This is a genomic window from Reyranella soli (genome assembly GCF_007992495.1).
In the GTDB taxonomy this organism is placed as follows: Bacteria; Pseudomonadota; Alphaproteobacteria; order Reyranellales; family Reyranellaceae; genus Reyranella; species Reyranella soli.
In genome coordinates, this window is the sequence record NZ_BKAJ01000098.1 from 1 (window position 1) to 55052 (window position 55052).

52 protein-coding genes are annotated in these 55052 nt (G+C 65.8%); 28 read left to right on the top strand and 24 right to left on the bottom strand.

Features of this window, described 5'->3' with window-relative positions; all coding sequences use genetic code 11:
* Positions 1 to 40: 40 nt before the first annotated feature.
* From RSO01_RS27315 to RSO01_RS27335, 5 genes are all read right to left on the bottom strand, one after another.
* The gene (locus RSO01_RS27315) at positions 41 to 379 is read right to left on the bottom strand and encodes a tRNA-binding protein (RefSeq protein WP_147153428.1); all 339 of its coding nucleotides are present in this window, start codon (positions 377 to 379) and stop codon (positions 41 to 43) included.
* A gap of 73 nt (positions 380 to 452) precedes the next feature.
* Entirely contained in the window at positions 453 to 887 is a 435-nt protein-coding gene (locus tag RSO01_RS27320) for a phasin family protein (protein WP_147153430.1), read from the bottom strand.
* 132 nt (positions 888 to 1019) lie between these two features.
* The gene (locus RSO01_RS27325) at positions 1020 to 1643 is read right to left on the bottom strand and encodes a TetR/AcrR family transcriptional regulator (protein ID WP_147153432.1); all 624 of its coding nucleotides are present in this window, start codon (positions 1641 to 1643) and stop codon (positions 1020 to 1022) included.
* A complete protein-coding gene (gene proC, locus RSO01_RS27330) occupies positions 1640 to 2437 on the bottom strand; it encodes a pyrroline-5-carboxylate reductase (RefSeq protein ID WP_147153434.1) in 798 nt (265 codons plus the stop codon). Before proC ends, RSO01_RS27325 begins: the two co-directional genes overlap by 4 nt.
* Positions 2438 to 2440: 3 nt before the next feature.
* The gene (locus tag RSO01_RS27335) at positions 2441 to 3175 is read right to left on the bottom strand and encodes an enoyl-CoA hydratase/isomerase family protein (protein ID WP_147153436.1); all 735 of its coding nucleotides are present in this window, start codon (positions 3173 to 3175) and stop codon (positions 2441 to 2443) included.
* Positions 3176 to 3254: 79 nt separating this feature from the next.
* On the opposite strand from RSO01_RS27335, the gene RSO01_RS27340 reads away from it, so the two are divergent.
* The 4 genes from RSO01_RS27340 to RSO01_RS27355 are packed head-to-tail and all read left to right on the top strand — an operon-like array spanning position 3255 to position 8359.
* Positions 3255 to 3512 (top strand): accessory factor UbiK family protein, encoded by a 258-nt coding sequence (locus RSO01_RS27340; protein ID WP_147153438.1) that lies wholly within the window; start codon positions 3255 to 3257, stop codon positions 3510 to 3512.
* Positions 3512 to 5527 carry a hydantoinase/oxoprolinase family protein gene (locus RSO01_RS27345; RefSeq protein WP_147153440.1) on the top strand — a complete coding sequence of 672 codons (2016 nt, stop codon included), beginning with the start codon at positions 3512 to 3514 and terminating at the stop codon, positions 5525 to 5527. The genes RSO01_RS27340 and RSO01_RS27345 overlap by 1 nt, the downstream gene beginning before the upstream one ends.
* A complete protein-coding gene (locus RSO01_RS27350; protein WP_147153442.1) occupies positions 5524 to 7191 on the top strand; it encodes a hydantoinase B/oxoprolinase family protein in 1668 nt (555 codons plus the stop codon). Before RSO01_RS27345 ends, RSO01_RS27350 begins: the two co-directional genes overlap by 4 nt.
* Positions 7192 to 7201: 10 nt before the next feature.
* Positions 7202 to 8359, top strand: a complete 1158-nt coding sequence (locus tag RSO01_RS27355) for a uroporphyrinogen decarboxylase/cobalamine-independent methonine synthase family protein (RefSeq protein WP_147153444.1) — start codon at positions 7202 to 7204, stop codon at positions 8357 to 8359.
* A gap of 42 nt (positions 8360 to 8401) precedes the next feature.
* On the opposite strand, the gene mmsB is transcribed toward RSO01_RS27355, so the two are convergent.
* The 15 genes from mmsB to RSO01_RS27430 form a co-directional block, all read right to left on the bottom strand.
* Positions 8402 to 9592: a multiple monosaccharide ABC transporter permease gene (gene mmsB, locus RSO01_RS27360; protein WP_147153446.1), complete on the bottom strand. Its 1191-nt coding sequence runs from the start codon at positions 9590 to 9592 to the stop codon at positions 8402 to 8404.
* Positions 9589 to 11178 (bottom strand): multiple monosaccharide ABC transporter ATP-binding protein, encoded by a 1590-nt coding sequence (gene mmsA / locus RSO01_RS27365; protein ID WP_147153448.1) that lies wholly within the window; start codon positions 11176 to 11178, stop codon positions 9589 to 9591. Before mmsA ends, mmsB begins: the two co-directional genes overlap by 4 nt.
* A 98-nt stretch (positions 11179 to 11276) precedes the next feature.
* Positions 11277 to 12323 (bottom strand): multiple monosaccharide ABC transporter substrate-binding protein, encoded by a 1047-nt coding sequence (gene chvE / locus RSO01_RS27370; RefSeq protein ID WP_373867954.1) that lies wholly within the window; start codon positions 12321 to 12323, stop codon positions 11277 to 11279.
* A 263-nt stretch (positions 12324 to 12586) separates the two neighbouring features.
* Positions 12587 to 13501, bottom strand: coding sequence for an aminotransferase class IV (locus RSO01_RS27375; protein WP_147153453.1), 915 nt, complete (start codon positions 13499 to 13501; stop codon positions 12587 to 12589).
* A 10-nt stretch (positions 13502 to 13511) separates the two neighbouring features.
* Entirely contained in the window at positions 13512 to 14252 is a 741-nt protein-coding gene (locus RSO01_RS27380) for an amino acid ABC transporter ATP-binding protein (RefSeq protein ID WP_147153454.1), read from the bottom strand.
* Positions 14249 to 14911: an amino acid ABC transporter permease gene (locus RSO01_RS27385; protein ID WP_147153456.1), complete on the bottom strand. Its 663-nt coding sequence runs from the start codon at positions 14909 to 14911 to the stop codon at positions 14249 to 14251. The genes RSO01_RS27380 and RSO01_RS27385 overlap by 4 nt, the downstream gene beginning before the upstream one ends.
* A gap of 1 nt (position 14912) precedes the next feature.
* Positions 14913 to 15593 (bottom strand): amino acid ABC transporter permease, encoded by a 681-nt coding sequence (locus RSO01_RS27390; RefSeq protein WP_147153458.1) that lies wholly within the window; start codon positions 15591 to 15593, stop codon positions 14913 to 14915.
* A gap of 6 nt (positions 15594 to 15599) precedes the next feature.
* Entirely contained in the window at positions 15600 to 16433 is an 834-nt protein-coding gene (locus tag RSO01_RS27395) for a transporter substrate-binding domain-containing protein (RefSeq protein WP_147153460.1), read from the bottom strand.
* Positions 16430 to 17185, bottom strand: a complete 756-nt coding sequence (locus tag RSO01_RS27400) for a GntR family transcriptional regulator (RefSeq protein ID WP_147153462.1) — start codon at positions 17183 to 17185, stop codon at positions 16430 to 16432. The genes RSO01_RS27395 and RSO01_RS27400 overlap by 4 nt, the downstream gene beginning before the upstream one ends.
* A gap of 30 nt (positions 17186 to 17215) precedes the next feature.
* Complete coding sequence (locus RSO01_RS27405) at positions 17216 to 18013, bottom strand: FkbM family methyltransferase (protein WP_147153464.1); 798 nt, start codon at positions 18011 to 18013, stop codon at positions 17216 to 17218.
* A complete protein-coding gene (locus RSO01_RS27410; RefSeq protein WP_147153466.1) occupies positions 18010 to 20331 on the bottom strand; it encodes a DUF6165 family protein in 2322 nt (773 codons plus the stop codon). The genes RSO01_RS27405 and RSO01_RS27410 overlap by 4 nt, the downstream gene beginning before the upstream one ends.
* 217 nt (positions 20332 to 20548) lie before the next feature.
* Positions 20549 to 20995 (bottom strand): cyanase, encoded by a 447-nt coding sequence (gene cynS, locus RSO01_RS27415; protein WP_147153469.1) that lies wholly within the window; start codon positions 20993 to 20995, stop codon positions 20549 to 20551.
* A gap of 22 nt (positions 20996 to 21017) precedes the next feature.
* Positions 21018 to 21914, bottom strand: a complete 897-nt coding sequence (locus RSO01_RS27420; RefSeq protein ID WP_147153471.1) for an ABC transporter ATP-binding protein — start codon at positions 21912 to 21914, stop codon at positions 21018 to 21020.
* A gap of 4 nt (positions 21915 to 21918) precedes the next feature.
* Entirely contained in the window at positions 21919 to 22773 is an 855-nt protein-coding gene (gene ntrB / locus RSO01_RS27425) for a nitrate ABC transporter permease (RefSeq protein WP_147153473.1), read from the bottom strand.
* A gap of 4 nt (positions 22774 to 22777) precedes the next feature.
* Positions 22778 to 24136 (bottom strand): CmpA/NrtA family ABC transporter substrate-binding protein, encoded by a 1359-nt coding sequence (locus tag RSO01_RS27430; RefSeq protein ID WP_147153475.1) that lies wholly within the window; start codon positions 24134 to 24136, stop codon positions 22778 to 22780.
* 377 nt (positions 24137 to 24513) lie between these two features.
* Between RSO01_RS27430 and RSO01_RS27435 the strand changes: the two genes are divergently transcribed.
* The 18 genes from RSO01_RS27435 (at position 24514) to RSO01_RS27520 (ending at position 44991) form a co-directional block, all read left to right on the top strand.
* A complete protein-coding gene (locus RSO01_RS27435; RefSeq protein ID WP_147153476.1) occupies positions 24514 to 25023 on the top strand; it encodes a type III secretion system chaperone family protein in 510 nt (169 codons plus the stop codon).
* Between the two features lie 226 nt (positions 25024 to 25249).
* Positions 25250 to 25954, top strand: coding sequence for a YbaY family lipoprotein (locus RSO01_RS27440; protein ID WP_147153478.1), 705 nt, complete (start codon positions 25250 to 25252; stop codon positions 25952 to 25954).
* Positions 25955 to 26019: 65 nt separating this feature from the next.
* Positions 26020 to 26826 carry a prolipoprotein diacylglyceryl transferase gene (gene lgt / locus RSO01_RS27445; RefSeq protein ID WP_147153480.1) on the top strand — a complete coding sequence of 269 codons (807 nt, stop codon included), beginning with the start codon at positions 26020 to 26022 and terminating at the stop codon, positions 26824 to 26826.
* A 27-nt stretch (positions 26827 to 26853) separates the two neighbouring features.
* The gene (locus RSO01_RS27450) at positions 26854 to 27927 is read left to right on the top strand and encodes a class I SAM-dependent methyltransferase (protein ID WP_246158854.1); all 1074 of its coding nucleotides are present in this window, start codon (positions 26854 to 26856) and stop codon (positions 27925 to 27927) included.
* Positions 27928 to 27930: 3 nt separating this feature from the next.
* Positions 27931 to 28698 (top strand): peptidoglycan editing factor PgeF, encoded by a 768-nt coding sequence (gene pgeF / locus RSO01_RS27455; protein ID WP_147153482.1) that lies wholly within the window; start codon positions 27931 to 27933, stop codon positions 28696 to 28698.
* 54 nt (positions 28699 to 28752) lie between these two features.
* The gene (locus tag RSO01_RS27460; protein WP_147153484.1) at positions 28753 to 29763 is read left to right on the top strand and encodes a hypothetical protein; all 1011 of its coding nucleotides are present in this window, start codon (positions 28753 to 28755) and stop codon (positions 29761 to 29763) included.
* Positions 29764 to 29947: 184 nt separating this feature from the next.
* A complete protein-coding gene (locus RSO01_RS27465) occupies positions 29948 to 31474 on the top strand; it encodes an ABC transporter substrate-binding protein (RefSeq protein WP_246158855.1) in 1527 nt (508 codons plus the stop codon).
* Between the two features lie 74 nt (positions 31475 to 31548).
* Entirely contained in the window at positions 31549 to 33126 is a 1578-nt protein-coding gene (locus RSO01_RS27470) for an ABC transporter substrate-binding protein (protein ID WP_147153488.1), read from the top strand.
* A 112-nt stretch (positions 33127 to 33238) separates the two neighbouring features.
* Entirely contained in the window at positions 33239 to 34180 is a 942-nt protein-coding gene (locus RSO01_RS27475; RefSeq protein WP_147153490.1) for an ABC transporter permease, read from the top strand.
* Positions 34177 to 35112, top strand: coding sequence for an ABC transporter permease (locus RSO01_RS27480; protein WP_246158857.1), 936 nt, complete (start codon positions 34177 to 34179; stop codon positions 35110 to 35112). The genes RSO01_RS27475 and RSO01_RS27480 overlap by 4 nt, the downstream gene beginning before the upstream one ends.
* Before the next feature lie 6 nt (positions 35113 to 35118).
* Positions 35119 to 36750, top strand: coding sequence for an ABC transporter ATP-binding protein (locus tag RSO01_RS27485; protein WP_147153492.1), 1632 nt, complete (start codon positions 35119 to 35121; stop codon positions 36748 to 36750).
* Positions 36751 to 36858: 108 nt separating this feature from the next.
* Positions 36859 to 37074: a dodecin family protein gene (locus RSO01_RS27490; RefSeq protein WP_147153494.1), complete on the top strand. Its 216-nt coding sequence runs from the start codon at positions 36859 to 36861 to the stop codon at positions 37072 to 37074.
* Positions 37075 to 37194: 120 nt separating this feature from the next.
* Positions 37195 to 38820, top strand: a complete 1626-nt coding sequence (locus RSO01_RS27495; RefSeq protein ID WP_147153496.1) for an acyl-CoA dehydrogenase family protein — start codon at positions 37195 to 37197, stop codon at positions 38818 to 38820.
* A gap of 13 nt (positions 38821 to 38833) precedes the next feature.
* Complete coding sequence (locus RSO01_RS27500; protein ID WP_147153498.1) at positions 38834 to 39943, top strand: helix-turn-helix domain-containing protein; 1110 nt, start codon at positions 38834 to 38836, stop codon at positions 39941 to 39943.
* Between the two features lie 31 nt (positions 39944 to 39974).
* On the top strand, positions 39975 to 41372 hold the full coding sequence (locus tag RSO01_RS27505) for a serine hydrolase domain-containing protein (protein WP_147153500.1): 1398 nt from the start codon (positions 39975 to 39977) through the stop codon (positions 41370 to 41372).
* A 101-nt stretch (positions 41373 to 41473) separates the two neighbouring features.
* Positions 41474 to 43015: a phytoene desaturase family protein gene (locus tag RSO01_RS27510; protein WP_147153502.1), complete on the top strand. Its 1542-nt coding sequence runs from the start codon at positions 41474 to 41476 to the stop codon at positions 43013 to 43015.
* Positions 43016 to 43063: 48 nt separating this feature from the next.
* Positions 43064 to 44533 carry a M81 family metallopeptidase gene (locus RSO01_RS27515; RefSeq protein ID WP_147153503.1) on the top strand — a complete coding sequence of 490 codons (1470 nt, stop codon included), beginning with the start codon at positions 43064 to 43066 and terminating at the stop codon, positions 44531 to 44533.
* Complete coding sequence (locus RSO01_RS27520) at positions 44530 to 44991, top strand: RidA family protein (RefSeq protein WP_147153505.1); 462 nt, start codon at positions 44530 to 44532, stop codon at positions 44989 to 44991. The genes RSO01_RS27515 and RSO01_RS27520 overlap by 4 nt, the downstream gene beginning before the upstream one ends.
* Before the next feature lie 8 nt (positions 44992 to 44999).
* Here RSO01_RS27520 and RSO01_RS27525 read toward each other — a convergent pair whose 3' ends face one another.
* The 4 genes from RSO01_RS27525 to RSO01_RS27540 form a co-directional block, all read right to left on the bottom strand.
* Positions 45000 to 45776, bottom strand: a complete 777-nt coding sequence (locus RSO01_RS27525) for a hypothetical protein (protein ID WP_147153507.1) — start codon at positions 45774 to 45776, stop codon at positions 45000 to 45002.
* Positions 45773 to 47557: a phage tail tip lysozyme gene (locus RSO01_RS27530; RefSeq protein ID WP_147153509.1), complete on the bottom strand. Its 1785-nt coding sequence runs from the start codon at positions 47555 to 47557 to the stop codon at positions 45773 to 45775. The genes RSO01_RS27525 and RSO01_RS27530 overlap by 4 nt, the downstream gene beginning before the upstream one ends.
* Before the next feature lie 33 nt (positions 47558 to 47590).
* The gene (locus RSO01_RS27535; protein ID WP_147153511.1) at positions 47591 to 48940 is read right to left on the bottom strand and encodes a hypothetical protein; all 1350 of its coding nucleotides are present in this window, start codon (positions 48938 to 48940) and stop codon (positions 47591 to 47593) included.
* A 259-nt stretch (positions 48941 to 49199) separates the two neighbouring features.
* Entirely contained in the window at positions 49200 to 49583 is a 384-nt protein-coding gene (locus RSO01_RS27540; protein ID WP_147153514.1) for a RidA family protein, read from the bottom strand.
* A gap of 84 nt (positions 49584 to 49667) precedes the next feature.
* On the opposite strand from RSO01_RS27540, the gene RSO01_RS27545 reads away from it, so the two are divergent.
* The 6 genes from RSO01_RS27545 to RSO01_RS27570 all read left to right on the top strand — a co-directional run bounded on the left by RSO01_RS27545 (position 49668) and on the right by RSO01_RS27570 (position 55017).
* Positions 49668 to 50663, top strand: coding sequence for an isopenicillin N synthase family dioxygenase (locus tag RSO01_RS27545; protein ID WP_147153515.1), 996 nt, complete (start codon positions 49668 to 49670; stop codon positions 50661 to 50663).
* Positions 50664 to 50823: 160 nt separating this feature from the next.
* Positions 50824 to 51756: a ribose-phosphate pyrophosphokinase gene (locus RSO01_RS27550; protein ID WP_147153517.1), complete on the top strand. Its 933-nt coding sequence runs from the start codon at positions 50824 to 50826 to the stop codon at positions 51754 to 51756.
* Positions 51757 to 51842: 86 nt separating this feature from the next.
* Positions 51843 to 52586: a 50S ribosomal protein L25/general stress protein Ctc gene (locus tag RSO01_RS27555; protein WP_147153519.1), complete on the top strand. Its 744-nt coding sequence runs from the start codon at positions 51843 to 51845 to the stop codon at positions 52584 to 52586.
* Positions 52587 to 52613: 27 nt separating this feature from the next.
* On the top strand, positions 52614 to 53249 hold the full coding sequence (gene pth / locus RSO01_RS27560; protein ID WP_147153520.1) for an aminoacyl-tRNA hydrolase: 636 nt from the start codon (positions 52614 to 52616) through the stop codon (positions 53247 to 53249).
* Position 53250: 1 nt separating this feature from the next.
* On the top strand, positions 53251 to 54348 hold the full coding sequence (gene ychF, locus RSO01_RS27565) for a redox-regulated ATPase YchF (protein WP_147153522.1): 1098 nt from the start codon (positions 53251 to 53253) through the stop codon (positions 54346 to 54348).
* Between the two features lie 144 nt (positions 54349 to 54492).
* A complete protein-coding gene (locus tag RSO01_RS27570) occupies positions 54493 to 55017 on the top strand; it encodes a hypothetical protein (RefSeq protein ID WP_147153524.1) in 525 nt (174 codons plus the stop codon).
* The last annotated feature ends 35 nt before the right edge of the window (positions 55018 to 55052 follow it).

Below are 55052 nucleotides of genomic sequence, written 5' to 3' on the forward strand. Positions count from 1 at the left end.
TCCGGCCCGCATCATGAGCGGGCCGGAGGCCCGCGCTCCCCTAAAACAGCTTTCCGCCGTTGGGGATCTTCTGGGTCGGCACGATCAGGACGACGCTGCCATCCTCGGCGGGAAAGCCGAGCGTCAGGACTTCGGACATGAACTTGCCGATCTGGCGCGGCGGGAAATTGACGACGCCGGCGACCTGGCGGCCGATCAGTTCCTCGACCTTGTAGTGGATCGTGATCTGCGCCGATGACTTCCGCTGGCCGATCTCCGGCCCGAAGTCGATCAATAGCCGATAGGCTGGCTTGCGCGCCCCCTCGAGCGGCGCTGCTTCGAGGATGGTGCCGACGCGGATATCGACCCGCGCGAAGTCGTCGTAAGTGATCGTACTCATGCCCCCCTAAAGCACATTCGGGCCGGCTGAAACAGCCGGCCCGAAGGCTTTGGCCCGGGCTGACCGAAATTACTTACTTCTTGGCGATCGCGGCCTTGACCTCTTCGGTCAGCTCGGCAACGCGCGCGCTCAGCGCCTCGAAAGCCTCGGCCTGGCTCTTGCCGACGAGGTCCGCGATCTCCTTGGTGTTGGCGATCGCCGTCTCGTAGCTCTTCTTGGCGAAATCGATCTGCTTGATGACCTTCTCCTCGACCGTGGCGGCCGAGAGCACTTCGCTGCCGTGCTTGGAGAAGTCTTCCATCGCCGCGCGGACCATGTCGCCCTGGCGCTGGCCGATGGTCTTCATCGTCTCGACGGCGGCGGTGTTGGCGGAGGTCAGAACCGCGAAGTTCTTGCGGGCGGTCTCGACGAAGGTCTCGACGTTGACGGTCGGCAGCTTGAACTCGCCGGTGAACTTGGTGAAGTCGAAGTCGGTGAAGGGGTTCTTGAAGGTACCGTTGGCGTACATGGGGCTCTCCTGCGAGGCAAACGAGACGCGTGAAGTCAGGGTCGAACCGCTTTGCTGCGGTGCACAACGGCGGTGAATTTATGCTTGCGGTGCACAAAGTCAAGAGAACGTTTTGTGCATTGCACAAAACGTTCACGAAGCAGGCGAATCTGCCTCGTCGGTTGGCTTCCTGACCTCAGGAGATTTCACATATTTATCAAAGAGTTGAGCCCACCGCTCGGCCATTTTAAGACGGCTGTCCAAAGCGGCCATAGTCTTCGACAGGTCGGTGGTCTCGTCCTTGTCGTAGACCCGCGACACGGCGGCATGGATGGCCAAAAGCCCGTTCTGCCGCAGCGCACCCGTGAGGCCTTCACTCGGAACCGAGGCCGCTTCGAGCATGGCGGCCATCGATCGGCGCAGCGCCGGGCCGATTGCGAGCGCCAGCATAGGATCGCGCAGGCTGGCACGACGGACCGCGGCCAAGGCCTCGCGATGGGGCCTGAGCGCGTCGTAGCGGCGCATCATGGCGTCGAACAGCCGATCGCGCGCCGTCTCCTCGGGATCGCTTTTCGTCGGCGTACCAGCCAAAACCTCGGCATCGATCTTCGCCATGAAGGCCGAAACCAGCGCCACCTTGTCGGGATAGACCTTGTAGAGCTCGGCGAGGCCGAGGCCTGCGGCTTCGGCGACATCGCGCAAGGCGACATCGGCGAACCCCTTCTCGGCGATCAGCCTGGTGAAAGCGTCGAGTGCCGCTTCGTTGGCCGGCGTCATCCCGCAAGCTCCTTCGATCGCCGCGACGCTGCCGCCAATGCCTTGTCGAACACCGGCTGGATGCCGTCCGCCGCCATCAACACCTTCAGGGCCTCGGCCGTAGTGCCGCCCGGGCTGGTGACGTTAACGCGCAACTGCGATGCGGGTTCGCTCGACTGCTTCAACAACTCGCCGCTGCCCGCCACCGTGGCGCGCGCGAGCTGCATGGCCATGTCGGGCGTGAGGCCGAGCTTGGCGCCGGCCGCCGCCATCGCCTCGACCAGCAGGAAGACATAGGCCGGACCGCTGCCCGACAGCGCCGTCACCGGATCCATCAAAGCCTCATCATCGACCCACACGACCTGGCCGACAGCTTCGAGCAGCTGATGGCAGCGATTCTTCTCCGCCTCCGAGACGCCGCCTGCCGCCGTCGCTACGGAGATGCCCTGGCGCACCGCCGCCGGCGTGTTGGGCATGGAGCGCACGACCTTGGCCGTCGTGCCGAGATGGCTCGCGAAATACTTCAGCGTCTTGCCGGCGGCGATCGACAGGAACACCGCGCCTTCGTCGGCGAAGCGCTTCAGGTCGGGCAGCACGCCGTCCATCGACTGCGGCTTGACCGCCAGCACGACGATCTCGGGCGTCTTGGCCACATCGGAAGTCGAGGCGACGGCACGCACACCGGACGTGCGCGGCCGCAGCGCATCGACCGGCTCGGCGACGACGACATCGGCGGCCGAGAGCCCACGCGCCAGCCAGCCTTCCAGCATGGCGCCGCCCATCTTGCCGCACCCGACGAGGAGAAGATCGCCCATGGCCTACCTGCCCTTGAATCGCGCCGCGCGCTTCTCGCGGAAGGCGGCGGCGCCTTCCTTGCGGTCCTCGCTGGCGGCGATGCGCTCGAGCTTGTAGCGCTCGGGCACGAAGTTCTCGGCCGGGCCGCGCGGCAGGGTCTGGTTGGCGAAGTCACGCAGGGTGCGGATCACCAGTGGTGCGGAATCGGCGATGATCTTGGCCATGCGCCGACCTTCCTTGCGCTCCTCGCCGAGCGGCACGACCTTGTTGACGAAGCCGACATCGTAGGCGCGCTTGACCGAGATCTCCTCGCCCAGCAGCAGGAGCTCCATCGCGACCTTGTGCGGCATGCGCGACACGATGCCGGGCATCAGGCCACCGAACACGCCGACCTTGGCCTCGGGGTACATGAACTTGGTGGTGTCGGCCGAGACCATCAGGTCGCAGGTCATGACCATGCAGATGGCGCCGCCGATCACCCAGCCCTGGGTGACGCCGATCACCGGCTTGCTGAGCTTGTGGCTGACATGGGGCACCGCCTTCCACATGGCGGCTGGCGGATCCTTCAGATCGGCGCCGACGCAGAAAGCCGGCCCATCGGCCTGCAAAACCGCGACCTGGTCGGGGCCTGCCTCGAAGGCCGTGTAGGCGTCCAAAAGCTCGTCACAAAGCTGCTGGTTCAACGCGTTGCGCTTATCGGCACGCGTCATGGTGATGGTGGTGATGCCTTCGCTCGACTCGACTTTTACCAGACCCACGGGGCTCCTCCGACATTCTCGGGCGTTCTTGCTGGGATGCTACCAGCCGCCCATACTCGCCGCATCAGGAGTCACAGTCATGCAGACCCGCAATCCGTTCATCGACGACCTTACGAAGATGGCCAACGGCGCCATGGGCGCGTTGACCGGCGTCAAGGACGAGGTCGAGGCCCGCGTCCGCGACCAGATCGCCAAGATCCTCGACGGCATGGACATTCCCCGCCGCGACGAGTTCGAGGCGGTCAAGGCCATGGCCGCCAAGGCACGCGAGGAGAACGAGGAATTGAAGAAGCAGATCGCCGAGCTGCAGGCCAAGCTCGCCGGGCCCCAGAGCTGATGCGCGTCGGCGTCGAGGTCGGCGGCACCTTCACCGACCTGGTGGCCGTCGAAGGCGGCAAGGTCGTCGTCACCAAGGTTCCGAGCACGCCTCGGAGTCCCGATATCGGCGCCTTCGCGGCGCTCACCGCCTCAGGCATCGATCTGGCGAAGATCGAGGACCTCGGCCACGGCTCGACGGTCGCCACCAACGCCGTGCTCGAGCGCAAGGGCGCGTCGGTCGCCTTCGTCGCGACGGCCGGCTTCCGCGATCTCCTGTTCATGCAGCGCCACGACCGGCGCAACATCTACGATCTCTTTTACGCCAAGCCCGCGCCGCCGGTGCGCCGCAAGGACTGCTTCGAGGCGCTCGAGCGAATCAATGCCGACGGCTCGATCGAAAAGCCGCTCGACGAAGCTACGGTCAAGAGAGAGCTGATCCCGGCCATCAAGGCCGGCGGCTACCGCGCCGTCGCGATCTGCCTGCTCAACGCCTATGCCAATCCGGTGCATGAGAAGCGGTTGGCGGCGCTGATCACCGAGGCGCTGCCCGACGTGCTGGTGACGGCGAGCCACCAGGTGGCGCGGGAATTCCGCGAGTTCGAGCGCGCCTCGACGACGCTCTTGTCGGCCTATGTGCAGCCGGTGATCGACGGCTACCTGCATCGCTTCGAGAGCAAGCTTGCCGACTCCGGCTTCAAGGGCCGCTTCACGGTAATGCAATCCAACGGCGGGCGACTGCCGGCGGAGGCGATGCGCGAAAGCGCCATCACCGCGCTGTACTCGGGCCCGGCGGCCGGCGTGGTCGGCGCCACGCGCCAGGCCGCACGCTCGGGCTTCAACGACCTCATCACCTTCGACATGGGCGGCACCTCGACCGACGTCTGCCTGGTGCAGGACGGCCGGCCCTCGCTCGCCTCGGAAAGCGAGATCGACGGCCTCCCCATCCGCACGCCGGTGCTCGACATCGTGTCGGTCGGCGCGGGCGGCGGCTCGATCGCCTGGGTCGACGACGGCGGCATGCTGCGCGTCGGCCCGCAAAGCGCCGGCGCCGATCCCGGACCGGCGTGCTACGGCAAGGGCGGCACGGAGCCTGCGACGACCGACGCGCATATCGTCATCGGCACCATCCGGCCCGGCGCCTTCTTGGGCGGCCGCATGAGCCTCGACGGCGAGGCGGCAAAGCACGCCTTCGAGCCATTGGCGCAACGTTTTGGCCTCAGCGTCGAGCAGGCGGCCTCTTCGGCGCTGCAGCTCGCCGACGCCAACATCGTCCGCGCCATCCAGCTGGTCTCGACCGAGCGTGGCCGCGATCCGCGCGACTATGCGCTGGTGCCGTTCGGCGGCGCCGGTCCCCTGCATGCGGCGCGCATTGCCGAGGAGCTCGGCATCTCGACCATCGTCGTGCCGCCCAATGCCGGCGTGATTTCCGCCTACGGGCTGGTCGCCTCGGACTACACCAAGTTCGACGCCGTCACGCGCAAGATGAAGCTCGACGATGCCGCCGCGACGGAAGCCGGCCGCATCTTCAGCGAAATGCGCGCGCGACTGGCCGCACAGTTCGCCGACATGAAGCTGCCTGGCGACCTCGTCTATACACACACGCTCGACATGCGCTTCGTCGGCCAGGCCTTCGAGGTCGGCGTGGAATTGCCGGCGAGCCGGCCCGCTTCGCTCGATTCGGCCTATCTCGCCGAGCTGTTCGCCGACGCCCATCATCGCACCTTCATGCACGGCGCCACGCTCGATCGCCCGGTCGAGATCGTGACCCTCAGGGTGGGCGCGACGCTGCCCATCGGCACGGCGCCGCGGCTCGATCGAGAGATGCTGGCCGCACGCGCGGCGGAGAAGGCAAAGATCTTCCACGACGACGCCTGGGTCGACTGCTCGCGTTACACGACCGAGACACTGACGGCCGGCCAGAAGATCACGGGCGCCGCCGTCATCGAGGGTTACACGGCCACTACGTGGGTCCCGCCTGGCTGGACAGCCGAGCTAGACGCGGCCGACAATCTCATCCTGCGGAGAACACAATGACCGCGTTGAGTCCCATCGACTATGCCGTGATCAGCCAGGCGCTGATCGCCGCCGCCCGCGAGATGGGCGTGAAGCTGATCCGCTCGGCCTATTCGACCATCCTGCGCGAGGCGCGCGACGGCTCGGCCGGCCTGATGGACCGCGACGGCAACACGGTGGCGCAGGCCGAGCTCATCCCCATGCAGTTGGGCCCGATCGGCGAGACGCTGCGTGCCTGCCTCAGGCGCCATCCGGTCGACACGCTGAAGGAAGGCGACTTCCTGATCAACAACGACCCGTTCGAGGGCGGCCAGCACATCCCCGACGTCTTCATCTTCACGCCCATCTTCGTCGCCGGCCGCGTCGTGGGCTTCGGCGCCTCGGTGGCCCATCACCTCGATCTCGGCGGCGGCGCGCCCGGGCTCAACATTCACGCCTCCGACGTCTACCAGGAAGGCCTGCGCTTCCCGCCCAGCAAGTACGACTTCCAGCGTGACTGGAACGGCGGCTCCTTCGAGCGTCTGGTCACCGCCAATGTGCGCGTGCCCGACCTCACCATCGGCGACTTCAATGCCCAGTTCGCCGCCAATGCCATCGGGGTGTTGCGCGTAAAACAGCTTTGCGAGCGCTATGGCGCCGACAAGGTCGAAGCGGCGATGAAGGAGATGCAGGATTACTCCGAGCGTCGCGTGCGCGCCGCCATCGCCCAGGCCCCGAAGGGCACGTTCTATGGCGAGGACGCCGTCGACGACGATGGGCTCACCGACGACCCGCTGGTCGTGAAGGCCAAGGTCACAATCGCCGAGGATTCAGTAGAAATCGACTTCGAGGGCACCTGCCCGCAGGTCAAGCGCAACCTCAACTGCCCCTACTCCTCGACGCTGTCGGCTGCGCTGTCCTGCGTGAAGTCGGTGCTGACCAGCCCGGACATTCCCTACAACGAGGGCATGGCGCGGCCGATCAAGATCAAGGTGCCGTACGGCTCGCTGCTGAACCCGCGGCCGCCGGCACCGGTGCGGGCGCGCATGATCCCGGCCTATCGCGTGTTCAACGCCGTGATGAAGGCGATGGCCCAGGCGCTGCCCGACAAGGTCATCGCCACCGGCTTCGACTGCACGACGGCGTTCTGTCTCAGCCATCTCGGCGAGAAGGGCTATAGCGTCTATCTGGAGATCTTCGGCGGCGGCTACGGCGCCTCCAAGGACGCCGACGGCTGCGACGCGGTCGATTCGCCGCTCAGCAACTGCTCCAACGCCCCCGTCGAATCGCTCGACATCGACTACGACTTCTTCCGCATCGTCGGCTACGAGCTCGCCCCCGATTCCTTCGGCCTGGGCGCGCGCCGCGGCGGCGCAGGCTTCTTCCGCCGCTGCGAGATCCTTCGCGACGACGTGCAGCTCGCGATCTACTCCGACCGCTTCCGTCTCGCGCCGGAAGGACTGCAAGGCGGCGAGCCTGGCCAGCGCGGCTACTGCCGCGTCCATCGCGCCAACGGCACGGTCGAGGACCTGCGCAGCAAGGCCGCCGTCGATCTCGCCAAGGGCGACATCGTGGAGATGTTCGTGGGCGGCGGTGGCGGCTTCGGCCGCATCTCCGAGCGGCCGGACGCGTTGATTGAGCGCGACCTGGCCGACGGCCTGCTGACCCGCGATCCCCGCGCGGCGCGAAAGCTGGCGGCCGAGTAGCCGCCGGCCGATGCGGCGGACCGAGCTCCTCGGACTGCGCGTCGATCAGGTGGGGAGCCTGTTGCGCCCCGCCTCGCTGATCTCCTCATTCCTCTCCTGCGCAAAGGGCGACATCACGCTGAGCGCCCTCGATGTGCTGGTCGAGCAGGCCATTCGCGATGTCGTCGCCAGGCAGCAGGCGATCGGCTTCCCGATCGTGACCGACGGCGAGTTCGGCCGCATCAACTGGCACGTCAGCTTCAGCCAGATCGAGGGCTGGGCGCTGGACGAGGCGTCGTGGCGGTCGTTCCTCGCCAATCCCGCGATGCGCCACGAGCACGAGCGCGCCAACACGCTCGGCGCCGATGCGGTCCAGAGCTACAAGACGCCGGCCACGAGCAGGCTGCGGCTGCTGAGCAATTTCCCGCTCGGCGAATACCGGCGTCTCGCCGCCGTGGCCACGACACCGGGCAAGGCCATGCTGATGGGGCCTGACCGCGTCTCGCAGATGTGCGACCTGCCGGCTTCAAAGCCTGCCTATGACAGCGCCGATGCCTTCCTGGCCGACGTCGTCGCGATCCAGAGCCGCATGGTCGGCGAGCTGGTCGAGGCCGGCTGCCCCTACGTGCAGCTCGATGAGCCGAGCTACACAGGCTACGTCGACCGCGCGACCCTGGAGCGCATGCGCGCCAATGGCGAGGATCCCATGGCCAACCTGCGGCGGGCCGTGAAGGCCTCCAACGCCGTGGTGGCTGACCATGCCAGCAAGGCCGTGTTCGGCATCCATATCTGCCGCGGCAACCGCGCCAGCATGTGGCATCGCGAAGGGACCTACGACGGCATCGCCGAGGAGCTCTTCTCGACCTTGCGCTTCGATCGCCTCCTGCTGGAGTACGACACCGCCCGCGCCGGCGGCTTCGAGCCGCTGCGCTTCGTACCCAAGGGCCCGCTCGGCCAGGCGCCGGTGGTCGTGCTGGGCCTGGTCACGACCAAGACCGGCGAGGTCGAGACGGTGGACGCCCTGCTGCGCCGTATCGAGGAGGCGAGCCGCTTCCTCGACGTTGGCCAGCTCGCGCTCAGCCCACAATGCGGCTTCGCGTCAGGCATGTCGGGCAACGACCTCAGCCACGACCAGCAATGGCGCAAGCTCGAGGTCATCCTGGAGACGGCTCGGCGCGTCTGGCACTGACTGCGTTCGGCCGCGTCACGGCCAAACGCCTACCCGTAAGGCTCAACGACGTTGATTGTAGACGTCGAGACATACCGCGCCGAGCAGCACCAGCCCCTTGATCACCTGCTGATAGTCGATGCCGATGCCGAGGATCGACATGCCGTTGTTCATCACGCCCATGATCAGCGCGCCGATCACGGCACCAGCTACCCGCCCGACACCCCCATAGGCCGAGGCACCGCCAATGAAGCAGGCGGCGATGACGTCGAGCTCGAAACCGAGCCCGGCTTTCGGCGTTGCCGTGTTGAGTCGCGCGGCGAACACCAGCCCGGCGAGCGCAGCCAGCACCCCCATGTTGACGAAGGTCAGGAAGGTCAGCCGCTCGGTCTTGATACCGGAGAGCTTTGCCGCCTTCTCGTTGCCGCCGACCGCATAGATCTGCCGGCCAATGGTCGTGCGCGTGGTGACGAAGCCATAGAGCGCGATCAGTGCGACCATGATTACCAGCACGTTGGGCAAACCGCGATGCGAGGCGATCAGATAGGTGAAATAGATGACCACGCCGACCAGGATCGCATTCTTGAGCGCAAAGAAACTGGTGGGCTCGACCTCGACGCCATGGCTGGCACGACGGGCGCGGGTCTTGACGCTGATGTAGACCAGACCAAGCGCCAGCGCCGCACCGATCAGGAGCGAGGTGGGATAGAGTGTGCCGGCTCCGGGAAACAGTTCCGGAATGAAGCCGGAAGAGAGTTTCTGGAAGGTCGGTGAGAACGGACCGACCGACTGGCCTTGCAGCACAGCGAGCGCGAGCCCTTTGAACACCAGCATGCCGGCCAGCGTGACGATGAAGGACGGAATCTTGAAATAGGCCACCCAGTAGCCTTGCGCCGCGCCGATCAGCGCACCGAGCGCGAGACAGGCGATGGTGGCCGGAATGAAATGGACGCCGTAGCGCACCATCAGGACCGCGGCGATCGCACCGATGAAGCCTGCGACCGAGCCGACCGAAAGATCGATGTGCCCGGTGACGATCACCAGCAGCATGCCGAGCGCCATGATCACGATGTAGCTGTTCTGCAGCACCAGATTGGTGAGGTTGAGTGGGCGCAGCAACGTGCCGTCGGTGACGAGCTCGAAGAACAGCATGATCGCGAACAGCGACAGCAGCATGCCGTATTCGCGCAGGTTGGTCTTGACGAAGCCGGCATGCTCGCGCGTGCCGGGAAGCGTCGCAGTCTTGTCGCTCATCGAAGCGCGCCTCCCGACAGCTCCTCGGCCGAACTTCTTTGCAGGTCTCTATCGACCAACCGCTCGCCCTTGCGCACGATGACGCGCATGATTTTCTCCTGCGTCGCTTCGCTACGGTCGAATTCGCCGACAAAGGCGCCTTCGTTCATGACGCAGATGCGGTCGCAGATCCCGAGCAGCTCCGGCATCTCGGACGAGATCATGATGACGGCCTTGCCGGCGTCGGCCAGCTCGTTGATGATGCAATAGATCTCGTACTTGGCGCCGATGTCGATACCGCGGGTCGGTTCGTCCAGGATCAGGATTTCCGGATCGGTGAACAGCCATTTCGACAGCACCACCTTTTGCTGGTTGCCGCCCGACAGGTTGCCGGAGGCCTGATAGACATCGGAGCAGCGGATGCGCATGCGGTTGCGATAGTCGCTCGCCACCCGCATCTCCTTGATGTCGTCGATGACGTGACCGGACGAGACACTGCCGAGGTTGGCGAGCGTTATGTTCTTTCGGACGTCGTCGGCCAGCAGGAGGCCGAGTTGCTTGCGGTCTTCGGTGACGTAGGCAAGGCCGGCGTCGATGGCGCGGCTGACGGTCGACAGGTCGACCTCGCGGCCGTGCAGCAGGGCGCGGCCGGTGATCCTGCGGCCCCAGGAGCGTCCGAACAGGCTCATTGCGAACTCGGTGCGCCCGGCGCCCATCAAGCCGGCGATGCCGACAATCTCCCCGCGCCGGACTTGGAAGTCGACGTTCTTGATGACTTGTCGGCCGGCATGCAGCGGATGATAAACCGACCAGTTCTCGACCTTGAACACCGGCTCGCCGATGGTCGGTTCCCGCTTCGGGAAGCGATGTTCGAGGTCGCGATCCACCATCTTGCGGATGATGCGGTCCTCTTCGATCGTGCTGGCCTGGCAATCCATCGTATCGACGGTGCGACCATCGCGCAGCACGGTAATGCGGTCGGCGACGCGCGCCACTTCGTTGAGCTTGTGCGAAATCAGGATCGCGGACATGCCCTGGGAACGGAACTCGACTAACAGGTCGAGCAGCGCGGCACTGTCGCTTTCGTTGAGGCTCGCGGTCGGCTCGTCGAGAATCAGGAGGCGCACCTCCTTGGACAGCGCCTTGGCGATCTCCACCAGCTGCTGCTTGCCGACTCCGATGTTGGTGACCAGCGTGTCCGGCGCTTCATTGAGTCCAACTTTCGCCAACAGCTGCTGCGACCTCTTGTAGACCGCATCGCGATCGATCATGCCGAATCGCGACGGCGGGTTGGCGATGAAGATATTCTCCGCGATCGAGAGCAGCGGGATCAGCGCGAGTTCTTGATGGATGATGATGATGCCGAGCGCTTCGGAATCATTGATGTCGCGGAAGTGCCGCTCCCTGCCGTCATAGACGATGCTGCCGTCATAGCTGCCGTGGGGATAGACGCCGCTCAATACCTTCACCAACGTGGACTTGCCGGCGCCGTTCTCGCCCACCACGGCGTGGATCTCCCCCTGCCTGACAGTGAAATTGATGTCCTCCAGCGCCTTCACGCCGGCGAAGGCTTTGCTGATGCCGCGCATTTCGAGCAACGTGCTCATTCAGGCTCCCTGAACCCGGTGACGTCAGACACGATCAGCTACCGTCGCCATGCGCGACCATGACGACGGATCGCTTTCATGCCTGGTCGCAGTCCAACTCAGTTGAACTGCGCCTTCTTGTAGTAGCCGCTATCAATCAAGGTCTTCTCCCAGTTGGTCTTGTCGACCACCACGGGCGTCAGCAGATAGGACGGCACCACCTTCACGCCATTGTTGTAGGTCTTGGTGTCGTTCACCGTCACGGTCTTGCCGTTCAGCGCCGCATCCACCATGTCGGCGGTGACCTTGGCGAGGTCGCGGGTGTCCTTGAAGATGGTGGAATACTGCTCGCCGCGCAGCATCGATTTGATGGACGGCACCTCCGCGTCCTGGCCGCTGACGATCGGCATCGGCATGTTGCCGCTGCCGTAGCCGACACCCTTGAGCGACGACAGGATGCCGATCGACAGACCATCATAGGGCGAGAGCACTGCATCGACCCGCTTCGTGGTGTAGAATGCGCTCAGGAGATTATCCATCCGGGCTTGCGCCGTGGCGCCGTCCCAGCGCAGCGTCGAGACCTTGTCCATGCCGGTCTGGCGGCTCACGACCACGAGCTTGCCGCTGTCGATATAGGGCTGCAGAACCGACATCGCCCCATTGTAGAAGAAGTAGGAATTGTTGTCGTCGGGCGAGCCGCCGAACAGCTCGATGTTGAACGGGCCCTTGCCTTCCTTCAACTTCAGCCCTTGCTCGATCGACTGCGCCTGCAGCACGCCCACCCTGAAATTGTCGAAGGTCGCGTAGTAATCCACGTTGGGCGTGTCGCGGATCAGCCGGTCGTAGGCGATCACGGTGATGCCCTTGGCCTTGGCCTGCTTGAGCACGTCGGACAGCGTGGTGCCGTCGATCGAAGCGATAACCAGCACCTTGGCGCCCTTGGTCACCATGTTCTCGATCTGGGAGAGCTGGTTTGGAATATCGTCTTCGGCGTATTGCAGGTCGGTGTTGTAACCGCGCTCCTTCAACACCTTCACGATGTTGTTGCCGTCATCGATCCAGCGCGCAGAAGACTTGGTCGGCATCGCGATGCCGACAGTGGGTTTGCCCTGCGCGAGCGCGGAACCTGCAAGTGCAACCGAACCAAGCACGATGGCGGATAGCATCGATCTGAGGAAATTCATGTTTCACTCCCAACGTATTGAGCTTCAGTCGCTGCATTATCGCGGTCTGCTTTTGGGCCGATGCGAGCGACGCATCGTCGGGCGCTATCATGGCCAGCAGAAAATGAATGATCGATCACGCTTTGCAGTTCTGCAAGTGTCATAAAGGCATACGTCATGGCATCGGCGGAAGCCTGCGGGTCGCACGTAAAGTGCAGGCTGAGACGAGGGCGGCGCGAAAGATGGCGGCGGACCGGCGCGCCGCCTCAGAGCGCTCCGACCGACCGCAGGTAGAGCTCGCTTGCTTCTTTCGTGACCTTGCCTGGCTTGCCGTCGTCGATGGAGCGGCCATCGACCTTGGTTACGGGCGTGACGCCACCCAGGGTGCCGGTCACGAACGCCTCATCCGCCGAATAGACCTGCGCCAGGGTGAAGTCGCATTCGCGGGCGACGTTGCCGGCGTTGCGCCACGCGTCGATCACGTTCTGCTGGGTGATGCCCTTGAAGCTGTAGAGGCTGGTCGAGGTCCAGAGCTCGCGGCCGCGCACGATGAAGAAGTTGGTCGAATTGCAGGAAGCGACGAAGCCGCGCGGATCGAGCATCAGGGCCTCGTCGGCGCCGGCATTGATCGCCTGGATGAGGGCCTGGATCAGGTTCAGGCGAGAATGCGAGTTCAGGCGCAGGTCGAACTGATCGGGACCGGTGGTGCGGAAAGTCGAGGTGAAGAGCGCGTAGCCCTTGGCCTTGGCCTCGGGCAGCGGCGTCTTGTACTCGGCCACGATCACGATCGTGGCCGGGCCGATCACGAAGCGCGGGTCCTGGTTGGGCGTCTTCTTGACGCCGCGCGTCACCATCAGGCGGACATGCGCGCCGTCGGTCATGCCGTTGCGGTCGAGCGTGTCCTGCACCGCCTTGACCACGCCCTCGCGCGACAAGCCGATATCGAGCTGGATCGATCGCGCACCCTCGAACAGCCGATCGAGATGCGCCTCGAGGCTGATCAGCCTGCCCTTGACCAGCCGCAGGCCCTCCCACACGCCGTCGCCCAGCACGAAGCCCGAATCGAACACCGAGACCCGTGCCTCGTTGCGTGGCACGAACTGGCCGTTCACGTAGACCAGAACGTTGTCGTTGCGCGCGTCGGCCTTGTAGGCCTGCGCGCTCGCCTGCTCCGTCGTCATGCTGGTGCTCCTAGAGACTGAATTCCTTGTGGCGGGCCAGGAAGGCCTGCGTGCGCTCGCGCCGCGGATGCTTCAGCACCTCGTCGGGCGTGCCCTGCTCGTGGATCGTGCCGTCGGCCAGGAAGATCACGCGCGTGGCCACGTGGTAGGCGAAGCCGAGCTCGTGGGTGACCAGCAGCATGGTGCGTCCCTCCTCCGCGAGCGAGCGGATGACGCCCAGCACCTCGCCGACCAGCTCAGGATCGAGAGCGGAGGTCGGCTCGTCGAACAGCAGCAGCTCGGGATCCATGGCGAGCGCGCGGGCGATGGCAACGCGCTGCTTCTGGCCGCCCGAGAGGTGCGCCGGATAGTGCGCCGCCTTGTCGGCCAGACCGACCCGGGCCAGCTCGCGCTCGGCGCGCGCCTCAGCATCGGGCTTGCTCATGCGGCGCACCGTGCGCAGGCCCTCCATGACGTTGCCCAGCGCCGTCATGTGCGGGAAGAGGTTGAACTGCTGGAACACCATGCCAATGCGTTGGCGCACCAGCGTCAGCTCGGCTTCGCGGTGGCCCACCAACTTGCCGTCAAGCGTGATCGTGCCGGCGTCGGGCATCTCCATGAAGTTGAGGCAACGGAGCAAGGTCGACTTGCCCGAGCCCGAGGCGCCCAGCACGGCGATGCGTTCGCCCTTCTCCACGTCGAGATCGATGCCGCGGATCACCTCATTGCCGCCGAAGCGTTTGATGAGGCCGCTGACCTTGAGGATGGTCATTCGTCCCTCGCCAGTCGCCGTTCCAGCACATAGGTGAGCTGCACCATTGGCCACAGGAAGACGAAGAAGATCACGGCGACCGCCGTGTAGGCCTCGATGGGATTGAAGTTCAGCGAGGCGATCAGCTTGGCCTGCTGCAGCAATTCGACATAGGCAATGGCCGAAGCGAGGGTCGACATCTTGAAGATCTCGATGGCGCGGTTGGTCAGCGCCGGCGTCATGCGCTTGAGCGCCTGCGGCAGGATGATGCGCCGCATGGCCTGCAGGAAGCTCATGCCGAGCGCCCGCGCCCCGTCCCACTGCCCACGGTCGATCGACTGGATGCCGGCGCGATAGATCTCGGCGGAGAACGCCGCCGAGTTGAGCGAGATGCCGAGCGAGGCCGCCGCCAGGGGGCTGATCGAGAATGGCATCAGGATCGGCAGGGCGAAGTAGAACCAGATGATCTGCACCAGCACCGGCGTGTTGCGGAAGAATTCGACGAACGCCGTCGCCGGCCAATAGAAGACGCGGCGCTGCGAATAGCGGCCCAGCCCGACCACCAGGCCGAAGCTCAAACCCGCAACGAGACAGATCGCAAAGATGCGCAGCGTGCCGAGCGCGCCGACGGCAAACACGTCGGCATTGTCGAGGACCGAGGCGAAATCCCACTGGTGCATGTCAGTGCACCGTCGATTCGCCGCTGACGGCGAGCCGCCGCTCGAGCTGGCGGGCCAGCAGGCTAATGGCCGTGATGACGACGAAATAGATCAGCGCCGCGACCGTGAAGGTCTCGAGCGGCCTGAACGTCTTCTGGGCGATCTCGTTGGCGGCGAACAGCAGGTCGGCGTAGGCGATGGTGGCGACCAGGGTCGTCGTTTTCATGAGCTCGATGGCACGCTCCATGAAGGCCGGGATCATGCGCTTGATCGCCTGTGGCAGGACGATGCGGCGCAGCGCCTGACCGTTCGTCATGCCGATCGCTCGCGCGCCGTCCCACTGGCCGCGCTCGACCGAGACGATGCCGGCGCGGAACACCTCGGCGAAGAAGGCCGCCGACTGGATCGAGAAGGTGACGATCGCCGCCAGCAACGGCGTCATCTCGATGCCGGCGATCAGCGGCAGGGCGAAGAAGAACCAGAAGAGCTGCACCAAGGGCGGCGTGGTGCGGAACACTTCTATGACGAAACCTGCCGGCCACGACGCCAGCCGATGCCTCGACAGCCGCATCAGGGCGAACCCCAGCCCCAGCACCAGACCACAGGCGAGCGAGGCGCCGGTGACCTTGAGCGTGTTCAAAAGCCCCTGCGCCAACAGCTCGCTGTTGGCGAAGACCGGGGTGAAGTCCCACTGGTAGGCCACGACAGCCTACTTGATCATCTCCTTCATGACCGGCGGCGCGAGCGTTGGATCGAGCCCGAAGTCGCTGAGCGCGGCCTCGTACCATTTCTGCGTCTGGCCGCTCTTGTAGAAGGCAGCGAGCTCCCTATCGACCCAGGCGACGAACTCCGCATCGTTCTTGCGGATGGCCGCGCTGGAGGCCTGCGACTGCGCCGGCGTCGGCACCACGATCTTTCCCTTGCCCAGGCGCTGGCGGGCGGCGAGCAGCGGCGGATGGAACAGGCATACGGCGTCGACGCGGCCTGACTGGAACGCCGCAATGGCGGCGGCATTGTCGGGGAAGCGCTGCAGGTCGGCCTTGGCGGCGTGCTCGCTGACGAAGCGATCCATCGACGAGGCCTGCGGCACGGCGATACGCACGCCGGGCTTGTTGAGGTCCCCCCAGGTCTTCGCCGGAAGGTCATCGCGCGCCAGCACGGCCAGCGAATAGTAGAGCAACGGCGATTCCGGAAAGTCGACGGCCTGCTTCCGCTCCGGCGTGGCGTCGAGCATGAACATGATGTCGATCTTGTCGGATTGCAGCGCGGCGATGGCGTTGCCCCAGCTCACCTCGACGGTCTCGAGCTTGACGCCCAGCGCATCGGCCATCGCCTTGCCCATGGAGATGCCGAGGCCCGACGACCACTGGCCGCTCTTGGGATCCTTTGAGAACCACGGCGGCGCCTGGGTGACGCCGACGCGGAAGGTGCCGCGCTTCTTGGTCTCTTCGATGGTGCCGGCGTGAGCGGGCAGCAACGGCAAGGCTGCTGCAGCGAGTCCCCAGGCGGTCCCGGCCAGGACCTTGCGGCGCTTGATCGTCATGTCGTGTTCCCCTTCCTCGATTCCCCCGAAACGAACTTCTCCGTGACCACCGCGCCACGGCGCATGTGGTCGGCAATCTCCAGACGCAGCGCATCGAGGTCGCTGCCGAGAGCGGCCTTGATGTAGCTGTCGTGGCTGTCGCGCCTGGGTCCGCGCATCCCATGGGCGCGATGATGGGCGGCCCAATAGAGTTGCAGGCGACCGCGCAACCCATGCCAGGCGCGCTGCAGCAGTTTGTGGCCGCTCGCTTCGAAGACCAGGCCGTGCAGCTCGAGCTCGGTCGAGATGCTGGTGCGATCGTCGCCGGCATCGATGCTGGCCAGCAGCGCCGCGTTGCGCCGATGGAGCTCGCGGCTGAAGCGATCGTCGCGGTGCTCCCACACCTGCTCGAAGGCGAAGATCTCCAGCGCGGTGCGCAGCGAGTAGATCTCGCGCACATCCTCGACCGACAGCGCGGCGACGTGCGTGCCGGTGTAGGGCACCGTCACCAGCAGCCCTTCCTCGATGAGCTGGCGCATTGCCTCGCGAAGCGGCCCGCGGCTGACGTTGAAGCGGCTCGACAGCGCCGTCTCGGTCAGCGGCGCCCCCGGCGCGATGTCGCCGGCCAGGATCGCCGCGCGCAGGCGCTCGGCGATGTGGGCGCGTAGCGTCGCCTTGGGGACAGGCCCCAGGCCCAGTTCCGGCGTCGAAAGGTCCGATAAGGCCAACTCGTCCCACTTTTGGCTGATCGTCGATTGTTGACAATCTGCCATGGGTGGGCACTCTCCGGCAAGGGCGGAGGCTCAGGTCTCGACTTCCCGAAGCCCGGTGCCTGGAAAATTACGACTGCGGGGGGCGCAGAGCATGTTGATCGAAATCAGCTTCGGAAACCGGTTGTCAGCGTTGCCTCGAAAGTTGGGCACCCGGACATAGGCGGGGGTATGCCAATAGCACCGGTAGTCCAGATCCTGGAGCTGCCGGATCAGCGTCGCGGATTTTTCCTTCCGGTCGTTTTCGACATAGAGGATGGGCCAAGCGCGCTTGATGGTCTCGGTCGCGCCGCTCAGCACCTCGGATTCCATGCCTTCGACGTCGATCTTGATGAAGTGGCAAGCGGCCAGGTTAAGGCTGTCCAGCGTCAACAGGCGGACCTGGTCGCCCTGTTGCGCCCCTCCCAGGCTCAAGCCTCCGAAGTTCTGTCTTGCCCGGCTGTCCAGTCGCGGCACGGCGATCGAGCCCGGTGCGCTTCCGACGGCCGCGTGCACGGCCTCCACGTGCTCAATGCCGTTCAGGGCCAGGTTGCCGCACAGCAGCTGGAATACGCTGCGCTGCGGCTCGATGGCCACGACACGGCCGCCCGGTCCGACGAATTTGGCGAGAGAGAGGGTGTGCGCGCCGATGTTCGCCCCGACTTCCACCGCCGTCATGCCGGGCCGCAGCACCTGGCGGAAGACATCGGTCTCGCCTTCGGAAAATTCGCCATACAGATCGAGCATGGTGCCGATGAAGGCGTCGTTCAGATTGTACATCATCGTGCCGTGACGGCAGCGGCGCAGCCGCAGATGGTCGGCAGTGAGGATCGGCTCCTGATCGGGTGTCATTCGGCCGAGTAGCTCTTCTCTTCGACCAGCGTCGAACCGGTCCTGAGGTTGATCTGCCTCTTGATCGCGGCCCGCTCGTCGTTGTGTCGGTAGACAGAACGGGCCAGCTCGATGAAACCCTGGTCGAACTGTTCCCGCTCCTCCTTCGCGCGGATGTCCGCCTCGATCCGCCAGAGCGTCTCGTTCACCGACTTCAGCTGATCTTTGAGCCGCAGGAGTTCCTCGTCGCCGCCAAGCAGGCTTTGCGCGACGGCCGTGAGCAGCGAGAGCTCATGGCGAACATTGGCAAGGGAGCTCTCTGCCGTCAGCCGCTCACTCTTGATCTCGAGGATGGTGATCTTGTCTAAAAGCTCGCCCCAGGAGATCGGCACGTGAGGGATCGTCGATGGCAGGGAAACGGCCAGCCGCTCGGCAAGGGCCGCCGCCATGTCGGCAAAGACCTTTGACCAGTCGCCGATCGACTCCTGCCTGAACAGCCGTACCGTCGGATACCAGGGACTGTCCGATCGCCCGAGAAGCCAACGCCAGTCCGGTGAATATTTCAGGGCGACCCAGGTGGGCTTGCCCAGGGCCGCCGCCAGGTGGGCGATCGACGTATCGACGGTTATGACAAGGTCCAGGTTTGCGATGACGGCCGCCGTGTCGATGAAGCCATCCGATCCTTCGTCGAGGCCGTCACCCAACGTCTCCACGCGCAGCCCGTCGGGCAACTGCCCGAGTTGCTCCACGCCGTCAGCCACCTGAAGGCTGATGAGGCGCACGCCCTGCATATCCGCAAACGCCTTGAAGCATTCCAGCGTCGCCGACCGGCCACGATCGGCCTTGCTGCGCGGGTTTCCCTGCCAGGCAATGCCGATCTTGAATCCTTGATCGCCAATCCGTCTTGCCCACGCGTCCACTCTGGCCGGCTCAGCGCGAAGGTAGACTGCTTCAGCGGGAATGCTTTGCTCGGTCGTGCCGAACGCCAACGGCATGCTGAGCAAGGCGATATGATAGTCGAACTTTCGCGGTTGCGTCCTGGAATCGACGACAGTGACCGTCGGCGACAATGTGCTCATCAGCCGGACCAGCCGGTCCTGTACGGAGAACACGACCTTGGCGCCCCGAGCCTCCGCGAGCTTGACGTATCGGCTGAACTGTATGGTGTCGCCGAGGCCCTGCTCGTGGCGAACGAAGAGGGTCTTCCCCGAAATATCCTCGACGCCGGTCCAGACCGGCTCGGCGTAGGTTCTCGGGCTGCCGGCCTCTTCCGTCTGCGTGCGCCATTCGTAGAGCGGCCATCCGCCGGCAAAATCGCCGGACTGCAGCTTCGCGATCGCCTGGTTCAAGCGGAACAACGCGTCGTCCGGCTTCAACGCCATCGCACGGTCATAGCTTTCGATGGCTGCTTCGAGCTGAAGCAGCGCTCGCAGGGCATCGCCACGATGGCTGAGCGCCATGGCGTAGTCGGGTCTCAAGTCGAGCGCGCGATCGATCTGTTGCAGGGCGGCCCGTGGTTGGCCGAGCGACACGAGCGCGCTGCCAAGATTGGTGTAGGGCTCCGCAAGCTTGGGGGCCAAGCCGATCGCGCGGCTGTAGCTTTCGGCAGCGGCGCGTAGCCGGCTGAGGCGCGTCAGTGCGTTGCCACGATTGTTGTGGGCCATCGCGAACAGCGGCTGCAGGGCGATTGCCCGGTCGAAGTCCTCCAAAGCAGCGTCCGGCCGCTTGAGCGCAATATGCGCGACGCCACGGTTGTTGAGGGCCATGGCGTAGTCCGGCTTGAGGTCGACCGCCCGGTCATAGGAAGCGATCGCGGCCTGCTGCTTGCCCAGGGCCGCAAGCGCATTGCCGCGATTGTTGTGAGCTTCGGCGTGCGTCGGCTTGAGGGCGATGGCGCGGTCGTAGCTCTCGACCGCGGCCTCAAACCGGTTGAGATCGAGCAGCGCGTTGGCGCGATTGAAGTGCGCTTCCGCCAGATTCGGATTGAGGGCAAGTGCGCGGTCGAAGCTCTCGATCGCAGCCATTGGCTGGTTGAGGGCCCGCAATGCATTGCCGAGATTGTTGTGGGGAGCCGGCAACCCGGGATTCAGCTCTATTGCCTTGCCGATCAGTTCGGCCGCGCTTCGGGGATTTTCCCCCCGGTAAGCGATCAACCCCGACAGATGGAGCGCTTCATGGTGTCGAGGCTGCGACTTGAGGACTTCCTCCATGATCGCCTGCGCCTGGACGACTTGCCCTTGTCGATAGAGCGCCCGGGCCTTCTCCAGCGTGTCCCGGACGCCTTCGGCGTCATCCCCGGTCGCGGAGCGCCGAGCAGCGAGAGGTGGAGGGTCTTTCATCCGCGGGCAAGGTAGGCGGCTCCGCCATGATGTATCAAGCCACGTGTGGACAGGCCGACGGCATCAACCATCGACCTCTCCGTCATCCCGACCGGAGCCGAGCGCAGCGAGGCGGAGCGGAGGGACCTCTTTTGTTGATGCATCGACAAAAAGAGGTCCTTCGACTACGCCGCCCTTCAGGCGGCTTCGCTCGGGATGACGGGAAAGAGGTGGAGAATCAGTACGTCTTGTACGACAGGAACTTGCCCGACATGGCGATCTTCACCCGATCACCTTTCTGGTCAGGCTGGCGCTCCATGGTCATGTCGAAGTCGATGGCCGACATGATGCCGTCGCCGAATTCCTCCTGGATCAGTTCCTTCCAGGTCGTGCCGTAGACCTGCACCAGCTCGTAGAAGCGATAGATCAGCGGATCGGTCGGCGGCACCTGGGGCAGCGAGCCGCGATAGGGCACCTCCTGCAAGAGCAGGGTCTCTTCCTTGCCCAGGCCGAACAGCTTGGCGGCCTTGGTCGCCTGCTCCTTGGTCATCTTCATCTGGCCCATGCAGGCCGCCGTGACGATGATCTTGGAGGCGCCGCCGATCTTCTTGGCGATCTCCTCCCAGGTGAGCTCCTTCAGCCGCTTGGCGGTGAGGATCTTCTCGGTGACGTCTGCCCGTTTCATTGCGTGTCTCCGTCTTGCTTGTTCAATGGGTGTGCCGAAGCGGCACGACTTCGGCCGGCGGATTGACCGCGGCCAGGCCCGGCTTCACCAGCTTGAGCCGGCGCGGGTCGTAGCTGCCGTCCGCGATTTCCTGGTCGAAGGCCTTGGAGCGGTTGACCAGGAACTCCACGAGATGATTGCGGATGGCGTAGTATTGCGGATGGCGATGCAGGTCGTTCCGGTGCCGTTCGTTGCGCGGCATGGTGTTGACCACGATCTCGGCGATCTTGGCGCCTGGCCCGTTGGTCATCAGCACGATCTTGTCGGCGAGCAAGATCGCCTCGTCGACGTCGTGGGTGATCATGAACACCGTCTGCCGGGTGTCGGCGCAGATGCGCAGGACCTCGTCCTGCAGCATGCCGCGGGTCAGCGCATCGAGCGCGCTGAACGGCTCGTCCATCAGGAGCATCTTGGGCTGAATGGAGAGCGCACGAGCAATTCCGACGCGCTGCTTCATGCCGCCCGAGAGCTGCGCCGGCCGCTTGTTCTCTGCACCCTTGAGCCCGACCAGCTCGATGAACTTGCGCGAATGCTCGGCGACACGGGCGCGGTCCCACTTGGGCCAGCGCGAGGAAACGGCGAAGGCGATGTTGCCCATCACCGTCAGCCACGGCAGCAGGGCATGGCCCTGGAAGATCACGGCGCGATCGAGGCTCGGCCCGTCGATCTCGCGGTTGTCGACGATGACGGCGCCATCGCTCGGCTGGTCGAGGCCGGCCAGCACGTTCAGGATCGTGGTCTTGCCGCAGCCGGAATGGCCGATCAGGCAGACGAACTCGCCGCGGTCGATGCCGAACCAGATGTTCTCGAACACGGCGGGCTGGTTGCCGTCGCCGAAGCGGCGGGCCAGGCCCTCGACGCTGATGAGGGGGCGTTCCATCAGGCTATTCCGGGTAGGTCACGAGCTTGGTGAGCCGCGCCAGCCCCTGGTCGAGCAGCAGCCCGACCACGCCGATCAGCAGGATGGCGGTGACGATGTTGGCGATCGAGAGGTTGTTCCACTCGTTCCACACGAAGTAGCCGATGCCGGTGCCGCCCACGAGCATCTCGGCCGCGACGATCACCAGCCAAGCGATGCCGATCGAGATCCTCATGCCGGTCATGATGGTGGGCGCGGCCGCCGGCAGGATGACCTTGAAGGCGGTGCGGAACGGCCCGACCTCGAGGGTGCGCGCCACGTTCAGCCATTCACGCCGCACGCTCGCCACGCCGAACGCCGTGTTTATAAGCATCGGCCAGACCGAGCAGATGAAGATCACGAAGATCGAGGAGATGGCGCTGTCCTTGATGGTGTAGAGCGCCAGCGGCATCCAGGCGAGCGGCGACACCGGCTTCAGGATCTGGATGAACGGATCGAGCGCGCGATAGACCAGCGGCGACATGCCGATCAGGAAGCCCAGCGGCACGGCGAACAGGGCGGCGAGCCCGAAGCCCAGCAGCACGCGGCCCAGCGAATAGGCGAGCTGGATACCGATGCCCTTGTCGTTGGTGCCCTTCACGTAGAAGGGATCCATCAGGTGCTTCCAGATGGTGACGCCGATGTCGGCGGGCGTCGGCATCGCCGACTTCGTCCCGGTCGCCGCCGCGGCGCCGACCAGCTTGGCATATTCGGGATCGACCGCCGGGCCCGAGGCGGCCGGCGGCTGGGCCGCGATCTGCCACAGTCCGACGATGGCGGCGAAGATGAGGAACGACAGCAGGGCCGCGCGCAGCCCCAGCGACTTCTTGAGCGTCGGCACGACCTCAGCTCCGCTTGATCGCGAAGCTGTCGACGTATTCGTTTGGCTTGGCCGGATCGAAGGCCTTGCCCATGACCACGATGGTCTTCTTGCTGGGATCGGGCGGGGTGAGCCCCATCTCCTTCATCATGTTGGCGGTATCGGTGGCGAGATAGACGTCGGCCGCCACCTTGGCGTAGTCGACGTCGCCCTTGAGCTGACCCCAGCGCTTCATCTGGGTCATGATCCAGATGGCGAACTGGTTCCAGGGGAACGGATCGAAGTCGATGCGGTTGGGATCCTTCTTCACCGCGCCCAGGCCGTCGGCGTAGGTGCCGGTCAGGATCTGCTCCAGCACCGTCTCGGGCTGGTTCAGGTAGTTGGTGGGCGCGATCGCCTTGGCGATCTCCTTGCGGTTCTCCTGCTTGGAGGCATAGGCCGTGGCGTCAATGATCGACTTCAGCAGCGCACGGTAGGCATTGGGATTCTGGGTGGCGAATTCCTTGCTGACCGTGAAGGCGCAGCACGGATGGCCGTCCCACAGCTCCTTGGTCAGCAGATGGATGAAGCCGATGCCGTCGAACACGGCGCGCTGGTTGAAGGGATCGGGGCCGAGATAGCCGTCGATGTTGTCGGCGCGCAGGTTGGCCACCATCTCCGGCGGCGGCACCGAGCGGATCGAGATGTCCTTGTCGGGATCGAGCCCGTGCTCGGCCACGTAGTAGCGCAGCAGGTAGTTGTGCATCGAGTAGTCGAACGGCACGGCAAAGCGGAAGCCCTTCCAGTCCTTCGGGTTGCGCTTGTCCTTGTGCTTGATGGCCAAGGTGATGGCCTGGCCGTTGATGTTCTCGATCGCCGGCATCGTCCACGGCACGGGGTTCGAGCCGACGCCCAGCGAGATGGCGAGCGGCATCGGCGAGAGCATGTGCGCGGCGTCGTATTCCTTGGCCAGCGACTTGTCGCGGATGACGGCCCAGCCTGCCGTCTTGACCACTTCGACGTTGAGGCCCTGCTTGGAATAGAAGCCCATCGGATGGGCCATGATGATGGGCGTGGCGCAGGTGATGGGGATGAAGCCGACCTTGAGGTCCTTCTTCTCCGGCGCGCCGCCCTGGGCGAAGGCCTCGCGCGCCGTGGCCAGCGGGAAGACGGAGGAGATGGCGGCCATCGCCGTCGCCGCTCCGACCGTCTTCAGGAACAGCCGGCGCCGGGCATCGACGGGGAAGACGGCGCGCAGGACCGCGGCGTCGACCACCCGGCCGAAACGCTGCTCGTCGCTCGTCGGTACAGCCGACAGGCGGGCGTGGTCGGCCGGCGCATGGTCGCCGCCGCAGGCGCAGCGCTGCCTGAGTAGCGTCTTGGGATCGAACGGGTCCTTGAACATGGTTTTTAAGCCTCCTCCTTGTTGGCGCCAGCGGCGCGTCGTTGGAGGCTTGGAACGCAAGCCATATGCCAAGGCCTACAGATCCTGGGAAAATGGCTGACGCTGCGGGATCAGCGGCTGACTTGCTCAAAAATCGGGCAGAAGAACGCGATTCGACAAGCGGAATTTTGCGATTCGAATCTTAGCTCTGGGGATTAAATAGATGGAATCCCTGACTCTTTCCCCGATTTCCGTCTGATTTCTTATTGCGGTGGGACTCACCCTTATGGCAGTCTACGGCTTGTGGGTTGTTGGGTACCCACCACGATATGTCGGCCAACCGCCTCAAGAATGGTTCATCCGGAGCCGCAAGGCGGAAATGGTTGGGGAGTGGGTCGATGGCGTTATCGCGACATGAGCGGACCAGACGAAAAGTCGATCTCAACCCGCTCGAGATGATCGAGAAGGTCGTCTCCGCCAACGATTGGCCCTTCGACCGCACATCCGACCGAGAGATCGCCGTCGAGGTCGCCGGCCGCTGGTGCGACTACCGCATGTTCTTCAGCTGGCGCGAGGACGTAGAGGCGCTGCACTTCACCTGCGCCTACGACGTGCGTATCCCGACCGAGCGCCACAACGACATCCATGTGCTGCTGGCGCTGATCAACGAGAAGATGTGGCTGGGCCACTTCGATCTGTGGACTGACGAAGGCCTGCCGATGTTCCGCCACGCCATCCCCTTGCGCGGCACCACGGGCCTGATGCCCGAGCAGCTCAACGACCTGGTCGAAGTGGCGATCAGCGAAAGCGAGCGCTTCTATCCTGCCTTTCAGTACGTCGTGTGGGCCGGCAAGACGCCCCTCGACGCGTTGACCGCCTCGATCCTCGAGACGGTCGGCGAAGCCTGAGCGGAAAAGGACCCTCCGACGCCCCCTCTCGTAAGAAACGAAGACCAATAAGTCTATGTAGTTGGATTGTCCTCAGCGGCGCCGGTCCCCCAGACCGGCGCCGCGACGATTCAGGGGCGTCCTGTGGGTTGTCGAAATCGCATCGACATTCAGCCTTGTCATGATTTCATCCGAATTGGAGAAGGCTAAAAGTGGCGACCCGTTTGTCGCTCCCTAAGGCTTAATTATGTATTTGCTGAACTTGGTCGTGACACTGCTTGTCGCTATCGCCAGCACGACGGCGCTGGCACAAGAAGCAGGCGGTATCTCTTCGTCGGCGATCTCGCGCTGTGCCGGCAAAATCGGCTTGGATACGCGCGAGGCCGATGCAGCTTTCAGCGCCATCCTGCTCGATGGGCCTTGGGTCACGATCGAGCGGGTCGAAGATCAAGTGGGAACGCAAACAATCTCGACCGTGGTCACTGGCACCGGAGCGCGCCGGCGGCGCGACGGAACCTTCGTACCATTTCGCTATACCTGCCTGTTGGATACAAAAGGCCAGGCGGTCATGCTTCACACCAGCCATCCCGCCCCGCAACTTGGCGATACGCTCCCACCGGCAACCATGATCGACGGATCGGCCGCATACGCCGAGACGACACTGCCAAGAGGCGCCGAGCTACGCATCCAGCTCCTCGACAAGTCGACGTCAGCGCCTGAAGAAATCTTGGCGGAACAGGTCGTGCGGATCGGCAGGCCAACGCCTATCCCCTTTGCTCTGCGGGTGCCTAAGGATGTCTCGTTGGATGGACGCAATCTGGCGATTGCCGCCCGGCTGGTCGTTGGGCGCCAGACGCTATTTCAGCTCAAGGAGCCGCGCGCCGTCGTCGCCGACGATCTCCGCAAATCCATCGATCTGACCCTTGAGAAGGTGGATCAAGCCAAGCGCTGAGACCGGCGCTGCGACGATTCTGGGGTCATGATCCGGACCGGGCATCCGGGTATAACGCTCGCCGAATGAACCCCCTCGTCATCCCCTATCCCGAAATCGATCCCGTCCTGGTCCAGTTCGGGCCGCTCGCCATCCGCTGGTACGCCCTCGCCTATATCGCAGGCTTGGTCATCGGCTGGCAGATCGTCCGCCGCCTGTGCGAGCAGTCGCCCAAGGTGCTGACGCCGGCCAAGATCGACGACTTCCTGCTGTGGGCGGCGCTGGGCGTCATCCTGGGCGGCCGGCTGGGCTATGTGCTGTTCTACAAGCCCGGCTTCTACCTCGCGAACCCGCTCGCCATCCTGACCCTGTGGGAAGGCGGCATGTCGTTCCACGGCGGCTTCCTGGGCGTCATCGTCGCCACCATCGTCTTCTCCCTGCGCAACAAGACCGACCCCTTCCTGCTGGGTGACCTTCTGGCCATCGTGTCGCCGATCGGCCTGTTCTTCGGCCGGCTGGCCAACTTCATCAACGGCGAGCTGTGGGGGCGCACGACCGACGTCGCCTGGGCCATGGTGTTTCCACGCGGCGGCCCGTTGCCGCGCCATCCCAGCCAGCTCTACCAGGCCTTCTTCGAGGGCATCGCGTTGTTTGCTGTCATGATGCTGATGTGGCGACTGACCGACGGCCGTCATCGACCCGGCCTGCTCTGCGGCGTGTTCTTCGCGGGCTACGGCGTTGCCCGCATCGTCGGCGAGCTGTTCCGCGAGCCCGACGCGCATCTCGGCTATCTGTGGGGGCCAATCACCATGGGCATGCTGCTGTCGGTGCCATTGCTGTTCATTGGCGCCTGGCTGATCACTCGTGCCTACGCCCGGCCGCCCGTGTCATGACCCCCGTGTCATGACCATAGAGTTGTCGTGAACACTGAGCTCGGCCGGCTGATCGCCCAACGGATCGCGCTCAGCGGCCCGATCTCGCTCAGCGACTTCATGGCCGAGGCGCTCGGCCATCCGCGGCTCGGCTACTACCGCGAGGCCCTGCCCGTCGGCGCCGCCGGCGACTTCACGACGGCACCCGAGATCTCCCAGATGTTCGGCGAGCTTTTGGGGGCGTGGCTCGCCGAGCGCTGGCTGGCGATGGGATGGCCATCGCCGGTGCGCCTGGTCGAGCTCGGCCCGGGACGCGGCACGTTGATGGCCGATGCCATGCGAGCGACCCGCGGCGTGCCGGGCTTTCATGCCGCGATCGATCTCCATCTCGTCGACATCAACGAGCAGCTGCGCACCCTGCAGGGCGAGGTACTCGCCGCCTACAAGCCGACATGGCATGCCCGCTTCGACGATGTCCCCGAGGGGCCGCTGCTGTTGGTCGCCAACGAGTTCTTCGACGCCCTGCCCGTGCGCCAGTTCGAGAGGACCGCGCGCGGCTGGGCCGAGCGCATGGTCGGCCTTGCCGACGACGGCAGCCTGCGCCTGGCGCTGGCGCCCGGCGTGACGCCTTATGCATCGGCGCTGCCCGACGCCCCGGTCGGCGCGCAGGCCGAGCTCTGCGAGGCCGGCCTTGCCCTCGCCGGCGCGATTGGCGAGCGCCTCCAGCGCTTCGCCGGCTGGGCGCTGATCGTGGATTACGGCCATGACGGCGCGCTCGGCGCCTCGCTGCAGGCCGTCCGCGGCCATCGCGGGACCGATATCCTCGACCGGCCAGGCGAGACGGATCTCAGCGCCCATGTCGATTTCGCCGCTTTGGCGCAGGCGACCGGCCGGCCGACCTTCGGCCCGGTCGGCCAGGGCGACTTCCTGCGGCGCCTGGGCATCGCCGAACGGGCCAAAGCCCTGAAAGCCCGTGCCACCGAGGCCCAGCGCGCCGCGATCGATGCGGCGTTGGCTCGCTTGATCGCGCCCGACCAAATGGGCACCCTCTTCCGCGTTTTGGCCGTGGGCGACGACAGAAGCGCTGCGCCGGCCGGTTTTGCGGATACCCCCTCGGACTAGAACATGATCCAAGCGCGCACCCTTGCCGACCTCGATGGCGTGCAGCATCGCTTCTTCACGCGCCAGGGCGGCGTGAGCGACGGCCTCTACTCCTCGCTCAACTGCGGCTACGGCTCGGGCGATCAGCCCGACAATGTGCGCGAGAACCGCCGCCGCGCCGCCGCCGAGTTCGCCCTCGGCGAGACCGACCTCCTGACCGTGCACCAGATCCATTCGACCGACGTGCTGACCGTCGGCGCCGAGCGCTGGACCTCGCCCGGCGCGCCCAAGGGCGACGCGCTGGTGACCGACCGTCCGGGCGTCGTTTTGGGCGTGCTGGCGGCCGACTGCGCGCCGGTCCTGTTCGCCGATGCCGAGGCACAGGTGATCGGCGCGGCCCATGCCGGCTGGAAGGGCGCGCTGGGTGGAGTCGTCGACACCACCATCGCCGCCATGGAGAAGCTCGGCGCGCGGCGCGAACGTGTGCGCGCCGCCATCGGCCCCTGCATCGGTGCGGCCTCCTACGAGGTCGGCCCGGAGTTCCCCGCGCCGTTCCTCGAGCAGGACGCCGCCAACGATGCGTTCTTCCGTCCGGCCAAGCGCGCCGGCCATTTCATGTTCGATCTCGCGGGCTATCTGTTGCGGCGGTTCGCGCTGGCCGGTGTGACGGCCTGCGCCACGGGTCACGATACGCTGGCGGCGACCGACGATTTCTTCAGCTATCGTCGCAACACCTTGAACGGCGTGAGCGACTACGGCCGCGGCCTGTCGGCCGTGGCCCTCCGGGGATGACGTGCCCTACCTGATCATCCTGATGTTCTGCTGCCTGCTCGGCGTGATCGCGACATGCGCCATGCTGTGAGGCGCCTGCTCGAGCTGATGCTGGGCCCAGTGATCGGGCTCGCCGTGCTGTCGGCCTGCGCGCCGCCGCCGCGGCCCTTCGAGCACGATTCGTCGGTGACCACCAATCGCCGGCTGGCGCGCGACAAGATCGAGCTCGCCATCGGCGCGCCGCGCAACATGCCGCCGGAGATGGGCCAGCGCGTGGCGGCCGCCCTCGCCATGGAACTGCAGGCCTACGGCATCATCGCCACGGTGCAGCCGGCCGACGCGCCGATCCAGGTGGGCGGCACCATGAGCACGCGCGATTCCGGCGAAACCGGCATCGAGATCCAGATCGACTGGAGCGTCGAGGGCGCGCCCAAGACACAAGAGCCGCAGACCAGCCGCACCCGCGCACGCCCCGAGGACTACGGCGAGCAAAGCGAACGTCTGGTCTCGCGTATCGCCCAGCAAGCCGCCCCGCGCGTCGCCACCCTGATCGGCAAGCCGCCCACATTCATGGCGCGCTCGCCCGGCCAGGTCGCGGCCGGCATGAGCGTGCCGATGGAGCAGCCGGTCGATCCGGTGACGGCGACAGCGATGGCGGCCGCATCGTCCGGCGCGCCGCCGCCTGCTTCTACCCGGGCGGCGCAGCCGCAAGAGCCGCAGGTCAAGGTGCTGGTCGCGCCGGTTACCGGCGCGCCGTCCGACGGCAATCGCCAGCTCTACTCCGGCATGCGCCGCGCCCTGGGCTCGAGCAAGATCGTCATCGTCGACGCCGGGGGCGCCGACGTCTTCACCGTGATCGGCAATGTCACGCTGACGGAGATCGACGACAAGCGCGGCCAACTCGTCATCAAATGGCTGGTCAAGGACCCGGCCGGCCGCAATGTCGGCGACCTCGAACAGTCCAACCCCGTGCCGCTCGCCGCGGCCAAGGGCAGCTGGGCGGGGTTCGGCGACATTGTCGCGACGGCCGCCTCAGAAGGTGTGCTGGAACTGCTGGAAAAGGCGATCAACCGGCCGCATCAGTGAACCTTACAGCGCGGCCGAATCGGCTTGTCAGAGGGGGGTCCGGGGCTGCTACTGTCCCCGCGAGCGGCTCGATTCTTGCACAGAAGGCCGCGCTATAGGGAGACGGTTGCTTATGTTCGATTTCAGGAGGTCGATCGCGACGTTCGTTGCGGCGGCGAGTACCGTTGTGGGCGTCGCTGGCTTGATGGGTATCGCCCCGGCCAGCGCGCAGACACTCAAAGTGGTGATGCATTCGGACGTCAAGATCCTCGATCCGATCTGGACTACCGCCTACATCCAACGCAATCACGGCTACATGGTGTGGGACACGCTCTTCGCGATGGACGAGAAGTTCGCCGTGAAGCCGCAGATGGTCGACAAGTACGACGTGTCGGCCGACAAGCTCACCTGGACCTTCACGCTGCGCGACGGCCTCGAGTGGACGAACGGCACGCCCGTCACCGCCGAGGACTGCATCGCCTCAATCAAGCGCTGGGCGGCCCGCGATTCGATGGGCCAGAAGATGATGGGCTCGGTCGTCGGCCTCGAGGTCGTCGATGCCAAGACCTTCAAGATGAAGATGAAGGAGCCGTACGGTCTCGTGCTCGAGTCGCTCGGCAAGCCGTCGTCGAACGTGCCCTTTATGATGCCGAAGAAGACCGCCGAAACCGACCCGATGCAGCAGATCAAGGTCGAGGACGTGATCGGTTCGGGTCCATTCATCTTCAAGGCCGACGAGTGGAAGCCGGGCGAGAAGATCGTCTATCTCAAGAACCCCAAGTACAAGCCGCGCAACGAGCCGCCCTCGGGCCTGGCCGGCGGCAAGGTCGTGAAGCTCGAACGCGTCGAATGGATCACCATGCCGGACGTGCAGACCCAGGTCGGCGCCCTGCAGAACGGCGAGATCGACATGATCGAAGCGCCGGGCCACGACCTGCTGCCGCTGCTCGCCAAGGACAAGAACATCCAGCTGGTCAACTTCAACCCGCTGGGCAACCAGTACACCTTCCGCTTCAACAGCACGGCCAAGCCCTTCGACAATCCGAAGATCCGCCACGCCGTGTTCGTGGCCTTCGGCCAGGAAGACTTCCTCAAGGCCACGATCGGCGACGCCCAGTGGTACAAGGTCTGCAAGGCGCCGTTCGTCTGCGGCACGCCGCTCGCTACCGATGCCGGCATGGCCGACGTCCTGAATGCCAACTCGGCCAAGGCCAAGCAGCTGCTGCAGGAGGCGGGCTATGACGGCACGCCGATCGTGCTGATGCAGTCGACCGACCTGCAGGTGTTGACCAACCTCGCGCCGGTCGCCAAGGCGTTCCTCGAGCGCGCCGGCTTCAAGGTCGACATGCAATCGATGGACTGGCAGACCCTGGTCGCCCGCCGCGTCAAGAAGGACCCGCCGGACAAGGGCGGCTGGCACGCCTTCCTCACCTCGTGGGTGGCGGCGGACATCCTGAACCCGGTGATGGCCGGCTTCTTCAACGCTGCGTGCGACAAGGCGATGTTCGGCTGGCCGTGCGACGAGACGATCGAGAAGTTCCGCGACCAGTTCGCCAAGGAGACCGACCCGGCCAAGCAGAAGGAGATCGTCGAGAATCTGCAGAAATACTGGGTCGATCACCCGACGCACGTCAACGTCGGCCAGTGGTATGCACCGATCGCCCGTCGCACCACCGTCGACGGCAACCTGACGGCGCCGGTGCCGGTGTTCTGGAACGTGACCAAGAAGTAAGAGTGAGCGTACCGAGGGAGGCCGGAGCGGGGATCCGAGCCTCCCTCGTCATTTAAGAAAACTGGAGGGGACTTATGAAGATGATGCGGCGCACTCTCGCAGCGTTTGCTGCTGGTGCGATCCTGGCGAGCGCCAGCTCGGCGATGGCGCAGAACAAGGTTCTGCGGTTCGTGCAGAACGGCAATTTGACGATCCTCGATCCGATCTGGACGACGGCCTACGTCACCCGAAACCACGGCTATTTCATCTACGACACGCTGTTCGCGTCGGACGAGAACAACGCGGTCAAGCCGCAGATGGTCGACAAGTACGAGGTCTCGCCCGACAAGACGGTGTGGACCTTCACCTTGCGCGACGGCCTGGAATGGCACGACGGCAAGCCCGTCACCTCCGACGACTGCATCGCCTCGATCCAGCGCTGGGGCAAGCGCGACGCCATGGGGCTCAAGCTCATGGACTTCGTCAAGGAGTTCAAGAAGGTCGATGACAAGACCTTCCAGATGGTGCTGAAGGAGCCCTACGGCTTGGTCCTCGATTCGCTGGGAAAGCCCAGCTCCAACGTGCCGTTCATGATGCCCAAGGCGGTCGCCGAGACCGACGCCATGAAGCAGATCGACAGCCAGATCGGCTCGGGTCCCTTCATCTACGTCAATGCCGAGTCCAAGCCCGGCGAAAAGCACGTCTACGTCAAGAACCCGAAGTACAAGCCGCGTTCCGAGCCCGCCTCGGGACTGGCCGGGGGCAAGGTGGTCAAGGTCGACCGCGTCGAGATCATCGAGATGCCCGACCCGCAGCAGCAGGTGAACGCCCTCGTCGCCGGCGAGATCGACCTGATCGAGCAGCCGCCGCACGACCTGATCCCGATCCTGAAGAAGGAAAAGAGCGTGCAGCTGGTCGACTGGAACCCGCTGGGTCACCAGTTCATCATCCGCTTCAACCATGTCGTGAAGCCGTTCGATAATCCCAAGATCCGCCAGGCCGCGCTGCTGGCGATGCGCCAGGAGGACTACCTCAAGGCAACGGTCGGCGAGCCGGAGTACTACAAGGTCTGCTCGGCGGCGTTCGTCTGCGGCACGCCCAATGCCTTCGACGCGCCCAATGGGCTGCTGGTCAAGCCCGACTTCGAGAAGGCCAAGGCGCTTCTCAAGGAAGCCGGCTATGACGGCACGCCGGTCGTGCTGATGCAGTCGACGACCCTGCCGGTTCTGACCAACACCGCGCCGGTCACCAAGCAGCTCCTCGAGCAGGCCGGCTTCAAGGTCGACATGCAGTCGATGGACTGGCAGACCCTGGTCACGCGCCGCACCAAGAAGGATCCCGCCGACAAGGGTGGCTGGAACATCCTGCACACCTTCTCGGTCGCCGCCGACATCCTGAACCCGATCTCGACGTCGTACATGGTCGCCCAGGGCGACAAGTCGTGGTTCGGCTGGCCGACCGATCCGGAAATGGAGAAGCTGCGCGACGCCTACGCCAAGGAGACCGACCCGGCCAAGGGCAAGCAGCTCGCCAAGGCCGTGCAGGACCGTGCCCTGGAGACGGCCCAGTATGGCTGGATCGGCCAGTGGTACGGCCCGGGTGCGGCCCGCGCCAATGTGACCGGCTGGCTCAAGGCGCCGGTGCCGGTTATGTGGAATATTGAGAAGAAATGACACTGTGGGCCGCACCTCGGCGCGGCCCACAGTGTCATCCTGAGCGAAGCGAAGGATCCTTCGGGATCAGCAAAGGCCCCTCGCTTCGCTCGGGGTGACAGTTAGAGGGAAAATGCTCGACTTCATCGCCCGTCGTCTCGTCGCCATCATCCCCGTGCTCACGGTGGTGGCGGTGCTCGTCTTCCTCATGTTGCGGCTCACGCCGGGTGACCCGGCGGCGGTGATCGCCGGCGACAATGCCACCTCCGACCAGATCAACGACATCCGCGAGAAGCTCGGCCTGAACGAGCCGATCTGGACGCAGTTCGCCATCTGGATCGGCGACATCCTGCAGGGCAATTTCGGCGAGAGCTTCTTCTTCAAGAAGACCGTGGCCGAGCTCATCGCCCAGCGCATCGAGCCCACCCTGGCGCTCACCATCTGCACCCTGATCTTCGCCGTCGCCATCTCCGTGCCGATCGGCGTGATGGCCGCCTACCGCCAGGGCTCGATCTTCGATCGCATCGTCATGGCCTTCGCGGTGCTGGGCTTCTCGGTGCCGGGCTTCGTCATCGGGTATTGCCTGATCTACGTCTTCGCCATCGAGCTGGGTTGGCTGCCGGTCCAGGGCTACGTCCGCATCGGCGTCAATTTCTGGCAGTTCCTCGAGCGCATGGTGCTGCCCTCGCTCACCCTGTCGGTGGGCTTCATCGCGCTGATCTCGCGCATCACCCGCGCCTCGGTGCTGGAAGTGCTGAACGAGGACTACATCCGCACCGCCCGCGCCAAGGGCCTCTCCAACCGCGTCGTGCTGATGCGCCATGCGCTACGCAACGCGGCAGTGCCTATCCTGACCGTGATCGGTCTCGGCATCGCCATCCTGATGGGCGGCGCCGTGGTGACCGAGAGCGTGTTCGGCCTGCCCGGCCTCGGCCGCCTCACCGTCGAGGCCGTGCTCAGCCGTGACTTCCCGACCATCCAGACCGTCATCCTGATGTTCTCGGTGGTCTACGTCGTGATCAACCTGCTGGTCGACATCAGCTACACCATTTTCGATCCGAGGATCCGCTATTGACCGTCGCGACCGAAGACCTCGTCGACTCCGCCTCCATTGCGGCGGCATCGACCAAGCGCAAGAGCCTGTGGCTCGTTGCCCTGCGCAACCCGTTCGTCATCATCGGCGGCTCCATCCTGCTCGTCATGCTGGCGATCGCCGCCCTGGCGCCCTTCCTGGGCACAATCGACCCGACCCGCATCGATCCCGCGTCGCGCAACAAGAAGCCCGGCACCGAGATCACCATGCGCCTGGACGACGGCAAGACCGTCAAGCGCGTCGCCATCATGGGCACCGACAGCCTGGGTCGCGACGTCTATAGCCGCGTGATCTACGGCACGCGCGTGTCGCTGGCGGTCGGCGTCGCGGTCGCCGCGATCGCCGTTGCGATCGGCACCGTGATCGGCCTGATCTCGGGCTACGTCCGATGGCTCGACGGCATCATCATGCGCATCATGGATGGCTTGATGGCGATTCCGGGCATATTGCTCGCCATCGCCATGGTGTCGATCTGGCGCGCCGGCCTGATCACCGTGATCTTCGCCATCGTCGTGCCCGACGTGCCGCGTGTCGTCCGCCTGGTGCGCTCGATCGTGCTCACGGTCCGCGAGGAGCCCTATGTCGAAGGCGCCATCTCGGTCGGCACGCCGACCTGGGTGCTGATGTTCCGCCACATCCTGCCCAACACCATCGCGCCGCTGATCGTGCAGGGCACTTTCCTGGCCGCCGCCGCCATCCTGGTCGAGGCCGCGCTCAGCTTCCTCGGCATCGGCATCCCGCCGGAAATCCCGAGCTGGGGCAACATCATGGCCGAAGGCCGCACGCTGTTCCGCGTGTTCCCGCACAACATCTTCTATCCCGCCATCTTCCTCGCCTTCACCGTGCTCGCGATCAACATCATGGGCGACGGCCTGCGCGATACGCTGGATCCGAAGATGAGTAAAAAAGTGTGATGCGAGATGAGTGAAGCAAAGAAGCCGGTTCTCGAAGTTCGCAACCTCTCCGTCACGCTGCCCAAGGGCGCCGACCGCGAGTTCGCGGTCGAGAAGGTGAATTTCACCGTCAATCCGGGCGAGATCGTCTGCCTGGTGGGCGAATCGGGTTCGGGCAAGTCGGTGATCGCCTTCACCGTCATGGGCCTGCTCGCCAAGGCGCTGAAGCCCAGCGCCGGCGAGATCCTGCTGCAGGGCGAGAACATCCTGGCGGCGAGCGAGACCAGGCTGCGCGAGCTGCGCTGCACGCGCATGTCAATGATCTTCCAGGAGCCGATGACCGCCCTCAATCCGGTCATGCCCTGCGGCGAGCAGATCGACGAGGTGCTGAACACCCACACCAAGCTCGATGCCGCCCAGCGCAAGGCCAAGATCATCGCCATCCTCGAGCGCGTGAAGCTGCCCGAGCCCGAGCGCATCTACGCGTCCTATCCGCACCAGCTGTCGGGCGGCCAGCGCCAGCGCATCATGATCGCCATGGCGCTGGTGCTCGATCCCGTGCTGCTGATCGCCGACGAGCCGACCACCGCGCTCGACGTCACCACCCAGGCCGAGATCCTGAAGCTGATCGCCGAGCTGCAGGAAGGCCAGGGCACCGGCGTGCTGTTCATCACCCACGATTTCGGCGTCGTCGCCGAGATCGCCCATCGCGTGGCCGTGTTGCGCTGGGGCGAGCTGGTGGAGATGGGCCCGACCGAGCAGATCCTGTCGCGGCCCGTCGAGGGCTACACCAAGATGCTGATCTCCTCGGTGCCGTCGATCCATCCGCAGCACCGCGGCGTGCGCAAAGAGGGCATCACCGTCCTGCGCACCGAGAAGCTCGGCAAGGTCTACAGCGGCAAGAGCTTCTTCCAGAAGTCGCGCGTGGTGAAGGCCGCGGTCGACGTCGACCTCGACATCCGCAAGGGCGAGACCTTGGGCATCGTGGGCGAATCGGGCTCGGGCAAGTCGACGGTGGCGCGCTGCATTGCCCGCCTGATCGATCCGACCGACGGCAAGGTCTTTTTGGGCGACACCGAGATCGCCACCATGCCGGCCGGCAAGCTGCGCCCGCACCGCCGCAAGGTGCAGATCGTCTTCCAGGATCCCTACCGCTCGATGAACCCGCGCATCACGGTGGGCGAGTTCATCATCGAGGGGCCGATGAACTTCGGTCTCAAGCGCGAGGAGGCGATGGCCCGCGCCCGCAAGCTGATGGAGACGGTGCGGCTCGATCCCAACGCGCTCGACCGCTTCCCGCACCAATTCTCGGGCGGCCAGCGCCAGCGCATCTGCATCGCCCGCGCGCTCGCCATGGAGCCCGAGCTCCTGATCGCCGACGAGGCAGTGTCGGCGCTCGACGTCTCGGTGCAGAAGCAGGTGCTCGAGCTTTTGGACGAAATCCGCCAGCGCCTGAACCTCGCCGTGCTGTTCATCACCCACGACCTGCGCGTCGCCGCCCAGATCTGCGATTACGTCGCCGTGATGAGCAAGGGCCGCGTTGTCGAGTACGGCTCGGCCGAGCAGGTCTTCGGCGCGCCGCGCGACGACTACACCAAGGCGCTGTTCGCCGCCGCGCCCGGCCGGCACTGGGAATTCGGCAAGTTCGCGACCGCCTGATTCGGTGATAGACTTCGCGGCAAGGAAAGGCCTCTGGGCAACCGCTGCCGCGCCTCCCCCTGACCCGGCACGGGATGAGACGGTGAAACCGTGTCGAGGGAGGTACCCATGGCGGACAGCGTCTATAAAGTCATCGAGCTCGTAGGCACCAGCAGCGAATCCTGGGAGTTGGCGGCAAAGGCAGCCGTGGATCGGGCGGCGAAGTCGCTGCGCGACCTGCGCGTCGCCGAGGTCGTCGAGCAGGACCTGGTCATCGAAAAAGGCAAGGTCACGGCCTTCCGCACCAAGCTGAAACTCTCCTTCAAGTACGAAGGCGGCGGCTGATCTCTTGCCGGAGCGCGGACCTCCAGGTCCGCTCATAATCTTCCGGACCGCGCGCGTCTCGCGCGCTCATGAACCATGAGCGGGCCTGGAGGCCCGCGGTCCGGCAAGATAAGCTCGAGCATGTCCTCCGGCCTGCTCGAAGACGCCTCGTTCAACCAGTCGCCGGCGTTCGGCGATGTCGACCTGTTCAGCGCCGACCGGCCGCTGGCGGATGCGGCGGCGCGCGCCGGACTCGATCTCGCGAACCTGTCCGCGTGCGGCAAGGATTATGGCGCGCTGGCGACGCTCGATCTTGGCCGCGTCGCCAACGAGAACCCGCCCAAGCTCCACCTCGTCGATGGCAAGGGCAACCGGCTCGACCTGGTCGAGTTCCATCCCGCCTATCACGCCATGATGACCAAGAGCATCGGCCACGGCATCCACGCCTCGGCGCACGATGGCAGCGACAAGCCGGGCCCAGCCTCGACGCGCGCCGTGCGGCTCTATCTCGCGACCCAGGCAGAGAGCGGGCACATGTGCCCGATCACCATGACCCACGCCTGCATCGGCGCGCTGCGCTCGGAGCCCGCGCTGCTGGCGAAGTGGCTGCCGAAGATCCAGACCCGCACCTACGATCCGCGCCCGTTGCCGTGGTGGGAGAAGAACGGTGTCACGCTGGGCATGGGCATGACCGAGCGCCAGGGCGGTACCGACGTGCGCGCCAACATCACGCGCGCCGTGGCCCACGGCGACCATGTCGAGATCACCGGCCACAAATGGTTCATGTCGGCGCCGATGTGCGATGCCTTCCTGGTGCTGGCGCAAGCAGAAGGTGGGCTCACCTGCTATCTGATGCCGCGCTACCGGCCCGACGGATCGAAGAACCAGATCCGCTTCCAGCGCCTGAAGGACAAGCTCGGCAACAAGTCGAATGCCTCCTCCGAGGTCGAGTTCCACGGCGCCTATGCCGAGCGCGTCGGCGCCGAGGGCGCCGGCGTGCGCACCATCATCGAGATGGTGAACCTCACACGGCTCGATTGCGCCATCGCCTCGGCCGGCCAGTCGCGCATTGCGCTCAGCCAGGCGCTGCACCACATCCGCAACCGCTCGGTGTTCCAGCGCAGGCTCGCCGACCAGCCGTCGATGCGCGCCACCGTCGCTGACCTGGCGCTCGAGCTCGAGGCGCAGGTCGCGCTGGTGTTCCGCCTGTGCCGCGCCTCCGAGCGCGCGCACGACGATCTTGCAGAAGCCGCCTACGTGCGCCTGCTGACGCCCGCAGTAAAATTCCTGGTGTGCAAGAGCACGCCGCAGCTCGTCTACGAATCGCTCGAGTGCCTGGGCGGCAACGGCTACACCGAAGACCTGCCGTTGGCGCGTTACTTCCGCGAATCGCCGCTCAACGCCATCTGGGAGGGCTCGGGCAACGTCATGGCGCTCGACGTGCTGCGCGCCGCCGGTCGCCATCCCGACCAGGCGATGGCAACGGTGAACGCCCTGGCCAGGACCGCCGCGCCAGCCTTCGACGTGCGGCCGTTGGCCGAGACCTTGGCCAAGGTGCTGCAGTCGGGCGACGCCGAACGGCGCGCACGCTTCCTGTGCGAGGGCCTGGCCAAGATCGCGGCCCTCGCCGCTCTCGCCGAAGCCAAGTCCGACTTCGCCACGCTCTACGGCGACACCCGCCTCAAGGGCGCGTGCTTCGCGCAGTTCGGCACGGCCGATCTCGGCAGCGCCGAGCAGGCCCTGATGGACCGCGCCCTCGCTGCGTGATGATGGCGGCGTGATGCTTTTGACCTCCGTCGACTGGGCCTTGCGCGGCGCCACCTGCGCCCTGGTGGTCCTGATCGCCGCCACCCTGCTGCGCGACCACGGACGGCTTCTCGCCGCGCGGCTGGCGGCATTGTTCGCCGTCGGCACCGGCACCTATGCCATCACCTCGGTGGCAGGCTTCTCGCCGCAGCTCGGCCTCTGGACGATCCCCCTGCTCGCCCTGTCGGCCGGCAACAACGTGGTCTTCTGGGCATTCAGCGGTGCGCTGTTCGACGACAGCTTCCGCCTGCGCTGGTGGCACATCGCCCTGTGGCTGGTGCTGGTGATCGCCGGCACCGCCGGCTGTTTCCTGTCGTCGCGAACGCTCGGTCTGGCGCTGACGCTCAGCTCCTTCGCCTTTGCCGTGCTGGCCATGGCGCAGGCGGTGACATCATGGCGCGACGACCTCGTCGAGCGCCGGCGGCGGCTGCGCCTTTTCGTCGTGGTCGCCTCCTCGCTCTACATCGGGCTTGTCGCCACGGCCCAGCTCGCCGGCCTGCAACGCACGGCACCCGAGGGCACGAGCCTCGGCGGCGCGGCGGGCCTGCTCATCATCGCGGGCATCGTCGCCTGGTCGTTGCTGAGTGTCGGACGCGAGCAATCGCTGTTCGCCGTCACGACCGGCCTGCCGCGGCCGGTCGAAGAGCCCCCGGCGCCGGCCGTCGAGCCGGGCGACCAGGAACTTGTCGCCAAGCTCGAGCGGCTCATGGCCGTCGAGCGGGCCCATCGCCAGGACGGCCTCACCATCGGCGCCCTGGCGAGCCAACTCGGCCTGCCCGAATACCGCCTGCGCCGCCTGATCAACCAGGCGCTGGGCTACCGGAACTTCAACAGTTTCGTGAACCGCTACCGCATCGCCGAGGTCAAGGCGGCCCTGGCCGATCCGAGCCAGGCCGATGTCCCGGTCCTGACCCTGGCCCTCGACGCAGGCTTCAGCTCGCTGGGCCCCTTCAACCGCGCCTTCAAGGCCGAAACCGGCGTCACCCCCAGTGAATATCGCCGGGTGGCGGGAATCGGCCAGCCGATTCCAGAATCAGCGAGCCCCCTTTCAAACTCGGCGAGAAGCAATCTGGCCGCTCACTAGGCTCACCTGACCAACCGTCAGGGAGCTATTCATGCGCCATGCTATTTCTTTCGCCCTGCTCGGCGCCACGCCGGCGCTCCTGGGCTGCGGCAGTCTCGACCGCGCGACCGACGTGGCGACCGGCTACGTCAGCCACCAGCTCTGCTCCGCCGCCTTCGTCTCGCGGGTCGAGCCCGAGCAGTTCTATCGCGAGGCCATCGCCCCCATCCTGGCGCCGGTGAGCTTCCTGTCCGGCCATCGGGTCGATCGCGAGCGCGAGCAGGTGACCGCGAGCTTCGCCGGCGTCTCGCAGGCCCGCGCCATCGATCGCGGCCCGCTGGGCTGCCTGGTCTTGCAAGGCGAGCCGCCCGCGCCGGTCACCCTGCCGCCTCACACGCCGGCGCCTGCCCTGCTCACCGAGATCGGCGGTCCGACCGTCGTCGAGCCCACCCAGCCTGCCCTGAAGCAGGCCCTCGACCGCGCCTTCACCGAGAACGCCAACCCGCCCTATCGCAACACCAAGGCCGTGGTCGTCGTGCGTGACGGCAGCGTGATCGCCGAGCGCTATGCCCCGGGCTACGGCATCGACACCCAGGTGATGGGCTGGTCGGCCACCAAGTCCGTCACCAACGCCTTGATCGGCATCCTGGCGCGGCAGGGCAAGGTCTCCTTGGAAGGTCCCGCACCGATCGCCGCCTGGGCCAACCCGAAGGATCCGCGTCACGCCATCTCGATCGACAACCTTTTGCGCATGAACAGTGGCCTCGACATCGGCGATTCGCTCACCGCCCGCGCCTCCACCGCCTTCGATGCCTCGGCCTACATGGTGTTCGGCGTGCGCGACATGGCGGCCTTCGCCGAGAAGGCGCCACTCAAGGCCGCGCCCGGCGCGGCTGCGTCGTGGAACTACACCAACGGCAACACGCTCCTGCTGTCCAGGATCATCCGCGACAATGCGGGCGGCGATGCTGCCTCCACCCTCGCCTTCGCCCGTCGCGAACTGTTCGACAAGCTCGGCATGCGCCACGTGACGTTGGAGTTCGACGCCGCGGGCACGCCCATCGGCTCCAGCCACATGCTGGCCTCGGCGCGCGATTGGGCGCGCTTCGGCCTGCTCTATCTCAACGACGGCGTGGTCGGCGGCGAGCGGCTGCTGCCGCCCGGCTGGGTCGACTACTCGGCAACGCCGACGCCGGGCAGCGAGCGCTTCGGCTATGCCGCGGGCTTCTGGACCAACCGCGGCAACGGCGAGGGCCAACGCTATCGCATCGCCCGCGGCATCCCGGCCGAAGCCTTCTTCGCTCGCGGAGCGAACGGGCAGTACGTCATCATCGTGCCCTCGCAGCGCTTGGTGGTGGCGCGCTTCGGCCCCGCCTTCACCGAGCGCGACGACATGGATGTCGTGGCGCGCCTCGTGGCCGACGTCATGCAAGCCCTGCCGCCCGCGTGACTCCCGCCATCGCCGAATTCCCGCGGCCTTGAGCTGCATCAAGGCGCACCTGCTACGGGTCGGGCTCGATCCGTCGCGGGTCCGCGAACGAAGGGGAAGCGATGGGACCGCCCTACGATGCCATCGTGATCGGCGCAGGCCTGGGCGGCCTCACGGCGGCGGCGCTGCTCGCCCGGGCCGGCCGCCGGACGCTCATCATCGAGCGCAATGAATCGGTCGGCGGCGCGGCATCGACCTACAAAGTCGGCGACCTGTCGATCGAAGCTTCCCTTCACGAAACAGCCGATCCCGCCGATCCGATCGATCCCAAGCACGCCATTCTCGCCCGCATCGGAGTCCTTGACGCCGTCGAATGGGTGCCGACCGGCTCGATCTACGAGGTTCGCGGCGGGCCCGTCGGACAACCGTTCGTCCTGCCTGACGGCTTTGCAGCAGCCCGTTCCGCCCTGGCCGAGCGCTTCCCCTCCAGCGAGGCGGGCGTCGCCGCAGTGTTGGGCGACATGGAACGCATCACATCCGGCCTCGGCACACTCAGCCGGCGGCGAGAAGCATTTCGCGATCCGCGCGAAGGTCTTGCGGCGCTCATCAAGCTTGCTCCGATGGTCCGCGACTGGCGGCGATCGGTAGCGCAGGTGTTCGACCGGGCATTCGGCGACAATGAGGCGCTGAAGTGTGCGCTGGCCGCAAACCTTCCCTATTGGCACGACGATCCCGATCGATTGTGGTGGGTTCTGTTCGCGGTGGCACAAGGTGGCTACCTGGCGTCCGGCGGACGCTACGTCCGCGGCGGCTCGGCGCGCCTCAGTCAGGCGCTGGCCGACGCCACGAAGCAGGCAGGCGGCGAGATCCTGCTGGGCCGCCAGGTGACGGACATCCGCCTCGACGGCGACGGTTCCCCGTCGGGAGTCGTGCATGTGGACCGACAAGGCGGCGAGCCCGCGGAGGCACGGGCGCCGGTCATTGTCGCCAATGCAGCCCCCGCCGTGCTGGCGGCAATGCTGCCGTCGTCGGCACGAGGCCGCTTCGGGTCGGCCTATGCCGGTCTTCCGTCGTCGATTTCGCTGTTTTCGGCGACGTTCGGACTATCGGTCCGTCCCGCGACGCTTGGCTTTCGAAGCTATGCGACCTTCCTGCTGCCGTCATGGCTGCGGAGCCTGTCCGACTATCGCCGCAGTGCGGACCTGCTCGAAGCCGCGCCGGGACACAAGCCGCCGCCGATGACCGTCGTCGACTACTCCGCCATCGATTCCCGATTAGGGGGGCCGCCCTATCCGGTCTCCGTGGTCGGCGTCGATCGGCTGGCCAACTGGATCGGACTCGACAAGGCCGACCGCGACGCCAAACGAGAGCAATGGCAGCAAGCCATCATGACCGCGATTGATCGTGAATTTCCCGGTTTCGCTACGCACGTCGTTGCCTCGGTCTTCAACACGGCGCTGTCGATGCACAACTACCTCAATACACCCGGCGGTGCAGTCTACGGCTTCGCCCCGCTGCCGCCGTCCGGCCCGATCTGGCGCGGCGTCCGGCGCTCGCCGAGGACGCCCATTCGCGGACTCTATCTGGCGTCGTCGTACGCGGGCAGCGGGGGCTTCACGGGCGCCATCCTTGCCGGCGGCGCCGCGGCTGGGATGATCCTCTGACGCTCGAATGGTTGCGGTGATCCCGCACCTCGCTCAAGATCGCGGCCCATGAAAAAGATTTTCACCGCGTGCCTCGGTACCGAGACCAACACCTTCGCTTCCATCCCCACCGGCCACCAACTCTTTGAGGAGACCTGCCTCTTCCGTAAGGGCAGCTACGGCAAGAACGTGCCGATGTTCGGTGCACCGCTCGCCGTGTGGCGCGGCCGCGCCGAAGCCAAGGGCTGGCAGGTCGTCGAGAGCCTGTGCGCCTTCGCCCAGCCCGCCGGCAGGACGGTAAGGAAGGTCTACGAATCCTTCCGCGACGAGATCCTGGCCGACCTGAAGGCCGCCCTGCCGGTCGACGGCGTGTTCCTGTCCATGCACGGAGCCATGGTGGCCGAAGGCTACGACGACTGCGAAAGCGACATCCTGGCCCATGTCCGCAAGGTCGTCGGACCGGACGTGCCGGTCGGCGCCGAGCTCGACCTGCATTGCAACATCGGCGACGGTACCCTGCGCGACGCCACCGCGCTCGTGCTGTTCAAGGAATACCCGCATGTCGACGTGCCGGAGCGCGCCGATGACCTGTTCAACGTCATGGAAGGCGCCATCGAAGGCCGCACCAAGCCGGTGATGGCCGCGTGGGACTGCAGGATGATCGGCATCTTCCACACCACGCGCCAACCGATGCGCGGCTTCGTCGACAAGCTGCAGGCGATGGAAGGCAAGGACGGCGTGCTCTCGCTGTCGATCGCCCACGGCTTCCCATGGTCCGACATCAAGGAGATGAGCAGCAAGCTGATCGCGATCACCGACGGCGACCTGCCCAAGGCCGAGCGCCTCGCCAAGGAGCTCGGCCAGGAATTCTTCGCCATGCGTGAGGCGACGCAGCCGCCGTACGTGTCGCTCGACGCGGCGATGGCGCGTGTTTCCTCGCACAACCTGCCCAAGCCCATGATCCTGGCCGACGTGTCGGACAATGCCGGCGGCGGGGCTGCCTCCGATTCTACCTTCATCCTGAGGGCGCTGCTCGACAAGAAGGTGAAGGACGCGGCGATCGCCATGATCTGGGATCCCGGCGCGGTGAAGCTCGCCTTCGAGGTCGGCGAAGGCGCCGAGCTCGACATTCGGCTGGGCGGCAAGCTCGGCCCGCAATCCGGCCCGCCGGTCGACGCCCGCGCCAAGGTCCTCAAGGTCGAGAAGGACGTCACCATCGAGTTCGGCGGCCAGCGCAAGGGCGTCAACCCGATCGGCGATGTCGCCGCGCTGCAGATCGAGGGCGTCACGGTGATCGTCAACTCGAAGCGCAGCCAGTGCCACAGCCGCGACTGCTTCACCAAGCTCGGCGTCGACCCGTCGACCAAGAAGATCGTGGTGGTGAAGTCGATGCAGCACTTCCACGCCGCCTACGCCCCGATCGCCAGCGAGGTGGTCTATGTCGCAGCGCCCGGCGCGCTGGTGCCCGACTGGTCGCTGCTGCCCTACACCAAGGTCGACAAGGGACAGTGGCCGTTCGTGGCGAATCCGCACGCATGAGGGCACTCGTTCTCGGCGCGTTGCTCACCGCCACCGCCAGCGCCGCCTTCGCCCAGTCGCCGAACGGCGTGCGTACGCTCAGCCCGCCCGGCTCCATCAAGGTCGAAGGCACCTGGAGCCTGGGCGCGCGGGCCGGCGATTTCGTCTTCGTCGCCGGCATGCAGGGTGTCGATCCGGCGACCGGCAAGCTGGTCGAGGGTGACGAGGCGCGCATCCGTCAGGCTTTCCTCAACATCAAGCTGATCGCCCAGTCGGAGGGCGCCACGCTGCAGGATTGCGTCAGGCTCACCGTCTATGTCAGCGACCTGGCGCGCATCGCGCCCCTGGTCGACAAGGTGCAGGCCGAGCTGTGGGGCAAGCCGCCCTATCCGCCGCGCACCATGTTCGAGGCCAAGCGCTTGTTCGACAACGACATCATCGAGATCGACAGCGTCTTCTACGCGCCGGTGAAGAAGTAAACGGGCGCCTAGAGCTTCACATCGATGTCGACGACCGCCCCTTTGGCGAACTGCAGGGGACCGTAGGTAGCGGGCGGCAGCGGCACGCCGTTCTCGTCCGTGCCGCGTACCTGGATCACATAGTCCTGGCCGGGCTGGACCGTATGGCCGCCGTAGCTCGGCAGGCGCCCGCGGTCGCTCACGAACCAGCTGAGGATCGAAGCGGGCTTGGAGCGGCCCTTGATGACCCCCAGGAGCGCATTGGCGCCGCCCGGTGGCGAGGTCAGGTAGACGAAGAGGTCGCCCCGTGACCTGCCGTCGAGCGCACGCAGGGCGAGCCAGGCCTTGTCGGGGGGTGGCTTCGGTGCGGTCGTCTCGGGTGTACGAACGGAGCGGAAGCCAAGCGCTATCAGCATGGTGTTCACGCCAGCGCTGCCACCGGCGATCACCATGGCGGTGATGACCTGCCCCGTTATGGTGGCTTCATGCTTGGTGCCGTCCAGCGCATTGGCCAGGGCCGCCACGACGTCCATCCCGAGCAGGTGCACGACCAGGATGGCGGCAAGGAAGGCGATCACCGGCCGCACCGCGCGCGGCACGAGGTTCTCGACGAAGGGCTTCCAGTTGAACAGCAGCGCCAGCGCCGATTCGAGGATCACCGCCATCACGAACAGGTAGAACACCGCGCGGCCGGCCTGCTGGAAGACTTCAGGGCCGAAGCCAGGTGCCGCCGGCTCGGCTGCTGCTGCAGGAAACGGGAGACCGGCAATGAGAAGCGCAACGCAGGCAAGCAATCGAATCTTCATGGCGTCACCCCCCGGAAAGCAGCCATCGCCAGCTGCGCATAGCGCGTGCGCTTGTCGAGCGCCTTGACCCCCGACCGTTCGAAGCGTTCGTCGAAGTTCACCACGGCGGCCTCGAGCGAGGTCCGGAGCCTTAGCGCCTTGAACGCCGCGTTCTCGGTTCCCCTGAGTTCCTCGAGCAGGTACCCATAGTTCGCTTCGTCCGAACGGAAGCTCAGCCCGCGACTGGCCGCATGCTGCAGGAAGGCCTCGCGGCGGGAACCGTCCCATTGGCACCATCCCATGCCGCCCGTGCCTTCGGCCATGCCAAGCTGCACGAGCTGGCGGAAGCCGCCGCATTCGTGGCCGATGTTGCCCAGAATGGCGCCGGCCTGAAAGTCCTCGAGGCCGGGAAGATCACGCATCAGGTCGCGCATGATCTTCGGTGCCTTGGCGACGAAGTCGGCATCGGCCGGCGTTGCGCTGACGCCGAGATTGCGCAGCGCGGCAAGATCGACGGCGACGCCGGCGACCGCTGGCGGCGCCGGTATCGCCATGATGCGGGTCGCGCGGATCTTGGCCTTCGCCAACGGAACGATCCCGACCTTGTCCGGTCCAACGCTACCGCCGCCCTGGTTGCCGCCCAGAACCTGTATGTTCGCCGCATCGCTGCCGGCAATCAGACCGACATGGCCCGCGTTGCCCGCATTGTCGTTCAGGACGACGACCGTGCCGACCGGGAACGGCTCAGCGACAGGGTTTCCCCAGTTCTCCCACGATGAAGCGAGCCCGGCGCTCTTCACGACGCTGTCCTCGATCTCCTTGACGCCGCAGGTCTTCACGCAGAAGGCGAGGAAGGCGCCGCACCACGGCGTCTTGTCCCCGGGATCATCGAGACCGGCCGCCCGCAGGTAGGCCTTGATGTCGGCAGTGTTCCTGAGGTCGGGCGTCTCCGATACGCCGCGCACCATCTCGGCGCGGGCGACCGTGAGCCACGGCGGCTCGCCATCGACCGCCTTCTCGTCCTTGCGGAAGAACCGGATCTCGGGCGGCTGCTTGTCGATCTCGGCCCGCGCCACGGCGTAGGCCGTGATCAGGCGGGCCTTCAGGTCGTCAATCGCCTCGGCGATCGTACTGGAGCCCTTGCTGAGCTTCTCAGCATACGAGCCCGGTGCCGCATTCTTGATGACGTCGCTGCATTTGGCGCTGCGGGCGCCCTTCAGCAGGTCATATGCCCCCTTGCCGTAGAGTTGGGCGAAGTAAAGTTCAGCGAATTGGGCCGGCTTTCCCACCGTCTCCTGGTAGGTCTTCATGGCCTCTGCCGTGAGGCGGGCCGCGACCTCGGCCTGGCTGCTCCAGCGATAGCGGTCCTGCTTGGTGAAACCCAGGCCTTGCGCCGGGCCGGTGGTGATCGCGTCGCTCCATTCCTTGGCCGAGTGTTGGAAGGGGCCGATCGGCCCGTCGCCGGGGCCGCCCAGGCTCTTGAGGTTGGCCGTGCCGGCATAGGCGGCGGCCAGCATATAGTCCCGGTCGGCGCCGACGTCCCGCGCCATGCGCGTGACCAGGGCGATGAAGACGCCGACCCTGTCGTCGCTGATCGGCTGCGGCAGCGACGGCTTCTCCTCGAGCGCCCCGAAGAAGACGAAGCCTTCCTCTACGGACACTTTATCGACACGTGTCTTGACGAAGCCGAGCGCCTCTTCGCCCTGGACGTCCATGCCTGCTTTGACGACGCCCAGCATGGGCGAATGCATGTTGGCGGCGGAAAAGAGCGGCGTGTCCTGAGTGACGGTGAAGTCGGCCATCGTGCGCTCCCTCGGCTGGTTCCGTCGTCGTGGTCAGGGCGTCTTGTTGACGTTGAGCGGCGAGGTCTTCCACACCGCCGCGTAGAGCGCCGCGTCGAGGATCGGCTTGGCCGACGGCAGGCTGAGCTTCGTGCGCATCTCCACGATGCGCTCGCGCAGCAGTTTCATCTTGGCTTCCAGCGTGGTCGCAGCGCCCAATTGTTCCGGCGTGGCCTCCAGGAAGATAAGGGTGGCGTTGAGCCGCCCTGGATCGACCGTCGCCAATGGATCGGCCGTGAAAAAGCTCCCGTCATTGCCGAGGTAGGCGCGCTCGAACGGTGACATGAAGACCGCCGGCATCGGCTTCAGCGTCGGCAGCACTCGACCGGACCGGCTGGTCAGGTTGCCGGTGATCTCGGTCTGCGGCCACTCAGTCGGATTGCGGCGATACATGCCGGTCTGGAATTCGCGGATGGCCGGTCTCGTCTCCTTGCCGTAGCGGCCGTCAGGCTCGACGCCGAGAGCCTTCTGCGCCTCCTTGAGCTCGGGAATGACCGGCGTCTCGTTCTTCACGGCGTCGGGCGGAATGAACGCCACCGGCACCGGCGCGGCGGGCGCCACGGTCCCGCTGACGATCTCGGACGCCTTGGCCATCGTCGATAGCGCCGGTGCGGCAAGGCCGGCCGCCTGCTGGCGGACGCGCGGGTCGGTCGAGGCGACCGACGGCGCGCCGCTGGCGGCATTGTTGATGTTGGCTTCGATCGCCGCCGGCGAGCACTGGCTGAGATAACCTTGAACGGCGATCATCATGCGCGGGCGCGTGTTGATCTGGACGTTCTTCTCTCTCAGGTCGTCGAGATAGGCCTCGCGGCCCCGCAGCGCGACGTTGCGCAGCGCCGACGGCTCGATCGTGAACAGCACCGAGTTCACACCGGCCTCGAACAGGCTGGCGGACACCCCGAAGGCGGCGGCCGTGATCGCAATCGCCGTCGTCGTGACGCCGGCCAGGCCCATGATCGCACCGGCGCCGGCCGCGAGCGCGATCAGCCCCTGGCGGTTGGCGCGCTGCTCTCGATTGAAGCGGAAGAGCGCGTCGAGATACTGGTCGCACTGGCGGCCGACCTCGTAGATCCCGGCCTCGAACACCAACCCCCATCGCGAATCCACGGCGCCAAGCGTCGCCCCGGGGTTGTTGGGCACGAATTGCGTCGTGTACCCGGCCTGATGTGCGAAGTGCTCGACGAGACCGTCCTGAAGCTGACGGTTCGTCGCGACGTTGAGCTGCTCGATCGTCGGCTGAACGCCTCGTACGCTGACGGCTCCCGGATCGAGCTGGTCGCGCAAACCACAGGCAGAAATGGACAGCGCGGCAGACACCGCCCAGCAGCTTCTGGCCCAGATCATCGATCCCCCGCAGCCCCTGCCCCAGCGATGAAACTCTCAGGCAGCGTGACGCAACTATAGCGCGACTCATGCTATCTGTCATTTCTCTGACGGAGAACGTTTGGGGTCCACGCCGATACATTCAGTGGTTCAGAAAGATTTACGCTCTCACTCGATTTTCAGGCTGCAAATGCGCCGCAAAAGCGACAGCGGTGCTTGCCGGAAAACACACCTTTGACACAACGATAGCGAGTGTTGCGCGATAGAGGCGAGGAAACCACTACCTCTTGGCGATGCAGTCGATCTCGATCAGGGCGTCGCGCACCAGGTCGGTGACGCCGATACAGGTGCGCGTCGGCCGCGCGCCCTCCGGGAAGAAGCCGGCATAGACCTCGTTCATGGCGTCGTAGTCGCGCTTGAAGCGGGTCAGGAACACCCGAACGCTCAGCACCTGGCCCATCGTGAGACCGAGCGAGTCGAGGACCCGGCGCATGTTGCGCAGGGTCACGTCGGTCTGCGCCCGGATACCGTCGGGCAAAGGCTTGGCCGGATCGTCGAGATCCCGCCCGAACTGGCCGGTCAGGAAGACGAAGCCGTCGGCCTCGGCGGCGTGGCTGCTGGGCGAGACGGACTTCGGGAAGCCGTCGAGGATATGGAACTTCATACATCACCTCATGGTCCGCTGAAGACCGTAGCCCGAAGCCATTGGCATCTGAATTGCGTCGTCCCCGACCGGAGGACCGACCGCATGGCCGCTACCATCCCCATCATCGACATTTCGCCCTTCCTCAAGGGCGGCGACGCCCAACGCCGTGCGGTCGCTGCGGCGGTGAACACCGCCTGTAGCGAGATCGGCTTCCTGCTGGTCACCGGCCACGGCATTCCCGCATCGCTGGTCGACGACATGCGCGGCGTCTCGACGACCTTCTTCGCGCGCCCGCTCGAGGAGAAGATACGCTACCGCATGCCGCCCGACCGTTATCGCGGCTACATTGCGCTCGGCAACGAGGCGCTGGCCTACAGCCTCGATGAGAAGACGCCGCCCGACTACAAGGAGTCCTTCTCCATCGGCCCGGTCGACGCACCCGACGACGCGTATCATCGTGCCGCAACGCCGGCCAACTTCTTCGCGCCCAACATGTGGCCCGAAGGCCTGCCCGAGTTCCGCACGACCTGGACCGCCTACTATCGCAGCATGGAGGGGCTGGCGACGAGCCTGATGCGGATCTTCGCCATGGCGCTCGGCATGGACGAGCATTATTTCGACGACAAGGTCGACCGCCACATCACCAACTTCAGCATGCTGCACTACCCGCCGCAGCATGAGCCGCCGCTGCCCGGCCAATTACGCGCCGGCGTGCACACCGACTACGGCAGCCTGACCATCGTGAAGCCGGACGGTGCCGAGGGCGGGTTGCAGGTGCGCGCCAAGGACGGCGGCTGGCTCGACGTGCCGCACGAGCCCGATGCATTCGTCGTTAATCTGGGTGACCTGATGGCCGAATGGACCAACGACCGCTGGGTGTCGACGCTACACCGCGTGGTGAACCCGCCACGCGCCGCCGGCGCGGCCGCCCGGCGCCTGTCGATGGCCTTCTTCCACCAGCCCAACTACGACGCCGTCATCCAGTGCCTGCCGACGTGCGCCGACGCCGATCGCCCACCGCGTTACGGCACGACGACGTCCGGCGAGCATGTCTGGATGAAGATCAACAAGCACCGTGAGATCGAACGGTCGGGCTGACGTCCGGCGCTTCGCCACGACGCGCCAAAACGCGCTGTTTCAGGCCGTTTACAGAACCGGGACTCATTGGTATGGTCCGCCGCGTCGCGGCCGGGGAAGGCCATTTTGTCGTTTCAATTCAACGACTTATGATGACCCCGCCCGGCGAGGGGTCCGCGATATGAAGATTCTCACCGGCAACAGCAATCGTCCGCTGGCGGAAGCCATTTCCGCCAAGCTGGCCTTGCCGCTGGTCAAGGCCAACGTCCGCCGCTTCTCCGACAACGAGATCTTCGTCGAGATCCTGGAGAATGTGCGCGGCGAGGACATGTTCGTCATCCAGTCGACGAGCTTCCCGGCCAATGACCATCTGATGGAGCTGCTGATCACCATCGATGCCCTGCGCCGCAGCTCAGCGCGCCGCATCACGGCGGTGATGCCCTACTACGGCTACGCCCGCCAGGATCGCCGCACCGGCCCGCGCACCCCGATCTCGGCCAAGCTGGTGGCCAACCTCCTGACCCACGCCGGCGCCAGCCGCGTGCTGACCCTCGACCTCCATGCCGCCCAGATCCAGGGCTTCTTCGACATCCCGGTCGACAACCTGTTCGCCGGTCCCCTGTTCGGCAAGGACATCACGGACACGCTCAGCAACCGCGAGATCACCGTGGTGTCGCCCGACGTCGGCGGCGTGGTGCGCGCCCGCGCCGTCGCCAAGCGCATTGACGCCGACCTCGCCATCATCGACAAACGCCGCGAGCAGGCGGGCGTCAGCGAGGTGATGAACGTCATCGGCGACGTCAAGAACCGCGACTGCATCCTGATCGACGATATCGTCGATTCGGCCGGCACGCTCTGTAACGCCGCTGTCGCCCTGATGGACCAGGGTGCCAAGTCGGTGTCGGCCTATGTCACGCACGGCGTGCTGTCGGGCGGCGCGGTGGCCCGCGTCGCGGCCTCGCCGATGGAGAAGATGGTCATCACCGATTCGATCCAGCCGACCGAAGCGGTGCGCGTGTCGCCCAACGTGCGGCCGCTCAGCATCGCTACGCTGATGGCTGAGGCGATCAAGCGCATTTCGGAGGAGACCTCGGTTTCGAGCCTCTTCGATTAGGAGTTTTGGAGATCCGGCGATTGGGCACCCCTGGAGGCCACGCCGTGAGTGAGAGAGAGAAAACGCAAACCTTAGGAGAAGTTGAAATGGCAGAGACGTCAAAGGTCATCGCGAAGATGCGGGACCGGGCCGGCAAAGGGGGCGCCCGTTCCAGCCGTCGCGATGGACTGATTCCCGCCGTGATCTACGGCGACAAGCAGCCCCCCGTCATGATCGCGGTCGAGCCGAAATCGATCGAGCGCGAGCTGCACAAGGAGGGTTTCTTCAATCACCAGCTCAAGATCGACGTCGAGGGCCAGGGCTATGATGTCCTGCCGCGTGACGTGCAGGTCGATCCGGTGACGGACAAGCCTCTGCATCTCGACTTCCTGCGCGTCGGGCCCGACTCGATCATCAGCGTGCAGGTGCCCGTCCACTTCAGGAACGAGGCGGCGGCGCCGGGCATCAAGCGCGGCGGCGTGCTGAACATCGTGCTGCACGAGATCACCGTGCGCACCAAGCCCGCCACCATCCCCGAGTACTTCGAGGTCGACCTGACCGGCCTCGAGATCGGCCACTCGATCCATCTGTCGACGCTCAAGGTCCCTGACGGCGTGCGCGTGGTTGCACGCGACAAGAACGCCACCGTGGCCTCGATCGCGGCTCCGACCGTGGTGCGCGAGGCGGCAGCCCAGGCGGCGGCAGATGCGGCTACGGCGGCCTCGGCTCCGGCGGCAGCCGAGGGCGCGGCTCCGGCAGCAGGTGCGGCTCCGGCAGGTGCAGCCCCCGCGGCGGGTGCGGCGGCAGCTCCGGCGGCCGGCGGCAAGGCCCCGGCTCCGGCCAAGAAGTAAGAGGCGGACATCTAGTCCGTACGTTCGATGCTTCTGCTGGTCGGGCTCGGCAACCCCGGGCCACGCTATGCGGGGCACCGGCACAATGTGGGATTCATGGCGGTGGACGAGATCGTCCGCCGCCGTGTTTTCTCGTCCTGGCGTTCGCGCTTCAACGGCGAGGTGGCCGAAGGCCATCTCGGCGGCGAGCGCACGCTGGTGTTGAAACCCATGACCTTCATGAACGAATCGAGCAAGGCCGTGGGCGAAGCCGTACGCTTCCTGAAGATCCCGCTCGATCGCGTCGTGGTGTTCCACGACGAGCTCGACCTGGCGCCGGGCCGCGTGCGCATGAAGAAAGGCGGCGGCGCCGGCGGTCATAACGGCCTGCGCGACATCGACGCCCATGTTGGCAACGACTATCGCCGCGTTCGCATCGGCATCGGCCATCCCGGCCACAAGGACCTGGTGCTGCACTGGGTGCTGCGCGACTTCGAGCCCGATGAGCGCGACCCCAAGACCGGCTGGCTGCCCAAGCTGTTGGACGCACTGGCCGAGGAATCGGCGCTGCTGGTCGAAGGTGGCGCCAAGGCCGACGAACGTTATATGAGCCGCGTGGCGCACCTCGCGCCGCCGCCACCCTCCCCTCCAAAAGGGGCTCCTCCCGAAGAGTCGAAAGCGTAAGATGGGTTTCAACTGTGGAATCGTCGGCCTGCCCAATGTCGGCAAGTCGACCCTGTTCAATGCGCTCACCGCCACCCAGGCGGCGCAGGCGGCCAACTACCCGTTCTGCACCATCGAGCCGAACGTCGGCCGCGTCGCCGTGCCCGATCCGCGACTCGACAAGCTCGCGGCGATCGCGAGCTCGGCCAAGATCATCAACACCCAGCTCGAGTTCGTCGACATCGCCGGCCTGGTGAAGGGCGCCTCCAAGGGCGAGGGGCTGGGCAACCAGTTCCTGGCCAACATCCGCGAGGTCGACGCCATCGCCCATGTCCTGCGCTGCTTCGAGGACGGCGATGTGACCCACGTCTCGGGCGGCGTCGACCCGGTGCGCGATGCCGAGATCGTCGAAACCGAGCTGATGCTGGCCGACCTCGACAGCCTGGAGAAGCGGCTGCCCAACCTCGAGAAGCGCGCCAAGGGCGGCGACAAGGAAGCGGCTGCCGAGGCGCCGGTGGTGGCGAAGGCATTGGCGGCCTTGCGCGACGGCAAGCCGGCACGCGAAGCCGATCTCACCGCCGAGGAGCTGCCGGTGTTCGCCCGGCTGCAGCTCATCACCGCCAAGCCCATGATGTACGTGCTGAACGTCGAGGAGGCCTCGGCCGCCACCGGCAACAAGCACAGTGCGGCGGCCGCCGAGTACGCCAAGAAGCGCGGCATGCCGTCGGTCGTGATCTCTGCCGCCATCGAGGCCGAGGTGGCGCAGCTCGCGCCGGAGGACCAGGGCGACTACCTGTCGTCGCTCGGGCTCAAGGAGACGGGTCTGGCGCGCGTCGTCCATGCCGGCTACCAGCTGCTGGACCTGGTGACCTTCTTCACGGTCGGCCCGAAGGAAGCGCGCGCCTGGACCGTGCGCCGCGAGGCCAAGGCGCCCGAGGCTGCCGGTGTGATCCACACCGACTTCGAAAAGGGTTTCATCCGCGCCGAGACCATCGCCTACGACGACTACATCACCCTGAACGGCGAAGCCGGCGCCCGAGACGCCGGCAAGCTGCGGCTCGAGGGCAAGGAGTACGCCGTCAAGGACGGCGACGTCTTCCACTTCCGCTTCAACGTCTGATTCTCTTGCCGGACCGCGGGCCTCCAGGCCGGAGGCCCGCGGTCCGGCAAGACGCCCCAAGCCATGGCGATTCTCCGTTTGCGATGGTGCCGGCAGGAGCGTAAGTCTCAAATCGGTAGCAATCGCGTCAACCGAGGGACCGACATGAGCACCTCGATCGCTGACGAACGGCGGCTTCTTGCCGCCGACGAATACGAGCCCATCGCCCGCAGCCACTATCCGAGCGTGGCAAGCCTGCAGCGAGATGAATTGTTGGAGCTGGTGCGCTGGCTGCGCGATCAGCGCGGCAAGTTCAAAGGGCAGATCCGCCGCCGCGTCCGCAGCCGCAAGGCCGACGCGAAGAACGACGCGGACAAGCCAGCGAGCGAGCGCGGCCTCGCCGCCAAGAAGCAGGTCTTTGCCCGGGCTCTCAAACGAGTCAACTCACAGCTCGACAGGGTGCTGGCCGCCGACAAGCGCGCAGCCATGCACGCCGGCATGCAGGCCGCGCTCGAACGCAAGCGCCGTGCACCTCGGCATCACCCGTCGAGCGGCCGGCGTGCGCGCGGCGGCGTGCAGCCGATCGAGAACCCCAAGGGCGCGGATATCGTTCAGCCCTCGACCGTCGGCAGCATCACGCAAGCTGGCCGCGTTGCGCAGGCACAGCGGGACAGCAAGCCCGAGGCGTAGGAAGCGCTGCGTTCTTCGTTCGAATTCCGTCCTCT

Coding starts and splice junctions, on each gene's coding strand:
- RSO01_RS27515 (WP_147153503.1), top strand. CDS start 43,064: ATGAAAAAGATTTTCACCGCGTGCCTCGGTACCGAGACCAACACCTTC.
- RSO01_RS27405 (WP_147153464.1), bottom strand. CDS start 18,013: ATGACACCCGATCAGGAGCCGATCCTCACTGCCGACCATCTGCGGCTG.
- RSO01_RS27485 (WP_147153492.1), top strand. CDS start 35,119: ATGAGTGAAGCAAAGAAGCCGGTTCTCGAAGTTCGCAACCTCTCCGTC.
- RSO01_RS27410 (WP_147153466.1), bottom strand. CDS start 20,331: ATGAAAGACCCTCCACCTCTCGCTGCTCGGCGCTCCGCGACCGGGGAT.
- RSO01_RS27440 (WP_147153478.1), top strand. CDS start 25,250: ATGTATTTGCTGAACTTGGTCGTGACACTGCTTGTCGCTATCGCCAGC.
- RSO01_RS27470 (WP_147153488.1), top strand. CDS start 31,549: ATGAAGATGATGCGGCGCACTCTCGCAGCGTTTGCTGCTGGTGCGATC.
- RSO01_RS27435 (WP_147153476.1), top strand. CDS start 24,514: ATGGCGTTATCGCGACATGAGCGGACCAGACGAAAAGTCGATCTCAAC.
- RSO01_RS27325 (WP_147153432.1), bottom strand. CDS start 1,643: ATGACGCCGGCCAACGAAGCGGCACTCGACGCTTTCACCAGGCTGATC.
- RSO01_RS27320 (WP_147153430.1), bottom strand. CDS start 887: ATGTACGCCAACGGTACCTTCAAGAACCCCTTCACCGACTTCGACTTC.
- RSO01_RS27385 (WP_147153456.1), bottom strand. CDS start 14,911: ATGCACCAGTGGGATTTCGCCTCGGTCCTCGACAATGCCGACGTGTTT.
- pth (WP_147153520.1), top strand. CDS start 52,614: ATGCTTCTGCTGGTCGGGCTCGGCAACCCCGGGCCACGCTATGCGGGG.
- pgeF (WP_147153482.1), top strand. CDS start 27,931: ATGATCCAAGCGCGCACCCTTGCCGACCTCGATGGCGTGCAGCATCGC.
- RSO01_RS27520 (WP_147153505.1), top strand. CDS start 44,530: ATGAGGGCACTCGTTCTCGGCGCGTTGCTCACCGCCACCGCCAGCGCC.
- cynS (WP_147153469.1), bottom strand. CDS start 20,995: ATGAAACGGGCAGACGTCACCGAGAAGATCCTCACCGCCAAGCGGCTG.
- RSO01_RS27530 (WP_147153509.1), bottom strand. CDS start 47,557: ATGGCCGACTTCACCGTCACTCAGGACACGCCGCTCTTTTCCGCCGCC.
- RSO01_RS27535 (WP_147153511.1), bottom strand. CDS start 48,940: ATGATCTGGGCCAGAAGCTGCTGGGCGGTGTCTGCCGCGCTGTCCATT.
- lgt (WP_147153480.1), top strand. CDS start 26,020: ATGAACCCCCTCGTCATCCCCTATCCCGAAATCGATCCCGTCCTGGTC.
- RSO01_RS27400 (WP_147153462.1), bottom strand. CDS start 17,185: ATGGCAGATTGTCAACAATCGACGATCAGCCAAAAGTGGGACGAGTTG.
- RSO01_RS27465 (WP_246158855.1), top strand. CDS start 29,948: ATGGGTATCGCCCCGGCCAGCGCGCAGACACTCAAAGTGGTGATGCAT.
- RSO01_RS27475 (WP_147153490.1), top strand. CDS start 33,239: ATGCTCGACTTCATCGCCCGTCGTCTCGTCGCCATCATCCCCGTGCTC.
- RSO01_RS27550 (WP_147153517.1), top strand. CDS start 50,824: ATGAAGATTCTCACCGGCAACAGCAATCGTCCGCTGGCGGAAGCCATT.
- RSO01_RS27555 (WP_147153519.1), top strand. CDS start 51,843: ATGGCAGAGACGTCAAAGGTCATCGCGAAGATGCGGGACCGGGCCGGC.
- RSO01_RS27545 (WP_147153515.1), top strand. CDS start 49,668: ATGGCCGCTACCATCCCCATCATCGACATTTCGCCCTTCCTCAAGGGC.
- RSO01_RS27460 (WP_147153484.1), top strand. CDS start 28,753: ATGCGCCATGCTGTGAGGCGCCTGCTCGAGCTGATGCTGGGCCCAGTG.
- RSO01_RS27350 (WP_147153442.1), top strand. CDS start 5,524: ATGACCGCGTTGAGTCCCATCGACTATGCCGTGATCAGCCAGGCGCTG.
- RSO01_RS27430 (WP_147153475.1), bottom strand. CDS start 24,136: ATGTTCAAGGACCCGTTCGATCCCAAGACGCTACTCAGGCAGCGCTGC.
- RSO01_RS27380 (WP_147153454.1), bottom strand. CDS start 14,252: ATGACCATCCTCAAGGTCAGCGGCCTCATCAAACGCTTCGGCGGCAAT.
- RSO01_RS27525 (WP_147153507.1), bottom strand. CDS start 45,776: ATGAAGATTCGATTGCTTGCCTGCGTTGCGCTTCTCATTGCCGGTCTC.
- RSO01_RS27345 (WP_147153440.1), top strand. CDS start 3,512: ATGCGCGTCGGCGTCGAGGTCGGCGGCACCTTCACCGACCTGGTGGCC.
- RSO01_RS27420 (WP_147153471.1), bottom strand. CDS start 21,914: ATGGAACGCCCCCTCATCAGCGTCGAGGGCCTGGCCCGCCGCTTCGGC.
- proC (WP_147153434.1), bottom strand. CDS start 2,437: ATGGGCGATCTTCTCCTCGTCGGGTGCGGCAAGATGGGCGGCGCCATG.
- RSO01_RS27340 (WP_147153438.1), top strand. CDS start 3,255: ATGCAGACCCGCAATCCGTTCATCGACGACCTTACGAAGATGGCCAAC.
- RSO01_RS27540 (WP_147153514.1), bottom strand. CDS start 49,583: ATGAAGTTCCATATCCTCGACGGCTTCCCGAAGTCCGTCTCGCCCAGC.
- ychF (WP_147153522.1), top strand. CDS start 53,251: ATGGGTTTCAACTGTGGAATCGTCGGCCTGCCCAATGTCGGCAAGTCG.
- mmsA (WP_147153448.1), bottom strand. CDS start 11,178: ATGAGCACGTTGCTCGAAATGCGCGGCATCAGCAAAGCCTTCGCCGGC.
- RSO01_RS27510 (WP_147153502.1), top strand. CDS start 41,474: ATGGGACCGCCCTACGATGCCATCGTGATCGGCGCAGGCCTGGGCGGC.
- RSO01_RS27570 (WP_147153524.1), top strand. CDS start 54,493: ATGAGCACCTCGATCGCTGACGAACGGCGGCTTCTTGCCGCCGACGAA.
- mmsB (WP_147153446.1), bottom strand. CDS start 9,592: ATGAGCGACAAGACTGCGACGCTTCCCGGCACGCGCGAGCATGCCGGC.
- RSO01_RS27355 (WP_147153444.1), top strand. CDS start 7,202: ATGCGGCGGACCGAGCTCCTCGGACTGCGCGTCGATCAGGTGGGGAGC.
- RSO01_RS27395 (WP_147153460.1), bottom strand. CDS start 16,433: ATGACGATCAAGCGCCGCAAGGTCCTGGCCGGGACCGCCTGGGGACTC.
- chvE (WP_373867954.1), bottom strand. CDS start 12,323: ATGCTATCCGCCATCGTGCTTGGTTCGGTTGCACTTGCAGGTTCCGCG.
- RSO01_RS27315 (WP_147153428.1), bottom strand. CDS start 379: ATGAGTACGATCACTTACGACGACTTCGCGCGGGTCGATATCCGCGTC.
- RSO01_RS27505 (WP_147153500.1), top strand. CDS start 39,975: ATGCGCCATGCTATTTCTTTCGCCCTGCTCGGCGCCACGCCGGCGCTC.
- RSO01_RS27495 (WP_147153496.1), top strand. CDS start 37,195: ATGTCCTCCGGCCTGCTCGAAGACGCCTCGTTCAACCAGTCGCCGGCG.
- RSO01_RS27500 (WP_147153498.1), top strand. CDS start 38,834: ATGCTTTTGACCTCCGTCGACTGGGCCTTGCGCGGCGCCACCTGCGCC.
- RSO01_RS27375 (WP_147153453.1), bottom strand. CDS start 13,501: ATGACGACGGAGCAGGCGAGCGCGCAGGCCTACAAGGCCGACGCGCGC.
- RSO01_RS27490 (WP_147153494.1), top strand. CDS start 36,859: ATGGCGGACAGCGTCTATAAAGTCATCGAGCTCGTAGGCACCAGCAGC.